This is a genomic window from Bradyrhizobium sp. JR4.3, assembly GCF_040547695.1.
GTDB lineage: Bacteria > Pseudomonadota > Alphaproteobacteria > Rhizobiales > Xanthobacteraceae > Bradyrhizobium > Bradyrhizobium canariense.
On the sequence record NZ_JBEPQF010000001.1, the window covers coordinates 387,442 to 440,714 of the forward strand.

Sequence of the window (53,273 nt, forward strand, 5' to 3'; positions counted from 1 at the left end):
AGCAGGCGGCCGTCGTGCCGCCGGCGCCGGAAGTGGAGCCGATGGCGCTGCCACCTGCGGAATGATCATTCATCCGTAGGAATACCGAGGACACTGAAAAGGCCGGCGCAAGCCGGCCTTTTTGCTGCTTTGTTTCCCTGTTGCGGTGCAGGATCAACCTTTGTTCATCTTTCCTTCAGGCGCAAAAGCGCTTCTGCTAGGAGAGCTTAGACCGGTGGTCCCGTGAAGGGGGCGGGCCGGAGACCACGGAATTCTCATGCTTGATCTCGCAATCGTAGGCGGCGGCCCCGGTGGGCTGATGAGCGCTTGGTATTTGAAGCGCAAGCTCGGCGACCTCTGCCGCGTCACCATCTACGAGGCATCCGACCGGCTCGGCGGCAAGATCGTCACGCGCAAATTCGATTCCGCGCCCGCGATGTACGAGGCCGGCGTTGCCGAGATCTACGACTACTCGATGACCGGGCCGGATCCGTTGCGCGAGTTGATCCAGCATTTCGGCTTGCAGACCATTCCGATGGATGCCGAGCAGGTGCAGTTCGGCGGCGAGCTCCTCAACGACGTCGCGGGCATGCGTCGCAAATATGGTGCCAAGACCGCGGCTGCGATTGAGGCGTTCCGTAAGCGCTGCGCCGAGGCGATGACGCCGATCGAGTATTACGAGGGCGTCGGCGCGCACGACAACGAGAATCCCTGGGCCTACAAGACCGCCGAACAGGTGCTCGACGAGGAGGTCGAGGACGAGACCGCAAAACGATTCTTCAAGGTGATGGCGCGTTCGGACCTCGCGACCGAGAGCCACAACACCAACGGTCTCAACGCGCTCAAGAACTACCTGATGGATGTCGACGGCTATATCGGCCTCTATTCCATCCAGAACGGTAACGAGCAGCTCATCGAGTGCCTCCAGTCGGAGGTCAATGCCGACATCCAGCTCAATCACCGAATCCTCACGGTCGGCAAGGCGCCGACCGGTCGCTATCAACTCAAGATGATGAACGGCAAGGGGCCAGAGACGCGCGACTTCGACCTTGTGCTGGTCTGTCTGCCGCATTCCTGGCTCGGAACCGTCGGCTGGGAGGGCGAACAGCTCCGCAAGTCGATGGTCAAGCACGTCTCGTACTTCGACCGTCCTGCGCACTATTTGCGGGTCTCGATTCTGTTCGACAAGCCGTTCTGGGGCGACAAGATCGCTGGCGCCTGGTTCATGTCGGAGGCCTTTGGCGGTTGCTGCGTCTATAACGAGGGCGCGCGCCATGATGTGGGCAAGCACGGCGTGCTGAACTGGCTGATTCCGGGCTCCGACGCGCTGGCGTTCGCGAATCTCTCCGACCAGGAGCTGATCGATGCCGCGCTGAAATCGCTGCCGGCATCGCTCGGCGATGCACGCGCGCATTTCATGGAAGGCAAGATCCACCGCTGGTTGTCGTCGGTGAACGCGATTCCGGGCGGCTTGCCCGTGCGCGACGTCATGACCAATCACCGCCCCGAGCCGAAGGAACATCCCGGAATCGTGGTGGTCGGCGACTATCTGTTCGACTCGACGCTGAACGGCCTGCTCGATTCCTCGGACGCGGCGACCGACATCATCTTGACCGAGATGATGCGCCTGCGCCGCGAGCGTTCGCAGGACGACAAGCCGCTCTCGGACAAGATCGATCGCGATTATTTTGACAATTATCGCGGCCAGGGTCCTTACAGCGAAGTGTGGCAACACTTCACCGATCCCGACTATCTCACAAAACTGATCGGCATCGTCTGGGGCAAAACCAAAGGCACGAAGCTCTTGATCGCGGGCTCGGCCAGCGGCGAGCTTGTCGGCGCGCTGCGCGACCGCGGTATCGATGCCTTCGGCATCGAGAACAACCGCACCATTCACGCCAGAACGCCGAAGGCGCTGAAGAAGTACAACAAGCTCGGTTCGATCACCGCCATGCCGTTCAAAGAAGGTGCGTTCGACTTCGTGTTCGAGACCAGCCTCTGCCATGTTTCCCCGAAGCAGGTGGTCCGTGCGATCAGGGAGCTGAACCGTGTGGTCAAGACCGGGCTCGTGTTCGGCTCGATCACCTCGGACATGGCGCCGGCACTGATCGACCGCTACGACCTTCTGCGCGGCGTCAAGAAGCTCGGCACCTGGTGGGAATGGTCCGAACTGTTCTTCGGCAACGGCTTCGAGCTGTCGATGCACCGCAAGGACTGCACCGACGCGCTCTGGGAGACGACGCTCGCCGCGAACAAGGGCCCGGGCCAGTGGTACGCCGACGCCGATTCGTTGCGCTATTCCTTTTTCGACAAGGTCGAGGACGAGGAAGACGACTAGCCGCCTGAAGCGGACGCCTTCGCCAATTGTTTTGCCGAATTCATCCTGATCGCATAGAATCGATGCAATAGCGGTTTCCGCTATTTCCTTCTTTCTCTGCGGTCATGCCGGCCGTCAGCATCGGTTGGTTTCATGGCGTCCAAGCCCCTCCCGCCCGACAAACAGAAGCTCGCCACGGAAGAGGCGGCCGAGCTCGACGACAAGCTTGTCCCTACCGTCAAGCCGGACCTCGAAGACGACGAGGACGATGAAGACGAGGAGGATGACGGGCTGGAGCTCGATGACGACGATGAGGACGAGGACCTCGTCGTCTTTACCGCGCGCGAGGCCGCCGGCGCGCTCGCGACCATCCTGGGCTTCGTCAAACCCTTCCTGGTCAATTACAAGCAGATGCTGTCCTTCGTGGCGTTTGGCGTCTTCGTCGAGACGCTATTCAACGTCATCATGCCGCTCAGCCTGAAGTACCTGATCGACGACGCGCTCGGCGAGGAGGATTTCCAGGCGCTGTACAAGATCCTCGGCGTGCTCGCGGTCGCGGGCATCTTCACCTCGATCGTCGCGGTCTGGTACGAGCGCTGGGATGCGCGGCTCGCGGCGTGCATCATCTCCGACGTCCGCAAACGGCTGTTCGAGCACGTCCAGGACCTGCCGGCGGCCTATTTCGGCCGCACCAAGCGCGGCGAGATCCTGTCGCGCTTCTCCGTTGACCTCGCGGCCTTCGAGGGCTCGGTCAAGACCTTCGCCAACAGCGCGGCATTGCCGTTCCTGGAGTTGATCGCGGGAATCATCCTCATGGTGTTCCTGAACTGGCAGCTCGCGGCGGTTGCGCTGCTGGTGTTCCCGATCACGCTGATCGGTCCCCGCATGCTGACGCCGAAGGCCGTTCAGGCGAATTACGAGCAGAAGCTCAATGAGTCCGCGCTGCTCGGCATGGTGCAGGAGAACGTGGCGGCGCAGGCCGTGATCAAGGCGTTCAGCCTGCAACGCCGGATGTTCGGCTTCTTCACCTTTCGCAACGACGAGACGCGAAACAGGATGGCCTCGGCGGCGTTCCTGTCGACCATGGTAGAGCGGACGGTCACCATCTCGGTGCTGCTCTTGCATCTCGTCGTGCTCGCGATCGGCGCATATCTGGCGACAAAGGGTCAGATCACCATCGGCACCTTCGTCACCTTCGAGAGCGCGTTCTGGGAGGTGTCCTACAACATCGCCCATGTGATGCACTTCATCCCCGTGTCGATCTCCTCGGCAGCCGCGATTCGTCACATGCAGGAGCTGCTCGACGAGCCCACGCGCAGCGCCGATCGTGCCGGCGCGCCCGATCTGCCCCGCATCACCAACGACATCACCTTCGACCACGTGACGTTCCAGTACGAAGGCAGCCAGACGCCGGTGCTGGACAATCTCAGCCTCAAGCTCAATGTCGGCAAGCGCATTGCCGTCGTCGGTCCCTCGGGCTCCGGCAAAAGCACGCTGCTGAATCTGATCCTGCGGCTCTATGTGCCGGACGAGGGGCGGGTCACCATCGACGGCGTCGACGTCCGCAAGGTGACGCTGGATTCGCTGCGCCGGAGCATGGCGGTGGTGTTCCAGGAGAACATGCTGTTCAACATGTCGATCCGGGAGAACATACGGCTCGGCAAGGAGGGCGCGACCGACGAGGAGGTGGAGGAGGCGGCCAAGAAGGCCGAGATCCACCGCTACATCATGAGCCTGCCGCAGCGATACGACACGCCGGTGGGCGAGCGCGGCGATACCTTGTCGGGCGGCCAGCGCCAGCGCATTGCGATCGCGCGCGCGGTCATCCGTAATCCCTCCGTGCTGCTGCTGGACGAAGCCACTTCGGCGCTCGACCAGACCACGGAAGCCGCAATCAACCGCACGCTGCTGAAGGTTGCCAAGGGCCGCACCATGATCTGGTCGACCCACCGCCTGACCTCGGTGGTCGAGATGGACGAGATCATCGTGATTTCAGGGGGCAGGGCGATCGAGCGCGGCTCGCATGCCGAGCTGCTCGCCAAGAACGGCACCTATCGCAAGCTGTGGAACGACCAGATCCATCAACCGCATGGCGCGCCGGCTCACGTCGACGAGGACAGCGACGATGACGACGAGGATGAAGACGACCTCGGCGAGGACGATGAGGAGGAGTGACCGAGGAAGTTCGGCTCCAGATCGAAGGCTCCTCCAAGCGGCCGCAATAGCCCCTGAACCGACCAGGCAATGAAGCGTGCCCAGCGCTGCGCCGTCCAATAGGGGCTCGTCGCAATCGAGACCGAGCGGAAGTCGAACGCCTTCGCCGCCGACCAATCGTCGCACGCCCGCTTGACCGGATCTACGTAGAAGGTGGCGATCTTGCTTGTATCCATCCCGTCGGAGGCCAGCCACTGCGGGATGTAGAGGTTGCAGAGCCGCTCGACGTCGGTGAAGACCTTGTCGCAGCCGGTGCCGGCGGCAGGGCAGGAGGTCGAGAAGGCATCGCCCACCAGCACGAGGCCGGGTTGGCCGCTGGCATCGTTCACATAGAGATCGACCGGGCGGATTTTCAGCTCACCGGGAATGTCGAATCGTCCGGTGATGCGCTTGAGCCGTGGCAGCGCGGCGTTCAGCGTCTCGGCGGGCGCTCGGCGCAGCTCAACCAGCCAGGGATCGTCGAAGCTGCGGTAGACGAACAGATTGGCGCGCATCCGCGTCCCGATCGGAAAAAGCGTGAGATAGGGGATGCGGTCGCTCGGCCGTTCCGAGAAATAGGTCAGCGCCGGGAAGTCGAACGAGTCCCGTCCCGCGGGCACCACGTCGAACCCGATCGAAATCGAATGGCAGGCACTGACGACTGTTCGGGCGATTCCCAGCTGGTGGCGCAGGCCGACATTGAGGCCGTTGGCGAGCACGACCAGTCGGGCGGAGACCATCTCGTCGTTGGACAGAGTGACCTTCTGCCGCTCCGTACTTGTCTCGACCGAGACGGCCTTGGCGCAGACGCGCTCGACACCGGCAGGAATTTCGTCGCGGACAGCGTTGACGAGGGAATCGTAGAGGATGTTGAACTGCCGGCTTGGCGCCTTGTCGAGAAGGCGGCCAAAGCGCGCGATCCAGTTCTCACCCACAAAGGTCGCGCGGCGCAGCACCGATTCGGCGATTCCCGTCTGCAAGAATCGCCCGACCTGCACGTGGCCGCTGAGTTTTTCGACTCGAAAGTCCGCAGAATAGCTCTCATGCGGATCGATCAGGATGGTCGAAATGCCGCTACGGCCGAGCATCGCGGCGGCGGTCGAGCCGGACAATCCCCCGCCGATAATGGCAATGTCGGTGTACCGCATGGTGCCAATCCCTGCCCAAGGCGGTACATTGGCGCCCCAACAGGAAAGAAAGCCTTAGCCAAAGGTCATAAAAGTATATTTAACCCGGGTATAAATTGGATTCGAGGTGGCGGAACGCGCTCTTCATTTCCATGTCGCGAAGGCGCAGCGAGCGGCCCAGGAAGCGATTTCGGCAGGCGCGGGAAGCGCTTCTGACTGACGTTTCGCCTTGACTTGACCGACTCCCACTTATAGAACCCCCTCACTTAACGACAGGCGGTGAGCATCGCCAACGTCGGAACGGGCCACCTGTTTGATCCCCTGGGATCGCCAAGACAGGCACCAACCTCGACGAATGCCGCTCAAACGCTGTCGATCATAGCTAGGCAATGCCAGTGCGATTTTAGGTCTCGTGAGCATGTTCTCTCGAGATCGAATTCGGATGCATGACCTCGGTGCGCGGACCGCAGCTTCAAGCTGACCGGTTCAACTACTGCGGTCCTCTGTGGCGTCGAAGCGCTTTCCGCCCGTTGATGGGTGGTTGGCGCGATTTCGCTTTGTGCGGATTGTTCCGCGCAAGGCGGCCTCGTCGGGCGGGTAGCTCGAAAGAATTTGCGGACCCGGTGACGGGCCGCGGCAGAACACAAAGGGTAATGCCAGGATGCCGACGATCAACCAGCTGATCGCTCAACCGCGGGAAGTGCAGAAGTCGCGCAAGAAGGTGCCGGCGCTGCAGCAGTCGCCGCAGAAGCGCGGTGTTTGCACGCGCGTTTACACCACGACCCCGAAGAAGCCGAACTCGGCGCTTCGTAAGGTTGCCAAGGTGCGCCTGACCAATGGCTTCGAGGTGATCGGCTACATCCCCGGTGAGGGCCATAACCTCCAGGAGCACTCGGTGGTCATGATCCGCGGCGGTCGCGTCAAGGATTTGCCCGGCGTGCGCTATCACATCCTCCGCGGCGTTCTGGATACCCAGGGCGTCAAGAACCGTAAGCAGCGCCGTTCGAAGTACGGCGCCAAGCGTCCGAAGTAAGCGGGAACCAGGTCCATGTCTCGTCGCCATTCTGCCGAAAAGCGCGAAGTCCTTCCCGATCCGAAGTTCGGGAATATCATCGTCACGAAGTTCATGAATTCGGTGATGTACGCCGGAAAGAAGTCGGTCGCCGAAGGCATCGTCTACGGCGCGTTCGGCCTCATCGAAAGCAAGACCAAGCAGAACCCGCTCGGCGTGTTCGAGCAGGCACTCGAGAACGTCATGCCGACGATCGAAGTGCGCTCCCGCCGCGTCGGCGGCGCGACCTATCAGGTTCCGGTCGAAGTTCGCTCGGTGCGCCGTCAGGCGCTGGGTATTCGCTGGTTGATCTCGGCTGCGCGCGATCGCAACGAGAAGACGATGACCGAGCGGCTCTCTGCGGAGCTTCTGGACGCGTCGAACAACCGGGGTAACGCCGTCAAGAAGCGCGAAGACGTGCACCGGATGGCGGAAGCCAACCGCGCCTTCTCGCACTATCGCTGGTAACGGCGACACACGGAATCTAAGGAACACTCCATGCCCCGCGTTCATGCCATAGAGAACTACCGTAACTTCGGTATCATGGCGCATATCGATGCCGGCAAGACCACGACCACCGAGCGCATCCTCTATTATACCGGCAAGAGCCACAAAATCGGCGAAGTGCACGAAGGTGCCGCGACGATGGACTGGATGGAGCAGGAGCAGGAGCGCGGCATTACGATTACGTCGGCCGCGACCACCGCGTTCTGGGAAGGCAAGCGTCTCAACATCATCGACACTCCCGGCCACGTCGACTTCACCATCGAAGTCGAGCGCAGCTTGCGCGTGCTCGACGGCGCCGTGTGCGTGCTCGACTCGAACCAGGGCGTCGAGCCCCAGACCGAGACGGTCTGGCGCCAGGGCGACAAGTACAAAGTTCCGCGCATCGTCTTCGCCAACAAGATGGATAAGACCGGCGCCGACTTCTACAAGTGCATGCAGGACATTATCGATCGTCTCGGCGCAAAGCCGATCGCGATCCAACTTCCGATCGGTTCCGAGAACAACTTCAAGGGTCTGGTCGATCTCGTTCGCATGAAGGGCGTGATCTGGGAAGAAGAGAAGCTCGACGCCAAGTTCGTGGACATCGATATTCCCGAGGACATGGTCGAGAAGGCCAAGGAATATCGCGAGAAGCTGCTGGAAGCCGCCGTCGAGCTCGACGACGAAGTTCTCGCCGCTTACCTCGACGGCAAGGAGCCCGATGAGGCGACGTTGAAGCGCTTGATCCGCAAGGCCGTGCTGACTGGCGCGTTCTTCCCGGTGTTGTGCGGCTCGGCGTTCAAGAACAAGGGCGTGCAGCCTTTGCTCGACGCGGTCGTGGATTATCTGCCGTCGCCGGTTGACGTGCCGGCCATCAAGGGCGTCGATGAAGACGGCAACGAGGTCGTTCGCCTGCCGGACGACAAGGAGCCGCTGGCTCTGTTGGCCTTCAAGATCATGGACGACCCGTTCGTCGGCACCATCACTTTCTGCCGCATCTATTCCGGCACGCTGCTGTCGGGTACCGGCGTCATCAATTCGACGCGCGACCGCAAGGAGCGCATTGGTCGCATGTTGCTGATGCATGCGAACAACCGCGAAGACATCAAGGAAGCCTATGCCGGCGACATCGTTGCGCTGGCTGGCCTGAAGGAAGCGCGCACCGGTGACACGCTGTGCGATCCCGACAAGGCGGTGATCCTCGAAAAGATGGAATTCCCCGAGCCGGTCATCGAGATCGCGATCGAGCCCAAGTCCAAGGCCGACCAGGAAAAGCTCGGTGTGGCGCTGGCGAAGCTCGCTGCGGAGGATCCGTCCTTCCGCGTGTCGACCGACCAGGAGTCCGGCCAGACCATCCTCAAGGGAATGGGCGAGCTCCATCTCGACATCAAGGTCGACATTCTCCGCCGCACCTACAAGGTCGATGCCAACATCGGCGCGCCGCAGGTGGCGTTCCGTGAGCGCGTCACCAAGAGGGCCGAGGTCAAGTACACCCACAAGAAGCAGACGGGCGGTACCGGTCAGTTCGCGGAAGTGTCGATCGTGGTCGAGCCGAACGAGCCCGGCAAGGGTTACGAGTTCGAGTCCAAGATCGTCGGCGGTGCGGTTCCGAAGGAATACATCCCCGGCGTCGAAAAGGGCCTCAACAGCGTGATGGGCTCTGGTGTCGTCGCGGGCTTCCCCGTGGTCGACGTCAAGGTTCAGCTCGTCGACGGCAAGTATCACGACGTCGACTCGTCGGCGCTCGCCTTCGAAATCGCATCGCGTGCTGCATTCCGCGAAGCCTTGCAGAAGGGCAAGTCCGTCCTGCTCGAGCCGATCATGAAGGTCGAAGTGGTGACCCCGGAAGATTACACCGGCTCCGTCATCGGCGACCTGAATTCCCGGCGCGGTCAGATCCAGGGTCAGGACATGCGCGGCAACGCCAACGTCATCAACGCGATGGTGCCGCTCATGAACATGTTCGGTTACGTGAATAACCTGCGCTCGATGAGCCAGGGTCGCGCAACCTTCACCATGCAGTTCGACCACTACGCAGAAGCGCCGGCCAACGTGTCGGCAGAAGTCCAGAAGAAGTTTGCCTGATTGTCGTCGGTCTCGAACTGACGATTGAACGGAGAGTCAAATGGCCAAAGCAAAGTTTGAACGTAACAAGCCGCACTGCAATATCGGCACCATCGGTCACGTCGACCATGGCAAGACGTCGCTGACCGCGGCGATCACCAAGGTCCTCGCCGAAGCCGGCGGTGCGACGTTCACGGCGTACGACCAGATCGATAAGGCGCCGGAAGAGAAGGCGCGCGGCATCACGATCTCGACGGCCCACGTCGAATACGAAACCAAGAATCGCCACTACGCGCACGTCGACTGCCCCGGCCACGCCGACTACGTGAAGAACATGATCACCGGCGCTGCCCAGATGGACGGTGCGATCCTGGTCGTGTCGGCCGCCGACGGTCCGATGCCGCAGACCCGCGAGCACATCCTGCTCGCCCGCCAGGTCGGCGTTCCCGCGCTGGTCGTGTTCCTCAACAAGTGCGACATGGTCGACGATCCGGAACTGCTCGAGCTGGTCGAGCTCGAGGTTCGCGAGCTGCTCTCGAAGTACGAATTCCCGGGCGACACCATCCCGATCATCAAGGGCTCGGCGCTCGCCGCCCTCGAAGATTCCGACAAGACGCTCGGCCATGAGGCCATCCTCGAGCTGATGAAGCAGGTCGACGCTTACATTCCGCAGCCGGAGCGTCCGGTCGACCTTCCGTTCCTGATGCCGGTTGAAGACGTGTTCTCGATCTCGGGCCGCGGCACCGTCGTGACCGGCCGTGTCGAGCGCGGTATCGTCAAGGTCGGCGAGGAAATCGAGATCGTCGGTCTGCGCGCCACGCAGAAGACCACGGTTACCGGCGTCGAAATGTTCCGCAAGCTGCTCGATCAGGGCCAGGCCGGCGACAACATCGGTGCGCTGCTTCGTGGTACCAAGCGCGAGGACGTCGAGCGCGGCCAGGTGCTGTGCAAGCCGGGTTCGGTCAAGCCGCACACCAAGTTCAAGGCTGAGGCCTACATCCTCACCAAGGAAGAGGGCGGCCGCCACACCCCGTTCTTCACCAACTACCGTCCGCAGTTCTACTTCCGCACCACCGACGTGACCGGTGTCGTGCATCTGCCGGAGGGTACCGAGATGGTGATGCCGGGCGACAACATCGCGATGGAAGTGCACCTGATCGTGCCGATCGCGATGGAAGAGAAGCTCCGCTTCGCGATCCGCGAAGGCGGCCGCACCGTCGGCGCCGGCGTCGTCGCCTCGATCATCGAGTAATTACGAGAATAGGGATCGGCGAATAGCGAATGTGACATTCGCTATTCGCTATTCGCCACCCCACTGAAGAAAGACCACGGCAATGAACGGCCAAAATATTCGCATCCGTCTCAAGGCGTTCGACCATCGTATCCTCGATACGTCGACCCGCGAGATCGTGAACACGGCGAAGCGCACCGGCGCGCAGGTCCGCGGACCCATTCCGCTGCCCACCCGCATCGAGAAGTTCACCGTCAACCGTTCGCCGCACGTCGACAAGAAGAGCCGCGAGCAGTTCGAGATGCGCACTCACAAGCGCCTGCTCGACATCGTCGACCCGACCCCGCAGACCGTCGATGCTTTGATGAAGCTCGACCTGGCCGCCGGTGTCGACGTCGAGATCAAGCTCTAAGATTTTTGGATCACGTTCGCCACTAGCGGACAGAAAGAACAGGAAGCACGCCGATGCGCTCCGGAGTGATCGCACAAAAGGTCGGGATGACGCGGGTCTTTACAGAGGCCGGCGAACATATCCCCGTGACCGTGCTGAAGCTCGGCAATTGCCAGGTCGTAGGCCACCGCACCGAAGAGAAAAACGGTTATGTCGCGCTCCAGCTTGGTTCTGGCAGCCGCAAGACCGTGTACATGCCCAAGGCGGAGCGCGGCCAGTTCGCGGTCGCCAAGGTCGAGCCGAAGCGGCAGGTCGAGGAATTCCGCGTCTCCGCGGATCAGATGATCCCCGTCGGTGCCGAGATCCTGGCCGACCACTTTGTCGTCGGTCAGTTCGTCGACGTCACCGGTACTTCGGTCGGTAAGGGTTTTGCCGGCGGTATGAAGCGCTGGAACTTCGGCGGTCTGCGCGCCACTCACGGCGTCTCGGTCTCGCACCGTTCGATCGGTTCGACCGGTGGCCGTCAGGATCCGGGCAAGACCTGGAAGAACAAGAAGATGCCCGGTCACATGGGCGTCGACCGCATCACCACGCTCAACCTTCGGGTCGTTCAGCTCGATGTCGAGCGCGGTCTGATCCTCGTCGAAGGCGCCGTTCCCGGTTCCAAGGGCGGCTGGATCCGCGTGCGCGACGCCGTCAAGAAGCCGCTGCCGAAGGAAGCTCCGAAGCCCGGCAAGTTCAAGGTTGCTGGCGAAGCGGACGCTGCTCCGGCTGCGCAGGAGGCGTGAGATGGAATTGAAGGTCACGACCCTCGAAGGTAAGGAAGCCGGCTCGGTCCAGCTTTCCGACACCATTTTCGGCCTCGAGCCGCGCCAGGACATCATTGCACGTTGCGTGCAGTGGCAGCTCAACAAGCGCCAGGCCGGTACGCACAAGGCCAAGGGCCGCGCCGAGATCTGGCGCACCGGCAAGAAGATGTACAAGCAGAAGGGCACCGGTGGTGCTCGTCACGGCTCGGCTCGCGTGCCGCAGTTCCGTGGCGGTGGCCGTGCCTTCGGTCCGGTGGTGCGTTCGCACGCCACCGACCTGCCGAAGAAGGTCCGTGCGCTCGCCCTCAAGCATGCGCTCTCGGCAAAGGCCAAGGACGGCGATCTCATCGTGATCGACAAGGCCGCGCTGGAAGCTGCCAAGACCAAGGCGCTGCTCGGTCATTTCTCTGGTCTGGGTTTGACCAACGCGCTGATCATCGACGGCGCCGAGCTCAACAACGGCTTCGCCGCTGCAGCCCGCAACATCCCGAACATGGACGTGCTGCCGATCCAGGGCATCAACGTCTATGACATCCTGCGCCGTCGGAAGCTTGTTCTGACCAAGGCCGCCATCGATGCGCTGGAGGCGCGCTTCAAATGACGAAGAACATCGAGCCTCGCCACTACGACGTGATCCTGTCGCCGGTCGTGACCGAAAAGGCCACGATCGCCTCGGAGCACAACAAGGTGCTGTTCAAGGTGGCCGCAAAGGCGACCAAGCCGCAGATCAAGGAAGCGATCGAGAAGCTGTTCGACGTCAAGGTCAAGAGTGTCAACACGCTGGTCCGCAAGGGCAAGACCAAGATCTTCCGCGGCAATCTCGGCTCGCAGTCGAACTCCAAGCGCGCGATCGTGACTCTCGAAGAGGGTCACCGGATCGACGTGACCACCGGTCTGTAAGGTCGTACGACGATGGCACTGAAGACATTCAATCCCACGACGCCGGGCCAGCGCCAGCTGGTCATGGTCGATCGTTCGGCCCTCTACAAGGGCAAGCCTGTCAAGGCGCTCACCGAAGGCAAGCACTCCTCTGGCGGCCGCAACAACACCGGTCGCATCACCGTGCGCTTCCGCGGCGGCGGTCATAAGCGGACGTTGCGTACGGTGGATTTCAAGCGTGACAAGGTCGATGCGCCCGCGACGGTCGAGCGGCTGGAATACGATCCGAACCGCACCGCCTTCATCGCGCTGGTCAAGTACGAAGACGGCACCCAGGCCTATATCCTGGCGCCGCAGCGTTTGGCCGTCGGTGATTCCGTCGTCGCCGGCAACTATGTCGACGTGAAGCCGGGCAATGTCATGCCGCTCGGCAACATGCCGGTCGGCACGATCATCCACAACATCGAGGTCAAGATCGGGAAGGGCGGCCAGCTCGCCCGTTCCGCGGGCACCTACGCCCAGCTCGTCGGTCGCGACCAGGACTACGTGATCGTCCGCCTGAACTCGGGCGAACAGCGCCTGGTGCACGGCCGTTGCCGCGCCACGATTGGCGCGGTGTCGAACCCGGATCACATGAACACGTCGATCGGCAAGGCCGGCCGCAACCGTTGGCTGGGCCGCAAACCGCACAACCGCGGCGTTTCGATGAACCCGATCGACCATCCGCACGGCGGTGGTGAAGGTCGTACCTCGGGCGGTCGCCACCCGGTTACTCCGTGGGGCAAGCCGACCAAGGGCAAGAAGACCCGCTCGAACAAGTCGACCAACAAATTCATTCTCCTAAGCCGCCACAAGCGGAAGAAGTAAGGAACGCCGGACATGGTTCGTTCAGTCTGGAAAGGCCCGTTCGTCGAGGGTTCTCTGCTCAAGAAGGCAGATGCCGCGCGCTCGTCCGGCCGTCACGACGTCATCAAGATCTGGAGCCGTCGCTCGACGATCCTGCCGCAATTCGTCGGCCTGACCTTCGGCGTCTACAACGGTCAGAAGCACGTGCCGGTGGCCGTCAACGAGGAAATGGTCGGTCACAAGTTCGGCGAGTTCTCGCCGACCCGTACCTTCCATGGCCACTCCGGGGACAAGAAAGCCAAGAAGGCTTGAGGATTAAACGATGAGCAAACCTAAGCGCGAACGGAGCCTCGCCGAGAACGAGGCCAAGGCGGTCGCCCGGATGCTGCGGGTGAGCCCGCAGAAGCTCAACCTGGTCGCCCAGCTCATTCGCGGCCGGAAGGCGGCTGCTGCGCTCGCCGACCTGCAGTTTTCGCGCAAGCGGATCGCGGTTGACGTGAAGAAGTGCCTGGAATCGGCTATTGCCAACGCCGAGAACAACCACGACCTCGACGTCGACGATCTCGTCGTGGCGCAGGCCTTCGTCGGCAATGGCCTCGTGATGAAGCGCTTTGCCGCCCGCGGCCGTGGCCGCTCGGGCCGTGTCTACAAACCATTTTCACAGCTGACGATCATCGTTCGTCAGGTCGAAGCCGCAGCAGCGGCTTAAGGGACGCAGGAGAACACGATGGGTCAAAAGATCAATCCGATCGGTCTGCGTCTCGGCATCAACCGGACCTGGGATTCCCGCTGGTACGCCGGCAAGCAGGAATACGGCAAGCTGCTGCACGAGGACGTCAAGATCCGCGAGATCCTGCACAAGGAGCTCAAGCAGGCGGCCGTCGCCCGCATCGTGATCGAGCGTCCGCACAAGAAGTGCCGCGTCACCATCCACTCGGCTCGTCCGGGCGTGGTGATCGGCAAGAAGGGTGCCGACATCGACAAGCTGCGCAAGAAGGTCGCGGACATCACCGCGTCCGACGTCGTCATCAACATCGTCGAAATCCGCAAGCCGGAGCTCGATGCGACGCTGGTGGCCGAGTCGATCGCGCAGCAGCTGGAGCGCCGCGTGGCGTTCCGCCGCGCCATGAAGCGCGCCGTCCAGTCGGCGATGCGTCTCGGCGCGGAAGGCATCCGCATCAACTGCTCGGGACGTCTGGGCGGTGCGGAAATCGCGCGCATGGAGTGGTACCGCGAAGGTCGCGTGCCGCTGCACACGCTGCGCGCAGACATCGACTACGGCGTTGCGACCGCGTTCACGACCTTCGGCACCTGCGGTGTCAAGGTCTGGATCTTCAAGGGCGAGATCCTCGAGCACGATCCGATGGCCCAGGACAAGAGAATGGCCGAAGGTGAGACTGGTGGCGGCGGCGATCGCGGCGGCCGGCAGCGCCGGGACAACGCTGCAGCCTGACGCCAGCACAGAGAATTTGAGGGCTTGAAGCCATGATGCAACCTAAGAAAACGAAGTTCCGGAAGGCGCATAAGGGCCGTATCCACGGCGTTGCGTCTTCGGGCGCGACGTTGGCGTTCGGCCAGTTCGGTCTGAAGGCGACCGAGCCTGAGCGCGTCACCGCGCGCCAGATCGAAGCCGCTCGCCGCGCGCTGACCCGCCACATGAAGCGCGCCGGCCGCGTCTGGATCCGCATATTCCCCGACGTTCCCGTGTCGAAGAAGCCTGCCGAAGTCCGCATGGGTTCCGGCAAGGGCGCGCCGGAATTGTGGGTCGCGCGCGTCAAGCCGGGCCGGGTACTGTTCGAGATCGACGGCGTCAACACCCAGACAGCGCGTGAAGCGCTGACCCTGGCGGCAGCCAAGCTGCCGATCAAGACGCGCTTCGTCGAGCGCATTGCGGAGTAATGGCCATGGCCCAGATGAAAATCGAAGACATCCGCGCGTTGAGCCCCGATCAGCAGGATGACGCCATCCTGAACCTGAAGAAGGAGCGCTTCAACCTGCGCTTCCAGCGCGCCACCGGGCAGCTCGAGAACACCTCGCGCCTGCGCGAGGCCCGCCGTGACATCGCCCGGATCAAGACCGTCGCCGCGCAGACGCGCGCGAAGAAGAAGTAAGAGGCTTACGAAGATGCCGAAACGTACTTTGCAGGGCGTGGTCGTCAGCGACAAGCAAGCCAAGACCATCGTGGTGCGCGTCGATCGCCGCTTTACGCACCCGATCTACAAGAAGACGATCCGCCGTTCGAAGAACTACCACGCGCACGACGAGAGCAACGAGTTCAAGCCGGGCGACATGGTGTGGATCGAGGAATCGAAGCCGATTTCGAAGTTGAAGCGCTGGGTCGTGATCCGGGGCGAACACAAGAAAAGCGCCTGATCTGTTGGCTTTAGCCGACTGACTTCAGGTAAATGTTGAGCGCCGGCTGGGCTGGCGCAAAGAGAAGAGGACGAGGTGCATCAATGATTCAGATGCAGACCAACCTCGACGTGGCCGATAATTCTGGCGCACGCCGTGTCATGTGTATCAAGGTGCTCGGGGGCTCCAAGCGCCGCTACGCCACGATCGGCGACATCATCGTTGTCTCGATCAAGGAAGCGATTCCGCGTGGCAAGGTGAAGAAGGGCGATGTGATGAAGGCCGTCGTGGTGCGCGTCCGCAAGGACATCCGCCGCGCCGACGGTTCGGTCATTCGCTTCGACCGCAACGCTGCCGTTCTGATCAACAATCAGTCCGAGCCGGTCGGTACCCGTATCTTCGGGCCCGTGCCGCGCGAGCTGCGCGCCAAGAACCACATGAAGATCATCTCGCTCGCGCCGGAGGTGCTGTGATGGCTGCGAAGATCCGCAAGGGCGACAAGGTCGTCGTGCTGACCGGCCGCGACAAGGGCCGCACCGGCGAGGTGTTCGAAGTGCGTCCCGACGCCGGTACGGCGCTCGTGCGTGGCATCAACATGGTCAAGCGTCACCAGAAGCAGACGCAGGCCCAGGAGGGCGGCATCATCTCGAAAGAGTCGCCGATCCAACTGTCCAACATCGCGTATGTCGGCAAGGACGGGAAGCCGACCCGCGTCGGATTCAAGATTCTGGCGGACGGCAAGAAGGTCCGCATCGCCAAGAGCTCGGGAGCTGAGATCGATGGCTGAGGCCGCTTACACGCCGCGCCTGCGCGCGGAATACGACGCGAAGATCCGGACGGAAATGACCGAGAAATTCGGTTATGAAAACGTCATGCAGGTTCCGCGCCTGGACAAGGTCGTGCTGAACATGGGCGTTGGCGATTCCGTCAACGACCGCAAGAAGGCCGAGAACGCCGCTGCGGAATTGACCCAGATCGCCGGCCAGAAGGCGATCGTGACCTATTCGCGCATCGCGATCGCGACCTTCAAGTTGCGTGAGAACCAGCCGATCGGCTGCAAGGTCACGCTGCGCAAGGCCCGCATGTACGAGTTCATCGATCGCCTGGTGACGGTCGCGCTGCCGCGCGTCCGCGACTTCCGCGGCTTGAACCCGAAGAGCTTCGATGGCCGCGGCAACTACTCGCTCGGCCTCAAGGAACACATCATTTTCCCCGAGATCGACTTCGACAAGGTCACGGAATCCCGCGGTATGGACATCACCGTCTGCACCACGGCCAAGACCGACGACGAGGCGAGGGCCTTGTTGACCGCTTTCAATTTCCCGTTCCGGCAGTGAGACGCTGACCTAAAGCCTCTCAAACGCGGATACCCAGGAGCCAAGCATGGCAAAGAAGAGTTCAGTCGAGAAGAACAACCGGCGCAAGCGGATGGCGAAGAACGCCGCTCCGAAGCGCGAGCGGTTGAAGGCGATCATCGCCGACAAGTCGCTGCCGATGGAGGAGCGGTTCGCCGCGACCCTGAAGCTGGCGGAAATGCCGCGCAACTCGTCGACGACCCGCATCCGTCTGCGTTGCGAGCTGTCGGGCCGTTCGCGCTCGAACTATCGCTTGACCAAACTGTCCCGCATCGCAATGCGGGATCTTGGCTCCAGGGGCATGGTCCCGGGCCTCGTAAAGTCCAGCTGGTAAGGAGGGTCGTTTAGATGTCTACGCACGATCCAATCAGCGATCTGATCACCCGCATCCGTAACGCGCAGATGCGTTCCAAGAACAAGGTCTCCACGCCTGGCTCGAAGATGCGTGAGAACGTCCTCGAGGTGCTCAAGAGCGAGGGCTACATCCGCGGTTACGCCACGCTCGAGCACTCCTCGGGCCGCAGCGAGATCGAGATCGAGCTGAAGTATTTCGACGGCGAGCCCGTTATCCGCGAGATCGAGCGTGTCTCCAAGCCCGGGCGTCGCGTTTACGCCTCGGTGAAGAACCTGCCGCGGGTCAATAACGGACTCGGCATTTCGGTGTTGTCGACGCCGAAGGGAATCATGGCTGACCACAGTGCGCGTGAAGCGAACGTGGGCGGTGAAGTTCTCTTCACGGTGTTCTGAGAAGGATTTTTGATCCATGTCACGTGTTGGCAAAAGGCCGGTAGCGGTGCCGTCGGGTGTGACCGCGACCGTCGACGGGCAGACCGTCAAGATGAAGGGGCCGAAGGGCCAGCTTCAGTTCGTCGTCCATAACGACGTCGAGGTGAAGCTCGACAACGGGCAGGTCAAGGTGAACCCCCGGGTCGAGACCAACCGCGCGCGGGCCCTGTACGGGACCGCTCGCGCCCAGGTCGCGAATCTGGTCGAAGGCGTCACCAAGGGTTTCGAGAAGAAGCTCGAAATCACCGGCGTCGGTTACCGCGCCGCGCTGCAGGGCAAGAACCTGCAGCTCGCGCTCGGCTACAGCCACGATGTGGTCTACGCGATCCCGGAAGGGATCACGATCACCGTGCCGAAGCCGACCGAGATCACGGTGACCGGCAGCGACATTCAGCGCGTCGGCCAGGTCGCCGCCGAGATTCGCTCCTATCGTCCGCCGGAGCCCTACAAGGGCAAGGGCGTGAAGTATGTTGGCGAATTCATCTTCCGCAAGGAAGGCAAGAAGAAGTAACGGAGCCGGTCATGTCGAAAGCCAAGGTTACGAATGCCCGGCGCAAGCGCAGTGTACGTCTAAAGCTGCGCCGCTCGGGTGGCGGCCGTCCGCGCCTGTCGGTGTTCCGCTCGTCCAAGCACATCTACGCCCAGGTCATCGACGACCTGAAGGGCGAGACGCTGGCCTCTGCCTCGTCGCTCGAGAAGTCGATGCGCGATGGCGGCAAGACCGGCGCCGACATCGATGCGGCGAAGGCGGTCGGCAAGCTGCTGGCCGAGCGCGCCGCCGAGAAGGGTGTCAAGGAAGTCGTGTTCGATCGCGGCAGCTATCTCTATCACGGGCGCGTCAAGGCTCTTGCCGACGCGGCGCGTGAGAGCGGGCTGAGCTTCTAACAGAATTTGAGGATTGAGGCGTAAGCCTCTGAAGGACTGGAAAAACCATGGCAGAACGCGAACAACGTGGTGGACGCGATCAACGCGGCGGCGGACGTGAACGCAGGGAAGAGCGCGACAGCGAGTTCGTCGACAAGCTCGTCCACATCAATCGCGTCGCCAAGGTCGTCAAGGGCGGCAAGCGCTTCGGTTTCGCAGCGCTGGTCGTGATCGGCGACCAGAAGGGCCGCGCCGGCTTCGGTCACGGCAAGGCGCGCGAAGTGCCCGAGGCGATCCGCAAGGCAACCGAATCCGCCAAGCGCAACCTGACGCGCGTGTCGTTGCGCGAGGGCCGCACGCTTCATCACGACATCGCCGGCCGTCATGGCGCGGGCCGTGTTTACCTGCGCGCAGCTCCGGCCGGTACCGGCATCATCGCCGGCGGTCCGATGCGCGCCGTGTTCGAGACGCTCGGCGTCCAGGACGTGGTTGCGAAGTCGATCGGCTCGTCGAACCCGTACAACATGGTTCGCGCGACCTTCGATGCGCTGAAGCATCAGGATTCGCCGCGCTCGGTCGCTGCCCGCCGCAATATCAAGGTGTCCACCCTCCAGTCCCGCCGTATCGGTGGTGACGCCGAGGCGGTTGCCGAATAACGCAAGCTTTTCGGAGTAGACGCCCATGGCCAAGAGTGCCGTTACGACCGCAAAGACGATCAAGATCGAGCAGACCGGCAGCGCGATCCGCCGCCATCACTCGCAGCGCTCGACGCTGATCGGGCTCAAGCTCAACAAGATCGGCCGCACCAGCGAACTGCCGGACACCCCGGCGGTCCGTGGCATGATCTTGAAAGTTCACCATCTCGTTCGCATCGTCGACGAGAAGTAAGCAAAGGCGCACGATCCCGGAGCGGGGACCCGTTTTCGGTGAAGGTCATGCGCAAGAAACAAGGAGCAGGGCGATGAAGCTCAGCGATATCGCCGACAATGCCGGCTCGCGCAAGAAGCGTATGCGCGTCGGCCGCGGCATTGGTTCGGGCAAGGGCAAGCAGGCCGGCCGCGGGGGCAAGGGCCAGACCGCGCGTTCGGGTGTGCGCATCAAGGGTTTCGAAGGCGGCCAGATGCCCTTGCATCGTCGTCTGCCCAAGCGCGGCTTCAACAACATCTTCCGCGTCGAGTTCGCCGAGATCAATCTCGACCGGCTCCAGGACGCGGTCGATGCCAAGAAGATCGACACCGGCAGCGTCGTGAACGTCGAATCCCTGGTCAAGGCCGGCGTGCTGCGCCGCGCCAAGGGTGGCCTGCGGCTGCTCGGCCGTGGCGAGTTCAAGGCCAAGCTCAACATCGAAGTGCACGGCGCCTCGAAGACCGCGATTGCGGCAGTCGAGAAGGCCGGCGGTTCGGTGAGGATCCTCGCGCCTGCCAAGGAAGAAGGCGAGGCGGCGTAACAACTGCGTCATCGGCCCGCGGCTCGCGGGCCTTTACGCATGCGGGACGATGGACTTATCGAAGCCGTAGCCCCAGATAATGTCCGGTGTCCGGTATAATGTAGCCCGGCCGCGGGCATAACGGCGCAATAAGCGGCGGGAGAAAGTCCAAGATGGCCTCTGCAGCGGAACAACTGGCAGCCAATCTCAATTTCGGTGCGTTTGCCAAGGCCGACGAACTGAAGAAGCGCATCTGGTTTACCCTGGGTGCGCTGCTCGTTTATCGGCTCGGGACCTACATCCCGCTCCCCGGCATCGATCCCAACATCTGGGAGCAGGTGTTCCGCTCCCAGGCGGGCGGCATCCTCGGCATGTTCAACATGTTCGCCGGCGGCGGCATTCACCGCATGGCGATCTTTGCGCTGAACATCATGCCGTACATCTCGGCCTCCATCATCATCCAGCTCCTGACCACCGTCTCGCCGCAGCTCGAGGCGCTGAAGAAGGAAGGCGAGTCCGGCCGCAAGCTGCTGAACCAGTACACCCGTTATCTCACGGTGATCCTGGCCGCGTTCCAGTCCTACGGCATTGCGGTGGGCCTCGAAGGCGCCGGCAACGTCGTCAGCGACCCCGGCATGTTCTTCCGCCTGTCGACGGCGATCACGCTGACCGGCGGCACCATGTTCCTGATGTGGCTGGGCGAGCAGATCACCTCGCGCGGCATCGGCAACGGCATTTCTCTGATCATTCTCTCCGGCATCGTCGCCGAGCTGCCCGCGGCGCTCGCCAACATGCTCGAACTCGGCCGTCAGGGTGCGATGTCGACCGGCCTGATTCTGGTCGTCATCGTCATGGCGGTGGCCGTGATCGCCTTCATCGTGTTCGTGGAGCGCGCCCAGCGCCGGCTCTTGATCCAGTATCCGAAGCGCCAAGTCGGCAACAAGATGTTCGAGGGGCAGTCCTCGCATCTGCCGCTCAAGCTCAACACCTCGGGCGTGATCCCGCCGATCTTCGCGTCCTCACTGCTGCTGCTGCCGACCACGGTTGCGAACTTCAATGCGGGCAGCGGGCCGGAATGGTTCCAGTGGATCACCACCCAGCTCGGCCACGGCCGTCCGCTGTTCCTGATCATGTATCTGGCGCTGATCGTGTTCTTCGCCTTCTTTTACACCGCGATCGTGTTCAATCCGACCGAGACTGCGGACAATCTGAAGAAGCACGGCGGCTTCATTCCGGGTATCCGCCCGGGCGAGCGTACCGCGGAATATATCGACTACGTGCTGTCGCGCATCACCGTGCTCGGCGCGGTCTATCTCGCGATCGTCTGCTTGATCCCGGAAATCCTGATCTCCTACGCGTCGGTGCCGTTCTACTTTGGCGGCACTTCGCTGCTGATCGTCGTCAGCGTCACCATGGACACGGTGGCACAGGTGCAGGGCTATCTCCTGGCGCATCAGTACGAAGGCCTGATCCGGAAGTCGAAGCTGCGCGGCCGCCGCCGTTAAGCGCGGCGTCCTCTCGGGCGGCGCAATTGCCGCCGCCGATTCGCCGCGCGTGCAACGCGCGCGGACGGCGAGCCGGCCATTCGGTCGCCTCGGCAAAGCCGCTCTTACTGTCGTGCAAGCACTGATCTCCAAGCACTGGTCTCAAAGGCTTCTTGGCGTCCGGCCATTTGCTCCCCTATGATATGGGTAGCGGTGCGGCGCTGATTATGATTTGCACTGTAACTGGACTTCAAAACACAGGTGCACGACGTATCGCGCACCAATCGGGGGGCGTACGCCGATGAGAATTATACTTCTGGGGCCGCCGGGATCGGGCAAGGGCACCCAGGCGCAGCTGCTGGTGCAGCGCTATGGCATCGTCCAGCTCTCGACCGGCGAGATGTTGCGTGCAGCGGTGGCGGCCGGAACGCCGGTCGGTCTCAAGGCCAAGGAGATCATGGCCAGCGGCGGCCTCGTGCCAGACGATGTCGTGGTCGGAATCATCTCCGATCGGATCGATCAGCCGGATGCCAAGAACGGTTTTATCCTCGACGGTTTCCCGCGGACCGTGCCGCAGGCCGAGGCGCTGGATGAGCTGCTCAAGCACAAGCACCTCAAGCTCGATGCCGTGATCGAGCTCCGCGTCAACGAGAGCGCGCTCCTGAACCGTGTCGAGACTCGCGTCGCCCAGATGCGCGAGCGCGGGGAGGAGGTCCGGCTCGACGACACTCCGGAAGTCCTCACCAAGCGACTCGCCAGCTACCGCAACCAGACGGAGCCGCTGATTCACTACTATTCCGAGCGGCGGAAGCTCTCGACCATCGACGGCATGATGGCCATCGACGAGGTCACCCGCGCCATCCATCGCCAGCTCCTGGCGCTCGGGGCGGTCGAGCCCAAGACACATGGCAAGACCCGCGCCCGGAGCGCGGCCAAGGCGGCCCCGGCCAGAAAGGCCAAGACTGCTAAGAAATCGGCCAAAAAGCCCGTGAAAGCGGCCAAAAAGGCTGCGAAATCCAAGAAGGCGGCCAAGAAGGCGACGAAGGCAGGCAAGAGAATCGTCAAGAAAGCCGCCAAGAAGGTAGGAAAGAAGAAGGCAGCCAAAAAGACCGCCAGGAAGGCTGTCAAGAAAGGTGCCAAAAAGGCCGCAAAAAAGGTCACGAAAAGGCGAGCTAAGCGCTAGCAGCGGTTGACGAAAGCCCCCTGAATCCCCTAATAAGCCCCGCATCCAAGTCGGATAGTTTCAAACGATGCCGGGCCCCAGGAAGACCAGGGGTGGGCGTCGTGTTCGCGTTTGTGAACACCTGCCCGAGAAACCAAGCACTTAAAGCCCGATTCCTGACGAGGGATTGGCGACAGGAGAGAAGGCCGTGGCCCGTATTGCCGGCGTGAACATCCCGACCAACAAGCGCGTGCTGATCGCGCTCCAGTACATCCATGGCATCGGTCAGAAGATCGCCGGTGAGATCATGGAGAAGGTGAAGATCCCAGACGATCGTCGGGTCAATCAGCTCAGCGACGCCGAAGTGCTTCAGATCCGCGAAGTGATCGACCGCGACTATCTCGTCGAGGGCGATTTGCGTCGTGAGGTCGGCATCAACATCAAGCGTCTGATGGATCTCGGCTGCTACCGCGGCCTGCGCCATCGTCGCGGTCTGCCGGTGCGTGGCCAGCGTACCCACACCAATGCGCGTACGCGCAAGGGTCCGGCCAAGGCCATCGCCGGCAAGAAGAAGTAAGTTTTCGCATCCAATCACGGCGTGTGGCGACCCGGGGATGACCCGTTCGCCACGCGCCTTTCGTTCCACAGGTGTAGCCGCTGGCATTACGGCGGCGTTTGAGATCTTCAGGAAAGGTAGTCTATGGGCAAGGAAGCCACCCGCGTTCGTCGTCGTGAGCGCAAGAACATCGCCTCCGGCGTCGCGCACGTGAACTCGTCGTTCAACAACACGACCATCACCATCACCGACGCGCAGGGCAACACGATTGCCTGGTCCTCCGCCGGCACGATGGGCTTCAAGGGCTCGCGCAAGTCGACCCCGTATGCCGCACAGGTTGCCGCCGAGGACGTGTCGAAGAAGGCGCAAGAGCACGGCATGCGCACGCTGGAAGTCGAAGTCGCCGGTCCCGGTTCGGGCCGCGAATCGGCGCTCCGGGCGCTGCAGGCCGCGGGCTTCACCGTCACCTCGATCCGCGACGTGACCACGATCCCGCACAACGGTTGCCGTCCCCGTAAGCGTCGGCGCGTTTGATACCAGATTGCGGGCGCATCGGCGCCCGCGATGACTTTTTGCAAAGCCGTGGAAATGATCTGCGGCCTTTCTCCAACGCCAGTGCCTGCAACAGCAGTCTGACTGGCCTGTATGGGTGAAACAGTGACGATCCAGAAAAATTGGCAAGAACTGATTCGGCCGAACAAGCTGCAGGTACAGCCCGGCAGCGATCCGACCCGTTTCGCGACCATCGTCGCCGAACCGCTCGAGCGCGGCTTCGGCCAGACGCTCGGCAACGCGCTGCGCCGCATCCTGCTGTCCTCGCTCCAGGGCGCGGCGGTGCAGTCGGTGCACATTGACGGCGTGCTGCACGAGTTCTCCTCGATCGCGGGCGTCCGTGAGGACGTCACCGACATCGTGCTCAACATCAAGGACATCTCGATCAAGATGCAGGGCGAAGGCCCCAAGCGCATGGTCGTCAAGAAGTCCGGCCCGGGCGTCGTCACCGCCGGCGACATCCAGACCGTGGGCGACGTCGTCGTGCTCAATCCCGACCTGCAGATCTGCACGCTCGACGAGGGCGCCGAGATCCGCATGGAGTTCACGGTCGCAACCGGCAAGGGCTACGTTCCCGCGGAGCGCAACCGCCCCGAGGACGCACCGATCGGCCTGATCCCGGTCGATAGCCTGTACTCGCCGGTCCGCAAGGTCTCCTACAAGGTCGAGAACACCCGCGAGGGCCAGATCCTCGACTACGACAAGCTGACCATGACGATCGAGACCAACGGCGCGCTGACGCCTGATGATTCCGTCGCCTACGCTGCGCGCATCCTGCAGGATCAGCTCAACGTGTTCGTCAACTTCGAAGAGCCGCGCAAGGAAGTCGCCCAGGAGATCATCCCGGACCTCGCCTTCAACCCGGCCTTCCTCAAGAAGGTGGACGAGCTCGAGCTGTCGGTGCGTTCGGCCAACTGCTTGAAGAACGACAACATCGTCTACATCGGCGACCTCGTGCAGAAGTCCGAAGCCGAAATGCTCCGCACTCCGAACTTCGGCCGCAAGTCGCTGAACGAGATCAAGGAAGTGTTGGCCCAGATGGGTCTGCACCTCGGCATGGAAGTGCCGGGCTGGCCGCCGGAGAACATCGACGAGCTCGCCAAGCGCTTCGAGGATCACTACTGATCCGAACGACGACAGGCTGAGGCGCGAATTCATCGCGCCTTAGCGGGCGAACGCAGGCAGCCCACCTGAGCAACTGGTCCGACGAACCGTCGCGACGAATGAAATTCAAGGAATAGATAAAATGCGTCACGGCAAGGTTCATCGCAAGCTCAACCGCACCGCCGAGCATCGCCGCGCGATGTTCGCCAACATGTGCGCCGCGCTGATCAAGCACGAGCAGATCGTCACCACGCTGCCGAAGGCGAAGGAATTGCGCCCGATCGTCGAGAAGCTGATTACCCTCGGCAAGAAGGGCGGGCTGGCCATGCGCCGCCAGGCCATCTCCGAGATGCGCGACAAGGATCAGGTCAGGAAGCTGTTCGACGTCTTGGCGCCCCGCTACAAGGATCGCCAGGGTGGCTACACCCGCATCATCAAGGCCGGCTTCCGCTACGGCGACAACGCCCCGATGGCCGTGATCGAGTTCGTCGATCGCGACGTCGATGCCAAGGGCCTGGATTCCGGTCCGGTGCAGGAAAAGGAAGCCGAGGCGGCGTAAGCCGACCGGCAGAGAGTTTTCAGAAAGCGGCGCCTTCGGGCGCCGCTTTTTTATTGGCCGTCCTCGTTGGTTGCGTCCCGCTCCTCACGCGTCGGTGAGTGCCGATTGCTATCGTGCCGGCAGCGCCCAATATCTCCGCCAGCATCAACGGAGATCACGCATGAACATCGACCTTTCCGGAAAGACCGCCCTCGTGACCGGCTCGACCGCTGGTATCGGCCACGCCATCGCCAAGGGCCTTGCCGGCTCGGGTGCGAGCGTCGTGATCAACGGACGCGGCCAGGACAAGGTCGATGCCGCCGTGCGCAAGCTGGAAGGCGTGGGCGGGAAGGTCCGCGGCATCGCCGCCGACGTGTCGACCGCTGCGGGCTGCAAGGCGCTGGCCGCGGCGCTGCCGGAGGTCGACATCCTCGTCAACAATGCCGGCATCTTCGAGCCGAAAGACTTTTTCGACATTCCGGACGAGGACTGGAGCCGCTTCTTCGAGGTCAACGTGATGAGCGGCGTGCGTCTGTCACGCGCGTATATGAAGGGCATGCTCAAGCGCAACTGGGGCCGCATCGTCTTCATCTCCTCGGAGTCCGGGCTCAACATTCCCCTCGAGATGATCCACTACGGCATGAGCAAGACGGCGCAGCTCTCGGTCGCGCGGGGCCTGGCGCAGCTCACCCGCGGCACCGGCGTCACCGTCAATTCCGTGCTGCCGGGCCCGACAATGTCGGAGGGCGTCGAGACGTTCGTGAAGGATCTTGCCAAGCAGAACGGCCAGTCGGTCGATGAGGCCGCGGCCAATTTCGTCAAGCAGCATCGCCCGAGCTCGCTGATCCAGCGCTTCGCCAGCGTCGACGAGATCGCCAACATGGTGGTCTATGTCGCCTCGAAGGAAGCGTCCGCGACCAACGGTGCGGCGCTGCGTGCCGAGGGCGGCATCGTCAACACGATTGCCTGAGGCCTGCGCATGCCGGCCTACGTGATCTCCGAGGTCGAGGTGCGCGACAGAGCCGCGATGGAGGCCTATCGCACGTTGGCCGCGGCAACCATCGCGCAATATGGCGGCCGCTATCTCGTGCGTGGCGGCGCCACTGAGGTGGTGGAGGGCGGCCCGCCGCCCAAGACCATCATCATCGTGGAGTTCCCATCGATGGCGCGGGCGCAGGAATGGTACGCGTCAGTGGAATATGCCGAAGCGCTAAAGCTGCGGCAAACGGCGCTGGAGCGACGGTTGATGTTCGTCGAAGGCGTGGTTCCAGTCTAGCTGGTCTGCTCGCTTGCCCCTTCAATTCGCGACGTGTCCGGCTAAAACTCCGGCTCATGCTCTGGCCCCTGTCGACCCGCCATAAACGCCTGTTCAGGCTGACATCCGCGCGATGGCAGCGGCGGGCGATCTTCGTGCTCGGTGGGATCGGGGTTGGCGCCGCGGCGGTGGTGCTGGCCCAGCTCGCCGATCTCGCCCAGCACGCCTTTGCGCTGCTCTTGGCTCAGTCGCGCTACGTCGTACTCGCGGTGACACCTCTCGGCTTCATGCTCTCGGCCTATCTGACCACCCGGCTGTTCCCGAACGCACAGGGCAGCGGCATTCCCCAGGCGATCGCCGCGCGGCATCTGACCGACCAGGCGGCGCGCGAGAGCCTGGTCTCGATCCGAATCGCGATCGGAAAAGTGATCCTCACCTTGTTCGGCCTGCTATGCGGCGGCTCCGTCGGCCGGGAAGGACCGAGCGTTCAAGTCGGCGCTTCCATCATGTTCGCCCTCGGCCGCGTCTCGCCACGCCGCCAGCCCGGATTGATCCTGGCCGGCGCGGCCGCCGGCGTCGCGGCCGCCTTCAACACACCGCTGGCGGGAATCGTCTTCGGCATCGAGGAGATGAGCCGTGCTTTCGAGACACGTACCAGCAGCCTCATCATTGCGGCGGTGATCGCGGCCGGCCTGACCTCGCTCGCGCTGATGGGCAACTACGCCTATTTCGGCAGCAGTGCGATGTCGCTGGCCCCCGGCGTCGACTGGCTGGCGGTTCCGGTGTGCGGCGTGGTCGGCGGTTTGGCTGGCGGCATCTTCAGCCGTATCGTCATCATTATGGCGCGCGGCTTGGCCCATCCGTTCGGACGCGCGGTGAAGGGCCACCCTCTGTGGTTCGCGCTTGCGTGCGGATTGGCGGTCGCGATCTGCGGCCTTGTCTCCGGCGATACGATCTATGGCACAGGCTACCAGCAGGTAAAGACGGCCCTGGAGCAGGGCGGACCGCTGCCGCAGGACTTCGGCATCCTCAAGCTTCTCGCCACCACCTTCGCGGCAATCAGTGGCATACCCGGCGGAATTTTTTCGCCGTCACTCGCCGTTGGAGCCGGCCTCGGCAGCAATATCGCGTCCTTCTTCCACGACGCTCCGGTCGGCGCGATCATGCTGCTTGGCATGGTGTCGTATTTTGCAGGTGTAGTGCAGGCGCCGATCACCGCTTTTGTCATCGTGACCGAGATGACCGACAACCACGCCATGGTGGTGCCGTTGATGGCCGCCGCCCTGATTGCACATGCCACATCGCGGATGATCTGCGAGGAAGGGATCTACCACGCGCTCGCCAAGGGCTTTATCGAGCGGGCGACGCGTCCGCCGGAGACGAATGCGGCGCCCGGTTCGAGCTAGGACCTACCACCCCTCCAGCACGATCTTGCCGCGCGACTTGCCACTCTCGAGCAGTGCATGCGCGCGCTTGAGATTGATCGCGTTGATCGTGCCAAAGGTCTGGTCGAGCGTCGTGCGCAGCACGCCCTTGTCGATGAGGTCGGCGACATCGTTGAGCAGATGATGCTGCGCGATCATGTCGGCGGTCTGGAACGAGGAGCGCGTGAACATCGATTCCCAGTGCACCGAGATCGCCTTGCCCTTGAACGCGCTCACGGTGAATTCCGGGGGATCGTCGATCAGGCCGAACTTGCCCTGCGGTGCCATGAATTCGGCGATGCTCTTGTAGTGCTGGTCGGTGAAGGTGAGGCTCGCCACCAGAGCGACCGGCGGCAGCTTGAGCTTCTCGATCTGCTCCTTCATCGGCTTGCCGTGGTCGATCACCGCATGCGCGCCGAGATCGAGGCACCATTTTTGCGACTCCGGTCGCGTCGCGGTCGCGACAACCGTAAGGCCGGTGAGGCGGCGTGCAAGCTGGATCAGGATGGAGCCGACACCGCCGGCGCCGCCCGTGATCAAGAGCGTGCGCGGATCAACACTCTTGCCGGGCACCGCACCGAGCCGATCGAATAACAGCTCCCACGCGGTGATGGAGGTGAGGGGAAGGGCGGCGGCCTGCGCAAACGACAGGCTCTTCGGCTTATTGCCGACGATACGCTCGTCAACGAGATGGAATTCGGAATTGGTACCCTGGCGCAGGATCGAGCCGGCGTAAAACACCTCGTCGCCCGGCTTGAACAGCGTGACGTCGGGACCGACGGCGTCGACCACGCCGGCCGCGTCATAGCCCAGAATCTTCGTCTCGCCCTCGGGCGGAGCGGCGCGCTTGCGCACCTTGTAATCGACCGGATTGGCCGAGATCGCCTTCACGGCGACGCGGATGTCGCGGCCGCCGGGCTCGGGCTTTGCGGTCTCGAAATCGATCAGCGCGTCCTGATCCTCGATCGGAAGCGACTTCCTGTAGCCGACGGCCTTCATGGCGTGTCTCCTTCAGATAGCGTTGCAGATGCTGGGTCCCGGGTTCGCATTTTGGCGCCCCGGGACGACAGGCGAGACCTAGAACGCGAACTGCGTCCGCATCGCGACCGCATCGAATTTCGAGCCGACATCGGCGGTCGAGACCGGCGAGGCCTGCCTCGACACCGTGCCATGCAGATAGTCCAGCATGAAACGGACGTTGCCGTTGACATACCAGTTCAGCGCCGCCGTGTAGACGGTCTGCCGGCCGCCTGCGACGCCGGTGGCGGTTCCGAGCTGATCGTTGAGGTCGACCGTGGAGAACCGTCCCGCGATTTCCCACGCGCCCCAGCCACCGCCCTCGAGCGAGAACGGGTGCGCCGGCTTAACGCCGCCATAGGCCGCATTCGCCGCATTGTAACTGCGGCTCTCGCCCGTCAGCACGTAGCCGGCCTGCGCGTAGCCGCCCTGGAATTTGAGGCTCGGCGCACCCAGCGGCGGCAGGCCGGTATTGGCGCTGCGATTGATGTTGTACCAGAAATACTCGCCTTGCAGGATCAGCGGTCCATAGGTGGCGGCCGCTTCGACGCTGTAGACCTGCGCGCCGGAGGCATTGGCGATTGCGCCGGTCGTAGCCAGTGCCGTGGGATCGATGCGCAGTTCCGGACGATCGCTCAGCGTCACCGTCTGTGCACCCGTCACCAGATTGCGCGTCGGCTGGATCAGCCATTCGGCATTGCCGCCGAGATGGACTGAGTAGTCTTTGCCGCTGACGACCTGGCCGGCGACACGGGCGACCGCGCCGTATTGTTCCGTGGTGCCGTTCGGCGCAACGCTCGAGGCTGAGTGGATCGCACCGGTAGCGGGACCGGTAACATAGCCGCCCGCCCAGAACACGTCGTTGTACCAGCGCGTGCCGACAGCCGAGCGGAAGTCGCCTGCGGCGATGCTGGTGGCAACGATGCCCGCCGAGGCGCGCTCCATGAACATGATGTCGTTGGAGCTCGTGGCCTCATCGAGCGTGTAGGGCAGGTCCATGATGCCGCCTTCGATGGCCATCTTGCCGCCGAATGGCTTCAAGCCGGTGTAGCTGAGATAGGCGTTCTCGACGCCGGAGACGCCGCCGCCGGGCAGCGAACCCGGAGCTGCGCCGCCAAATCCGTCGGAGGAGCCGCCGAAGTCGTAGATCAGCGCGAAATTCCAGTCATTGAAGAACTTGCCGGCGAGACCGATGCGCGCGCGGCGGACGTTCTCGCCGCTGTCGAGCTTTTGTGGCACGGTAGCCGCTGTCTTGGGCCGATAGTCATAGCCGCCGACATCGTAGTGCACGCGGCCTGTGATTCCGACGCAGTTTGCTCCATCGGCAGTGCAGATGGTGGGCCGGTTGTTCGGCATCGTCACGACGACGCCGGATGCGGGCGCCGGTCCCTTGAGCGGGATCGCCGCGTTGGCGTTGGCGACGACGGCCTTCGCTTCGGACCGCGCTTCGGCTTTCGCCTCCGCCTTCGCCTCAAGCCTGGCCTTCGCCGTCGCCGCGGTATTCGCGGCGGTCTGGCTCTGGAGCTTGTCGAGCTTCTGCTCCAGCATCTTCAACTGCTGCTTCAGGAGCGCGATCTCCTGGTCGCTGCTGCTCGCCGATTGGGCCTGGGCCTGCGAAGCTGCCAGTGCGGCGGCGAGACCAATCGCCGTGGCTGCAATTCTTGTCCTGCTCACGTCATGACTCCATCGTTTGACGAACTTCCCCAAGTCGCTGGCGGAGAGCCTAGGTGTGATCGATGACTGCCCCGCGACGCTGCGCCCGGTTGCGCGGTTCCCACTGGTGTAAATTCGCCGCAACCGAATCCGCCTTGCACCACCATGCAAGATGACGCGCATCATGCCAATCCACAGCCCCGGCAAATTGCCATTTCGCACGGACAGCTTGCAGGCCGGACACACCAAAAAGGGGGTCGAATATGGCGCCGGGCGCCCTTCTATTGGGGGGCGAACGCGCCTATATTCCGGCGTCTTTTCCAAGAGGTAGGAATGTTTCGATCGACCTGGACCGCCGTCGTCACGGCACTCTGCATAGCCTTTTCGGCCAACTTCAATCCGGCCGCCGCGCAGGACCGCCGAGTGCCGTCCTCGCCCGCTGAACTGCGGCTGTCTTATGCGCCGATCGTGCAGCGGGTGCAGCCGGCGGTTGTCAACGTCTATGCCGCCAAGGTGGTGCAGAACCGCAACCCGCTGCTCGACGACCCGATCTTCCGCCGCTTCTTCGGCGTGCCCGGCCAGCAGCAGGAGCAGGTGCAGCGCTCGCTCGGTTCGGGCGTGATCGTCGATGCGTCCGGGCTCGTTGTCACCAACGTCCACGTGATCGAAGGCGCCGACCAGGTTAAGGTGTCGCTGTCGGACAAGCGTGAGTTCGAGGCCGAGATCGTGCTGAAGGACTCTCGCAGCGATCTCGCGGTGCTGCGTCTGAAGGACACCAAGGAGAAGTTTCCGGCTCTCGAATTCACCAATTCAGACGAGCTGATGGTAGGCGACGTCGTCATGGCGATCGGCAATCCTTTCGGCGTCGGCCAGACCGTGACTCACGGCATCATCTCGGCCTTGGCGCGCACGCAGGTCGGTATCACCGACTACCAGTTCTTCATCCAGACCGACGCGGCGATCAATCCTGGCAATTCCGGCGGCGCGTTGGTCGACATGAACGGCAGGCTCGCGGGCATCAACACCGCGATCTATTCGCGCTCCGGCGGCTCGCAGGGCATCGGCTTCGCGATCCCCGCCAACATGGTGCGCGTCGTCGTCGCCTCCGCCAAGGGCGGCGGCAAGGCGGTGAAGCGGCCCTGGTTAGGGGCGAAATTGCAGGCGGTGACGCCGGAGATCGCCGAGAGCCTCGGGCTGCGTTCGCCGACCGGTGCGCTGGTCGCAAGCGTCGTTCCGAACGGACCGGCGGCGAAGGCCGGGCTGAAATCCTCCGACCTGATCGTCTCGATCGACGGCCAGACCGTGGATGATCCCAACGCCTTCGACTATCGTTTCGCCACACGGCCGCTCGGCGGCACGGCGCAGATCGACGTGCAGCGCGGCGGCAAGCCGGTCAAGCTGACGGTGGCGCTGGACGCCGCGCCCGATGCCGGCCGCAACGAGCTCGTCATTACCGCGCGCTCGCCTCTCCAAGGCGCGAAGGTCTCGACCATTACCCCGGCGCTCGCCGACGAGCTGCATCTGGACGCCGATACCGAAGGCGTCGTGGTCACCGATCTCGGCGGCGACAGCGCGGCCGCGAATGTCGGCTTCCAGAAGGGCGACGTCATCCTGGCGGTCAACAACCAAAAGATCAGCAAGACCAGCGATCTCGAAAAGGCGGCGGCCGAGCGCCAGCGCATCTGGCGCATCACGCTGGTGCGCGGCGGCCAGCAGATCAACGTCACGCTGGGCGGATGAGTCCGAAACGACCACAGGAGACGCCAACTCTCTTCGCCGCGGCGGGGCTCGATCACGAGGCTCCGCATCCGCTGCCGGATCGGCTGCGGCCGCGCGCGCTCTCGGAGGTCGTCGGCCAGGATCACATCCTGGGTCCAGACGGCGCGCTGACGCGCATGCTGGAGACGCGCACGCTGGGCTCGCTGGTGTTCTGGGGCCCGCCCGGCACCGGCAAGACGACGGTGGCGCGGCTGCTCGCGGACGCCACCGATCTGCATTTCGAGCAGATCTCCGCAGTGTTCTCCGGCGTCGCCGATTTGAAGAAGGCCTTTGAGGCCGCGCGTGCACGCCGCGAGATGGGCAAGGGCACGCTGCTGTTCGTCGACGAGGTGCATCGCTTCAACCGCGCCCAGCAGGATTCGTTTCTGCCGGTCATGGAAGACGGCACGGTAGTGATGGTCGGCGCCACCACCGAAAATCCGTCCTTCGAACTCAACGCGGCGCTTCTGTCCCGGGCGCGCGTGCTGGTGTTTCGCTCGCTCGACGCGGCCGCGATCGAAAAGCTGTTTGCGCATGCCGAGGAGGTCGAGGGCCGCAAGCTGCCGCTCGACGAGGAAGCGCGCGCCGTGCTGGTGCGCATGGCCGATGGCGACGGCCGCGCGTCGCTGACGCTCGTCGAGGAAGTCTGGCGCGCCGCGCGCAAGGACGAGATTTTCGACGCCGCGCAGTTGCAGGAGATATTGCAGCGCCGCGCGCCCATCTACGACAAGTCGGCCGACGGCCATTACAATTTGATCTCGGCGCTGCACAAGTCGGTGCGGGGCTCCGATCCCGATGCCGCGCTGTATTATCTCGCGCGCATGCTCGATGCCGGCGAGGATCCGCTGTTTCTGGCCCGCCGCGTCGTGCGCATGGCGGTCGAGGATATCGGGCTTGCCGATCCGCAGGCGCTGGTCATCGCCAACGCCGCCAAGGACACCTTCGACTTTCTCGGTCATCCCGAGGGCGAGCTCGCCATCGCGCAGGCGGTGGTCTATCTCGCCACCGCACCGAAATCGAACGCCGTCTACACCGCCTTCGGCAAGGCGATGCAGGTCGCAAAGCAGGCCGGCTCGCTGCTGCCGCCGAAACATATCCTCAACTCGCCGACCAAGTTGATGAAGTCGGAAGGCTACGGCGCATCTTACGAATACGACCATGACGCCCCCGACGCCTTCTCCGGCCAGGATTACTTCCCGGATGCGCTGGGCCGCCAGACCTTTTACGACCCGCCCGACCGCGGGTTCGAGCGGGAGATCAGGAAGCGGCTGGATTATTGGGCCAAGTTGCGGAAGGAGCGGGGTGGGGCCTAACCCTTTCGGGCTTGCTGCAGGGTTCGATTTACGGTTTACGTAACGCGTAATTCACGTTAGTCCGGCCAAGAAATCGCCATGCCCCGCACGCCCATACATCCCGGTGAACACCTTGCCGAAGAACTGCGACAACTCGGCATCTCCGCCGCAGAACTCGCGCGTCAGGTCGATGTACCCGTGAACCGGATCACCGGCATCATCAATGGACAGCGCGGAATCACGGCCGATACGGCGTTGCGTCTTGGTCACTGGTTCGACACCAGCCCGCAGTTCTGGATGGACCTGCAGCAGCAATATGAGCTGCGCCTCGCGGAAGAAGAGGTGGGGGCGCAGGTTGCGTCGCTGCCGCGCCGCGCGACGGTGCAGTCGACACGAAAGCTTGGAAAAACCGCATGAGCCGCCGCATCAAGAGAATGAACCCGAAACCTCGCGAGCGCGACGAGCGCAAGGAGGCGCGTCCGTTCAAGGCGCGCAGCGCCAAGGCGGCGGGGCCGCGGCCTGGGGCGAAGCCAGGCGGGAAGCCGCCGCGATTTGCGGCCGAGCGCAACGAACGGCGCGCGCCCAAAGCTGTTGTGCAGGAAACGCCGGTTGCTGCAAAGCCCGTCGAGGCATTGCTGCCGACCAAGGTGCAGACCGTCAAGGTGACAGCCGACGAGAACAACATGCGCGTCGATCGCTTCCTTGAAGCGCACTTTCCCGGCCTGTCATTCTCCCACATCCAGCGCGTCGTTCGCAAAGGCGAGCTGCGCGTCGACGGCAAGCGCGTCGACAGCAAGGACCGCCTGGAGGAGGGTCAGAGCGTCCGCATTCCGCCGCTGAAGCTCGACACGCCGAAGGCACCCAACCCGCAGTCGGAGGCGGCGCAAAAGACGCTTGCCGCGCTGAAGGAGATGACGATCTATGAGGACGACGACGTTCTCGTCCTGAACAAACCGGCCGGTCTCGCCGTGCAGGGCGGCTCGGGCATGACGCGACACATCGACCAGATGCTGGAGGTGATGCGCGATTCCAAGGGCCAGAAGCCGCGCCTCGTGCATCGCATCGACAGGGAGACGTCGGGCTGTCTCCTGGTCGCCAAGACGCGCTTTGCCGCCTCGCATCTGACCGGCGCGTTCCGTTCGCGGTCGGCGCGAAAAACCTATTGGGCGCTGGTGCCGGGGCTACCGAAGCCGAAGCAGGGCCGCATCTCGACATTCCTTGCCAAGGAAGAGAGCGAGGACGACACCATCATGCGCATCGCCCAGCATGGCGACGAGGGCGCAAGCCACGCTGTGACATACTATGCGGTGGTCGAGACCGCCGGCAACAAGCTGACCTGGGTGTCGCTGAAGCCGGTGACGGGGCGCACCCACCAGCTGCGCGCCCACATGGAACATATCGGCCACCCCATCGTCGGCGATCCCAAATATTTCAACATCGAGAACTGGCAGCTGCCGGGCGGCCTGCAAAACCGGCTGCACCTGCTGGCACGCCGCATCGTCATCCCGCATCCGCGCGGCGGCTTCATCGATGCCACCGCGCCGCTGCCGCAGCACATGCAGCAGTCGTGGAACCTGCTCGGACTCGACGCAAGCCGGTTTGATCCGATCGAGAACGCGCCTGAAGAGTAGTTGAACGGGGGCGGTTGAAGGGTTGGTGACTGGGCAGGGACCGAAACAAGATGCGCGAATTGTTCGATGAAGCTGCGGGGCGATCCCCGCTCGATCCGCAGGAGTTGGTCCGTCAGGCCACGCGCGTGCCGTTGCGCAAGCGTTTCTACAAGGAGGCTGGGGTAACCGAGGCCGAGGACGGCTTCGCCATCACCCTCGATGGCAAGGCGATCCGAACGCCCTCCGGGCGCCAGGTGGTGATCCCCTCGCGCGCGCTGGCCGACGCAGTGGCTGCCGAGTGGGCGGATCAGAACGAGACGATCAAGCCCATGACCATGCCGCTGACGCGGATCGCCAACAGCGTGGTCGAGGGCGTCGTCGACCGCGTCGATCTCGTCACGGACGACCTCGCAAAATACCTCCAGTCCGATCTGCTGTTTTATCGCGCCGGCCATCCCGAGGGACTTGTCGCCCGGGAGGCCGCGCATTGGGACCCCGTGCTGTTCTGGGCCGCGGAGACGCTCGGCGCGCATTTCATCCTGTCCGAAGGCGTCATGCATGTGACGCAGCCGGAGGAGGCGCTCCAGGCCGCGCGTGCGGCGCTGCCGGGGGATGCCTGGTCGGTCGCCGCGCTCCACGTGATCACCACGCTCACCGGCTCGGCGCTGCTGGCGCTGGCGCTTGCCCATGGCGTGCGCGACGCCGACCAGGTTTGGGCAGCGGCTTATGTCGACGAGGACTGGAATGCCGAGAAATGGGGCGTGGACGAGGAGGCGGCGGGCCGCCGCGCAGCCCGCCTGCGGGATTTCGAGGCTGCCGTGGCGGTTTTGGCCGCTGTGAAGCCGCCTGCGGCCAAAGGTCCTTAACGAGAGGTTTACGACGCAGGCGTTAGGGTGGCCCGTGCTCCAGGGCCCCTCGCGATGCCGACGCCGATAAGCTCGATTCTTCCCGTCAGTGCCGCCAGCCCTGTTGCTGACGCGGCGACGCCCGATCTTGTGCTGCAGGCCGGCAGCGTGGTCGACGCCAGAGTGGTCAGCGTGCTCGCCGATAATCTGGTGCGGATCGCGATCGCCAACCTCTCGATGGATGTGATGTCCGAGGTGTCGCTGACACCGGGACAAAATCTCCAGCTTGCGGTGTCGCAGAACGGCGGCACCATCCGGCTCGCCGTCATGGGCGGCGCCGGCGAGGCGACCGCCGATCAGGTCACGCTGACGCCGGCTGCGGCCTCGCTGGTTGACAGCCCCTCGCTTGCTCTGTCGGCGAGCGCGGGACGCAACGTGCTGACGCCATCGGAGCAGGTCGCCGTTACCGCAGCTTCGGCCGAGGCGGTCACAAAGCAGGGCAGCCAGGCGCCGCTGTTCGCCAATCTGGCCGCGGTCGTCACCGGCAGCGATCTTCCGGCGGGGCTGAAGCAGGCGATGCTGGGCGTGCTGGCGCAGCAGACGCCGCTCAACACCGGGCTCGATGGCGGCGATATCGAATCCGCCTTCCAGAAGTCCGGGCTGCTCCTCGAGGCCTCGCTCGCCGCAGGCGTGACGCCGTCCTCCGGAACGATGCCGGATTTGAAAGCCGCGCTGCTGGTGCTGCGGCAGACCCTAACAACGCTCGAGACGGCGCCACAGGCGCAAGGTGCCGCCCTTCCAGCTGATACCGTGGCGGCACCGCAGGTCGCTGTCGCGCAGACGCAGGCTGCACAGGCCGCATTGACCGCAACCGAACCTGAGATCGCCCAATCACCGCAAATGCCGCGCAGCGCCAATCTCGTAGCCTCTGTGTTGGCGGACATCGCTGGCGGTGCGCCGCAGGCCTCGATGCCGCGGACCATGACCGCAGGCCTTGCCGCCAGCCTCCTGCAAGAGATCACGCAAAACCTGCCGCGCATGATGGGGAACGTGCCGGGCCCGAACAAGGCCGTGCCCGACGGACATATTTTCGAGGCCGCCGCGCGCGCGACGCCACCACCGGTTCGCGGCGCGCTGCCGTCGCCGCAATCCATCGCCTCGCCGTCACTCGTACCGGATACGCCGCTCGCTGCCACCGTGCATCGCCTGCTCGACGACACCGATGCAGCGATCGCGCGCCAGACCTTGCTGCAGGTCGCTTCGCTCCCCGATCGCACCGACGCCGGCGGTCACAGGATCGATCCGACCGTGCCGCAGTGGAATTTCGAGATTCCATTCGCAACGCCGCAGGGCACGGCAATGGCGCAGTTCGAGATCTCGCGCGACGGCGGCAATGAATCCGCCGATCCCGCCAAGCGCGCCTGGCGCGCGCGCTTCACACTCAACGTCGAGCCGGCCGGCCCCGTGCACGCTTTGATTACTCTGAACGGTGACAAGACCTTCGTGCGGATGTGGGCGGAGCGGCCGGCGACCGCACAGCAGCTCCGCGCCGGAATCGGCGAGCTCAACCAGGCCCTGACCAGGGCCGAGCTCAAGCCCGGCGACATCCTGGTCCGCGATGGCACCCCGCCGCAGCCCACACCGGCCCGTGCCGGCCACTTCCTGGATCGCGCCACATGAGCGACCCGTCGAAGCTTGCGATTGCGCTCCATTACGAGAAGGGCAGCAACGCGCCTGTCGTCGTCGCCAAGGGCAAGGGCACGATCGGCGAAAAAATCGTCGAGATCGCCAAGGCCAACGACATCCCGATCGAGGAGAACGAGATCCTGGCCGGCGCGCTCTCCAAGGTCGAACTCGGCGAGGAGATCCCGCCCGACCTCTACAAGGCCGTCGCCGAAGTACTGGTGTTCGTGCTGCGGCTGTCGGGCAGGCGGTAGCTGTCATCGTTTCACCACGATAACGGCTTCATGGTCGGGTCCATTTTATCGTTCAACGGACATCGCTCTTGCTCACCCGCCGTTCGACTCTCGGTCTTCTCGCCGCAGCCGCGATCCTGCCATCGCGCGCACTCGCTCACGTCGCGCCGCCGCGCAACGAGATCCGTGACAGCCTTGCAAAGCGCTTCACCGACCTCAACACGGCCGGGACGTTCGTCGGCTACAAGGTCGAGGACTATCTGATCGTCGCCAGCGACAAGGAACGTTCGGGCGAGGCGAAGCTGCCGGCTTCGACCTTCAAGATTCCGAACTCGCTGATCGCGCTCGAAACTGGCGTCGTCACTGACCCCGACAAGGACGTATTTCCCTGGGATGGCGTGAAGCGTCCGATCGAGGCCTGGAACAAGGACCACACGCTGCGCAGCGCGATTCTCGTGAGCGCGGTGCCGGTCTATCAGGAGATCGCGCGCCGGATCGGGCAAGAGCGCATGCAGAAATACGTCGATCTGTTCGACTACGGCAATCGCGACATCGGCGGCGGCATCGACCAATTCTGGCTCACCGGCGCCTTGCGCATCGATCCGGTCGAGCAGGTCGATTTCGTCGACCGGCTGCGCCGTCGCGCGCTGCCGATCTCGAAACGCAGCCAGGATCTCGTCGCTGACATCCTGCCGGTGACCAAGGTCGGCGATAGCGTCATTCGCGCCAAGTCCGGGCTGCTTGGTGCAGAGCGCGGCGATCCGTCGCTTGGCTGGATGGTGGGCTGGGCCGAGAAGGGCGAAGCGCACACCGTGTTCGCGCTCAATATGGACTGCAAGGAGCCGCGTCTGGTCGGTGAGCGCATGCCGCTGACGCAAGCCTGCCTTGCCGAGATCGGCGCGATCTAGCGCTACCGCGCGAGCGCCGCTCGACTAGCATCCTCCGGGTCAAGAAAAAACCGGGAGGACACAACATGAACTCAACGCCGCTCTGGCTGTCGTCGCTGACGCTTGCTGCCGCGGGCGGCTGGCTCGCCGCTACGATGTTTGCCGCTCCCGCCACCAGCAGGGAGCCGCGCTTTCCGCAGCTCACGATGGACCAGCTCGACGCCAAGCAGAAGCCGCTCGGCGAGCAGATCATGAAGGTCTCGAGCGTGGGCATCGGCGGGCCCTACAATCCGATGATCCGCAGCCCGGTGCTCGGCCAGCGTCTGTTTGACCTGTTCCACTATCTGCGCTGGGAGACCTCGGTCCCGACAAAACTCAACGAGTTCGCGATCCTGATCATCGGGCGGCAATGGCGCTCGCAGGTCGAATGGTACGCCCATGCGCCGCTCGCGGCGAAGGCGGGCCTGTCGCCCGACGTCATCGCGGAGCTGATGGCCAATAAGCGGCCTGCGAACATGGCCGAGGACGAGGCCGTGGTCTACGATTTCGTCACCGAGCTCACCACGACCAGGAAGGTTTCTGACGAGACCTACGCGCGGGCGAAGAAGGCGTTTAACGACCAGCAGATCGTCGACCTCACTGCGGTCGCCGGCAATTACGTGATGGTCGCGATGCTGCTGGCAATGGCGGAGGAGACCGTGCCGCCGGACAAGCAGGAGCCGTTCAAGCCGGGCGAGCCGTAGCCTCCGTCATTGCGAGGAGCGAAGCGACGAAGCAATCCAGACTGCCTCCGCGGCGAGATTCTGGATTGCTTCGCTTCGCTCGCAATGACGGAGTATGTGGCGCCGACGCCGGCTCCCAAGGTCGAGTTGCTTCTCAACTCAGTTTGAACAGCACCTGCAAAAAACTCCTCCACGGCCTTGCGCGACTCCACGGCCGTGGCGGGATTACCGCCGACATGTGGATTGAGCTCGACGCAAGCGTCCTGGTACGTGAACGGCGCTTTCGTATCGGCGTTCATCAGCACGCCGCCATCGCCTTCGCGGATCTGGCAGTTGCGCACCGTCTGCGCGCCCGTGGACACGGTGACCGTATTGACGCCGAGCAGCCCACTGTCAAAACCATGCGCGCTGTCGGGGTATTCGGTCAGCACCACGTCGCGGCCGGCCGTCTTGAGCCGCTCAACGAAAGCCTTGCAGCTCTTGACGGGATTGTAGTCGTCGGGCGTGCCGTGAAAGATGCGGATCGGGCGCACGGCGACGTCCGTGTCGTTCTGATAGGTCGTCGAGCAGTCGGGGTAGAACGGAATGTAGGCGGCGAACTGGATGCCGGACTTGTTCCAGAGCTTGTGGAAGCGCTCGAGGCTCGCATAGAGCGTCGCCTGTCCGCCGCGTGAAAAGCCCATCAGCACGATGCGATCAGGATCGACGCGGGGATGTTTTGCGAGGATCTCCAGCGAGCGGTAGATGTCGATGACGAGGTTGAGCCGGCCGAGCAGAGCCTGGTTCGGCCCCACCACCGTCAGCCCGCGGCCGGTAAAGCCGTCGATCACGAAGGTCGAGATGCCCATGGCGTTGAACGCGTGCACCCAGGCTTCGGTGGTGGTGCCGACGCCGCTCGAGCCGTGCATCAGCACCACGACGGGGAGTTTTCCGCTGCCTTGCGCCACGCGGAGTTCGCCTGCGACCGTCACCGGCTTGCCGGCCGCGGCGTCGCCGCTCAGGAATTGCTGGTCGGAGAGGGTGAGCGAGGGGATCGGGTAGATCTCGGCGCGGGTGGCGACTTCCCTGGGAAGCGATTGCGCGTTGGCGCAAATGCCGACGAACAGCGTTGAAATGCAGAGCGCCATGGCGACGCGGAATGCCGTCGGCATCGGATCCTCCCCCGTGATTTTCAGTGAGTAGAACAACAGGCCTGCGCGCTGTCAAATTGACGCAAGCCGGCGGTTCGCCTCAGGCGGGATCGACCTTCTTCACCGTCAGCGCCTGGTCGATCGCAAAACCGCCAATCTCGCTCATCGCCTGCGAGATGACGTCGCCCTTGCGGGCAAAGCCGGCGGAGAGGAAATCGAACTGGGTGCGCGCCAGCCGCAGCACCTCGATCGGCACGGAGATTGCGGTCTCGTTGAAGCTGTCGACCGAGGCGTGCAGCGTTTCCAGCTCGCTTGTGAGCTGGCCAATATGGCTCTCGGCGTGCTGCATCAGGCCGAGCAGCTTGCCGCGCTCGGCATCGAATGCCGCGCGCTCGGCCGCGGCGGCCGCGGTGATTTCGGCAAGCTGGCTGCGCAGCCCGTCGATTTGCTTGACCATGGCGTCCGACGCCATCTCACCGGCCTCGCGCAGCTCGCTGTTGCGCGTGTTCTCTTCGTGCTCCCGGTGATAGAGGCGTTCCGCCGACATCGCCCGCTGCGTCAGCGACTCGATCAGCGCGGCCGCACGCAGCAGCATTTCGCCGTTCCGCCCCGACACCATGCTGGCCATGCGCCGCAGGAAGTCGGTGGTTTCGGACGACGAGTTCGGCGGCAGGGGAACGACCGTCGCGGACATGGGGTGATGCTTGCAGCCGGAAATGATGACCGCCGCCGTACCGACTGAGCTCACGCAACATTCGGCGCCTGATCGTAAACGTGAGCAAGCCTGAATCGGCAGGTCCGGTCAACCGGAGCGGGCCGCCAAATTTACGGGCAGCGCGTGGGGTCAGGTATCCTTCTGCCGGCCGATCCGGCCGAGATGGGTGAAGCCGAACCCGGCCGAATATTTCAGGCCATAGCCCAGTGCCCGGTCGAGGCCGATATGGGCGAGCCAGATCAAGGCGATGGACAGGGTGAGCGGCGAGGCGAGGCCGAAGCCGAGCGTCAGCAGCGCGACCGGCGCCATGTAGCTGTGGGCGGCGTTGTAGACCATCGCGCCGAGTTTGGCGTTCGACAGATATGCCAGGAAGCTGAGATCGGGGACGAAGAACAGCAGGGCGAACACGAGCCATGAGCCGTCCCAGGCCCAGTAGAGCATCACCATCCCCACAAACAGGGTCAGGCCCTCCAGCCGCAGCAGGATGTTGACGCCGCCCGTCGCCGCGCCGGTCTCAGCCGTTCCTTCGGTCATGCTCGTCTCCCAGGCAAAACTTTGTAATTCCTTGCGCTTTCCCGCTGCGGCAAGGCAGCCCTGCGGGACCGAAAGCCGCTTCCCGGCCCGCAAAATGCCGTGTTAGAACCCCGGCAATCGCATTTAGGCTAAGAACTGGCGGGAGCAAATGAAGAATATCCTGGACGCCCTCGAAGACCGTCGCGCCGGCGCAAAGCTCGGCGGCGGTGAGAAGCGCATCGAGGCGCAGCACGCCCGCGGCAAGCTGACCGCGCGTGAGCGCATCGAGCTCTTGCTCGACAAGGGATCGTTCGAGGAATTCGACATGTTCGTCGAGCACCGCTCCACCGAGTTCGGCATGGAGAAGAACAAGGTGCCCGGCGACGGCGTGGTCACCGGCTGGGGCACCGTCAATGGCCGCAAGACTTTTGTGTTCGCCAAGGACTTTACGGTGTTCGGCGGCTCGCTCTCGGAAACGCACGCGCTGAAGATCACGAAACTCCAGGACATGGCGATGAAGGCGCGTGCGCCCATCATCGGCCTCTATGACGCGGGCGGCGCCCGCATCCAGGAAGGCGTCGCCGCGCTCGCCGGCTATTCCTATGTGTTCCGCCGCAACGTGCTCGCCTCGGGCGTGATCCCGCAGATCTCTGTCATCATGGGCCCCTGCGCCGGCGGCGACGTCTATTCGCCTGCGATGACCGACTTCATCTTCATGGTGAAGAACACCAGCTACATGTTCGTCACCGGCCCGGACGTGGTGAAGACCGTCACCAACGAGGTCGTCACGGCGGAAGAGCTCGGCGGTGCCTCGGTGCACGCCACGCGCTCCTCGATAGCCGACGGCGCCTTCGAGAACGACGTCGAGACGCTGTTGCAGATGCGGCGCCTGATCGACTTCCTGCCGTCCAACAACACCGACGGCGTGCCGGAATGGCCGAGCTTCGACGACATCGGCCGGGTCGACATGTCGCTCGACACGCTGATCCCCGACAATCCGAACAAGCCCTACGACATGAAGGAGCTGATCCTCAAGGTCGTGGACGAGGGCGACTTCTTCGAGATCGCGGACGCTTTTGCCAAGAACATCGTCACCGGCTTCGGCCGCATCGCGGGCCGCACCGTGGGCTTCGTCGCCAACCAGCCGATGGTACTGGCCGGCGTGCTCGACTCCGATGCCTCACGCAAGGCCGCGCGCTTCGTGCGCTTCTGCGATGCCTTCAACATCCCGATCGTCACCTTCGTCGACGTGCCGGGCTTCCTGCCGGGCACCGCGCAGGAATATGGCGGCCTGATCAAGCACGGCGCCAAGCTGCTGTTTGCGTACTCGCAGTGCACCGTGCCGCTGGTCACCATCATCACCCGCAAGGCCTATGGCGGCGCCTTCGACGTCATGGCCTCCAAGGAGATCGGCGCCGACATGAACTATGCCTGGCCGACCGCCCAGATCGCGGTGATGGGCGCCAAGGGCGCGGTCGAGATCATCTTCCGCGCCGACATCGGCGACCCCGACAAGATCGCCGCGCGCACCAAGGAATACGAAGACCGCTTCCTATCTCCGTTCATTGCCGCAGAACGTGGCTACATCGACGACGTCATCATGCCGCACTCGACGCGGAAACGGATCGCAAGGGCGCTGTCGATGCTGAAGGACAAGAAGGTGGAAACGCCGGCGAAGAAGCACGACAATTTGCCGTTGTGAGGACGCACTTGTAGCACTTGTAGCCCGGATGAGCGTAGCGACATCCGGGTTTTCTATCCAAGTCCCGCATGTCGCTTCGCTCATGCGGGCTACTGATTCTGTTTCTGAGTTGGCATCCTCGATCCAAATCCAATGACCGACAGCGATCCGACCGACGCCATTTCCGACATCGAAGCGCGTATCGAGGCTTTGGCCGAGGTCGCCGAGCGATGCCGGAAGTACATCCTGGCATCCAAGCTCGCGATCGGTGGCGGGGCTGCGCTGTTGCTGATCACGATCCTCGGCTTGTTCGGGATGGGTCAGACCGCCGCGCTCGGATCGATCGCTCTGGTGCTCGGCGGGATCGTCTCGCTCGGTTCGAACGTCAGCACGCTGCGGCAGACGGAGGGTGCGATCGGTGATGCGGAGGCGCTTCGGTCTCAACTGATCAGCCGCATCGACCTTCGCGTGGTCGCGGATGCGCCGATGAAGCTCGTGTAACCGAGCAGCCTTACGCCGCGGCCCTGCGCGTCAGCACCTGCAACTCCTCGCGGCATTCGGCTGCGAACGCCTGAAGCTGCTCCGCGGTTTGCCGGTCGAGGATCGCTTTTGCCAGTCTTTCGGCGCGGGCAAGCTGGTCTCTGAGATATGCGATGCGGGCCATGTGTCACCTTCCGCAGGGTTGATTTGATGGCCGAGCCTACGGCCGCCGTCGGGCTAGTTATGTGCGGAGCATCACGTTCGGTGCGTAGGGTGGATTAGCGACAGCGTAATCCACCAAGGTTCATCGGATAGGGAAGTGGCGGATTACGCTTCGCTAATCCGCCCTACGAACTACGAACGCGCCGCGTCCGCCGCCGCGAAATGCGCCATCTGGTCCGCGTGGGCTTTTGCGAACGCTGGGCGGCTGGTGGCGCGCGCGACATAGGCGCGGCAGGCGGGACCGTCCGCGAGCCCATCGAACTGATCGACGACGCGCAGCACGTCGGACATCAGGATGTCGGCGACGGAGAACGTGCCTGCCAGCCATTCGTGGTTGGCCAGCACCGCCTCCATGTGCTTGAGGCGGAGTTTGAGGAAGTCGTCCACGAATTTCCACGCCGCCGTATCGGTCGGATGTCCCATGAACTTCGACATCCCCCAGGGCAGGCTTGCCATCTCCACCGAATTGAGTGCGGCGAACAGCCATTTCGTCGTCTCGGCGCGGCCGCGCGGGTCTTTGGGCATCAGCTTCTCGCTGCGGTCGCCAAGATGCAACAGAATCGCGCCGGTCTCGAAGATGGAGATGTCGCCGTCGGTCAGCCATGGCACCTGGCCGAACGGCTGGTGCGCGAGATGCGCAGCGCCGCGGTCGTCGAACGGCACGCTGGCGACGCGATAGGGCAAGGCGGCTTCTTCCAGGGCCCAGCGCACGCGAAGATCGCGCACCCAGCCTCGCGGTGGTTCGGGAACCCAATTGAAAGTGGTCAGGGTGAGGTCGGCCATTTGCTGTCTCCGTGTCCTGGTTCGAAGCAAAGGACGAGCGAAGGGCGCACATTCCGACACCGGTGCCACTCTTTTTTGTCGTCCGCGACGTCACCGGCTAGTCTCACCCCAAACAACAGAAGCAAATCCGATGCCGTCAGCCTTCTTCGTCGTCCGCGCCATCGTCCCCGATGCCCGGCAGGCGCGCCGCCTTTGACAGATGGTACGAGACGGAACATCTGCCCGACGCGGTGAAGGCGTTCGGTGTGGCTAAGGCCTGGCGGTTCTGAAGCCTCGACGATCCGCCACTGCATCAGGCGATATATCAGTTCGAGAGCGAGGCTGCGCTGCACGCCATGTTGAAGGGCGATGCGCTGACGCAGCTGGTGGCCGATTTCAACCGCGATTGGCCCGACGTGACGCGCACGCGCGAGTTGCTGGCGCTGGCGCAGGAGTTTGGGAAATAGAGCACCGGGCTACGGCGCTGCGAATCCTCCCTGTCACCTGCGCAACGAAGCTGAACGCGCGATTCAGCTTCGGTTCATGTCGTCGCCGCGACACTTCCTCTGCATCACTGGCACGACCATCCAAGAGGAAGAAGTCATGGAGCGCCGGAACTTTTTAAAATTTGCAATCGGTGTCGCGGCCGGAGCTGCCGCGTTCACCACTGCCGCACAGGCCGCGCCGCTGGCGCCGCAGCCGCTCGGTGATGGCAGGATGCCGCAAGGTAATCCCGACGCTCATCCCGCAGTCACCAGCAGCGAAGAGGCCGCGCAGTTGAAGCCGGAGCAGGTGCACTGGCACGGCCATCACCGTCATTGGGGTTGGCGCCGCCGTCACTGGGGCTGGCATCGCCGGCGCTGGCACCGCCGCCATTGGTAAGCTTCGCGCTAAGCGAGGCTCGAACGGGGACCGCGATCACGGTCCCCGTTCTGATTCGAAACATCCCGGTGCGACGTCAGGCGCTCAAAAAGAAAATGGCCGCGCAGGCTTTCGCCGCGCGGCCATTTCGCTATGCGAAGAACGAGATCAGAACGGGCGGCAGCGGCCGGCGTACCAGCGGAAGCCGTAGGGGCACACGCGCGCGCGCGGCACGACCACGACAGGGGCCGGCGCAACCACGATCGGACCCGGACGGACAACGACCGGACCACGCATCGGGCGGCAGCCGCCATAGGCGCCGCGATACCAGCCGGGGCCGCAACCGCCGGCGGCGCTGGCCGCGTCGCTGAAACCAACGACCGCGCTGGCGAGCATCACGGCGGCAAACAGGTATTTCATTTGATCTTCCTTCTCGTCTTTGGGGGCAAGCTTTGGGGGCAGGTTTTGCGGGCAGGATTGGGGCAGCTTCTAGGAGGGCTTGGCGCTTTCGGCGCACCATGAATCAAAAGACACGATTCGACACGTTAAAGTTCGCAACATGCCGACACGACGCGAGCCAAATCTGCCAATCATGACCTGAATGCGGCATGAACATTCCCCGCACGCGGCTCCGGACGACAGCAATGTCGCTAGCGGCCGAGAAAGCCCAGGACCAGCTCCTTGTACTTCTCCGGTGATTCCAGGAAGACGAGATGGCCGGTGTCCGGGATCACCTCGGCTCGCGCATTGGGCATCTTCGCGGCGAGTGCCTTCGCGAGCTCGGCGTTCTCTCCCATTTTCGCGCGCAGCGACTCCGGCGCGTTCGGCCGGCCCGGTGCGTTGTGGTCGTCGGCACCCATGATGAACAGCGTCGGCTCGGTGATCAGTGCGACCTCGTGCGCCACCGGCTCGCGATAGATCATCTGGCCGGAACTGACGAAGGCGCGCAGCCAGCGCGGATAATCAGGGCTGCCCTTGATGTTGAAGCGGGCATCGATGAACGGCGTAATCGCCTCCGCCGGCAGCTTGATCGCGTAATTGGTCTGCAGCTGCTTGCGATAGCCATCGGCCGTGAGCTTGTCCTCGGCCTCGATGATCTTCTCGGTCGGCGTCGGCGGCACATACAGGCGGTAGTCTTCCAGCCCGATTGGGGCCGTCAGAACAAGGCGAGCGACGCGGTCGGGATAGGCGCGGGCGATGCGGACGCCCAGCATGCCGCCGAGCGAATGGGCGACGATCTCGGCCTTGTCGATCTTGAGATGATCGAGCAGCGCGATGGTGTTGCGCGCCAGATTGTCGAAATGCAGCTCGCCCGTCGGCTTGGAAGATTTGCCGAAGCCGATCTGGTCCGGCACCACGACGCGGAAGCCGGCCTCGCTCAGCATCTTGATAACAGGCGCCCAGTAGCTCGACGGGAAGTTGCGCCCGTGCAGCAGCACGACAGTGCGGCCGTTCGGCTGCGCAGGCGGCACGTCCATATAGGCCATGCTGAGCTGCTCCCCGTCATTGGTCAGAGGCAGCAGGTGTACGGGGTAGGGATAGGCAAAGCCTTCGAGCGCGACGCCGTAAGGCTCGCGCGGCGCGGTGTCGGCGGCGTGCGCGGAGGTGAGCGGAGAGGCGATGAGGACTGCGACGAGCGCGGCCGAAGCGAAGCGGATCATGGGGGTCTCTGAGCGTTACGGAACGATCGTTCGCATAAAGACCTGGTTGGCCGGGTCAAGCCTGGCTCCGACGACGGCACCCGTTCACACGCGATTGTGCTATCGCACGCGTTTCGCGTGATCAGTCCCGCCCGTCACCGAACAACGCGGCAAACTGCTTCTCGCCGGTTCGGGTGAAATTCACCACGCGGCTGCCGGGCGTAGCGTCGCGCGCGGCCCATTTCAGCTCGGCAAAACGCTGCATCATGGCGGCGCCCAGCGTGCCGGCGAGATGGTGGCGCCGCTCGCTCCAGTCGAGACAGGCCTTGCACACGGGGCGGCGGGGATGGGTGAGCATGTCGGGCGAGATCTGCAGATGCTTCGCCAGGAAGCGCTCGCCATCCGCCGTCAGCTCGATCTCCTGCTTCCTCTGCTTGACCAGGTTTTTCGCGCGCAGGGTGTCGAGCATCTGCACGCCGAGATCGCCGGCGAGATGGTCGTAGCAGATCCGCGCTCGCCGCAACGCCGGATCCTTCGGCCCGGTGCGCACGCGCATGTGGCCGGTCCGCGCGGCAAGGCCCGCAAGGCCCTCCAGCACGCCGGCGACGTCGTCGTCGGTGAGGCGGTAGTAGCGGTGGCGGCCTTGCTTCTCCGGCTCGATCAGGCCGCCGGCCTCGAGCTTGGAAAGATGCGAGCTCGCGGTCTGCGGCGTGATGCCGGCCTCCTGCGCCAGCTCGCTCGCGGTGAGCGCGCGGCCATTCATCAGCGCCGTGAGCATGTTGGCGCGTGCGGGATCGCCGACGAGCGAGGCGATCATGGCGATGTCTGGACCTGATTTCATGCTTCGATGATAGCCGAAGCATTGCGGTCGGGCAAGCGCGTAGCGTGGGGTTGCTCGTCATTGCGAGGAGCCCGTGACAAAATTGCGAAGCAATTTTGCACTGGCGACGAAACAATCCAGGCTGCCTCCGCAGAGGGATTCCTGGATTGCTTCGCTGCGCTCGCAATGACGGTTTGGAACCAGAGGAGCCCATCATGTCCGTCACCGTCTTCATCCGTTACCAGCTCGATCCCTTCAAGCGTGCGCAGTTCGAGGAGTATTCGAAGCGCTGGCTCACCATCATCCCGAAATGCGGCGGCGATCTGATCGGCTATTTCATGCCGCACGAGGGCACCAACAATATCGCGTTTGCACTGATCACCTTCGAGAGTCTCGCTGCGTATGAGGCTTATCGCGCCCGGCTGCGTCAGGATACGGAAGGCATGGCGAACTTCCACTTCGCCGAGGAGCACAAATTCATCCTCGCGGAAGAGCGCACGTTTCTGCGCCAAGTGGTCTTGTAAGTGATATTGTAGGCCATCAACGACAGGAGAGACGCCCATGATCGCCGTGATCTTCGAGGTCTGGCCGAAGCCGGAACACCGCCAGGATTATTTCGACCTCGCGGCCGACCTCAAGCCGATCCTGCAAACCATCGACGGCTTCATCTCGGTCGAGCGTTTCGAGAGCCTGACCGACAAGGGCAAAATCTTGTCGGTGTCGTTCTGGCGGGACGAGGCGGCCGTGCAAGCCTGGCGCAACACGATGGAGCACCGCCGCACCCAGGCCAAGGGCCGCGCGAAAATCTTCGCCGATTATCATTTGCGTATCGCCAGCGTCATCCGTGACTACAGCATGAATGATCGCGAGCAGGCGCCGAAGGATAGCCGCGCGGTGCACGATGCGCACTAGCGCGCGCCGCGGCACGTCCCCATCTCTGCGCGGCCAACAAGGGAGAGAAACATGCACGTGACAACTGCTGACAAGCGCGCGACCTTCAGGAAGATGCACGAGAGCGGCTGCTTCATCCTGCCCAATCCGGTCGACGTCGGCAGCGCGAAAGCGTTGCAGCACCTCGGTTTCAAGGCACTCGCGTCGTCGAGTGCGGGCTTTGCCTGGACCATCGGCAAGGCCGACAACCACGTCTCCGTCGAGGACGTATGTCAGCATCTGGCGGCATTGAGCACGTCCGTCGACATCCCGGTGAACGCGGATTTCGAAGGCGGCTTTGCAGTTGAGCCGGACAAGGTCGCGGACAATGTCGAGCGCTGTGTGCGCACCGGCGTTGCCGGCCTGTCGATCGAGGATTCCACCGGCGACAAGGACAAGCCGATCTACGACCGCGCGCTCGCAGTCGAGCGCATCAAGGCGTCGCGCAAGGCGATCGGCGATAGCGGCGCGCTGCTGGTTGGTCGCTGCGAGGCTTATCTGTGGGGCGTGACCGACCTCAAGCTCGTCATCGACCGGCTCACCGCTTACGCCGATGCCGGCGCCGATTGCCTCTACGCGCCGGGCCTGAAGAGCCGCGAGGACATCGCCGCGGTGGTGAAGGCTGTCGCACCCAAACCATTCAACCTGCTGATCGGCGGCTCCGGGCTGTCATTGCAGGAAGCTGCCGATCTCGGCGTGCGCCGGATCAGCGTCGGCGGTTCGCTCGCTCGCGCCGCCTGGGGCGGCTTCATGCGGGCCGCGAAAGAAATGGCGGAGAAGGGCACCTTCGCGGAGCTCGCGAGCGGCTATCCCGGCGGCGAGCTCAACAAGATGTTCAGCTAAAGACAAACGAAAGCGGCAGGATCTGAAATCCCGCCGCTGTCGCATATTGTTGCAAATCGTTACTTCGCGCCGTCGGCCGGTGCGGGCGTATCCGGGGTCGGCTTGCTCGGCGCGGCGCCCGTGGTCACGCCCGGCCCGGTGTTGGTGCGCGGCGTCACGTCGCGCATGCCGGGAGGTGCAGCCGGATTGGTAGCCGGCGCCTGCTGGGCGGTCTGCGTCGCCGGCGTGGTGCTCGCCTGGTTGCTGGTGCCGGTGTTGTTCAGGCCGTAGAACACGGCACCCAGCACCAAGGCGATGGCCACGGCGAACAGGGCTACTTTGCCGCTGGAGGCGGGGCCTTCGCCAAGCTCCGGGTCGACCTGGAGCTGGGCATCCCGTCGCGCCGCATTGCGATACTCATCATCGGCGAGATTCGGGCGGTACGGATCGTTGATAAAACGGTCGTCAGCCATCGATTGGTTCTCCTCGATTATTGCGGCGGGACAACCCGTGGATGCGAGATTCTGTTCCGCCCTCCTTAATGCTTTCGTCGCATGTTGCGCCCGCGGCGGGAATCGGGAACCTGTTCGCTGGGGAACCTGAAGCGTAAGCTCCGCTGACGGAAGGGAACAAAGCGATGTGGAGCTTGCCGCCGAGCGATAGCGTGCTGCATCTGTTGTCGCTGGTCGCGGTCGCGGCGCAAGGCATGACGGCCGCGCTCGCTGCCGGCCGCCGCAGCATGGATTGGCTCGGCGTCTGCTTCCTCGGCTGCATCACGGCGCTCGGCGGCGGCACCTTGCGCGATCTCTTTCTCGGTCATTATCCGCTGGCCTGGGTGCAAAATCCCATCTACCTCGCGCTGGCCGGCGGCGCAGCCTTCCTCACCATCCTGATGGCGCGGCTGGTGCACCGGCTGAAACTGGCCTTCATCGTGCTCGATGCTATCGGCCTCGTCGTCTTCACCATGACCGGCTGCGACATCGCCTGGCAGATGGATGCCACGCTGCCGATCGTCATCGTCTCCGGCATGGTGACCGGTTGCGCCGGCGGCGTCTTGCGGGACGTGCTCTGCAATGACGTGCCGTTGCTGTTCCGCTCCGAGCTCTATGCCAGTGTCTCGGTGGTGACGGGACTGTTCTATGCGACCGCCTTTGGCCTCAAGCTGAACGCCGAGCTCTGGACCATTTTGACGTTCGTCCTCGGCATCAGTTTTCGCCTGCTGGCGGTGCGCTACAAATGGGAAATGCCGAAATTCGTGTTCACGGAAGAGGAGGAGCGGTAGGTCTTCTTTCTTACCTCGCCCCGCTTGCGGGGAGAGGTCGACGCGCGAAGCGTGGCGGGTGAGGGGGGCTCTCCGCGAGTCCAAGTGTCACGATTGTCGCCGAAGCAGCCCCTCACCCCAACCCTCTCCCCGTAAGAACGGGGCGAGGGAGCGTACCGTCGCGGCCGCGCGAGGTTCGTTCGTTACGGCTCCTGCTTCCGCGCCTTGGCGACCTGCGCCGGCGTCACCAGCGGAGCGGCGTTGCCCCAGGAGTTGCGGATGTAGTTCGTCACCGCCGCGACCTCTTGGTCGGAGAGCTGGTTGGAATAGGCCGGCATCTCCCCGGTGTTGGGCGCGCGCGGCGTGGTCACGGTGTGGGCGCCGTCGAGGATGATCCGCAAGGTCGAGGACGGATTGACCGATTGCAGCAGCGCGTTGGCAGGCAGCGGCGGATAGATGCGCGGTGCGCCGGATCCGTCGGCCTCATGGCAGGCGATGCAGAGCTTGGCGTAGACGGCTTGGCCGGCCTTCATCTCGGGATCGTCAGGCGGCGTCACGATCGTCTCACGCCGCGCCGGCGGCAGGTCCTTCAGGTAAACCGCGATCGCGCGCACGTCGGCATCGCTCATCTTCGAAGTCGAGTTGACGACCACCTCTGCCATCAGCCCGCTGGCATGGCTCCTGGCGTTGCGCCCGCTCTGAAGATATTCCGTGACGTCCTCGACGCTCCACGATTTCAGCCCGGTGCGGGCGGCGCCATCGAGCCGTGGCGCGTACCAGCCGCCGACCTCGTTGCCCGCGAGTGCCTGCGCCTGCTTGTCCGCGCCAAAATAGTTCTTCGGCGTGTGGCAGGCGCCGCAATGGCCGAGCCCGGTGACGAGATAGCCGCCCCGATTCCACACCGCGCTCTGGCTCTGGTCCGGCTCGAACAGCCCGGGCTTGAAATACACCATGTTCCAGATCCGCATCAGGCCGCGATGGCTAAACGGCCAGCGTAGCTCCGGCGGCTTGTTGCGGCTCGTGACAGCCGCGAGCGTTCCGAGATAGGCGCGGATTGCTAGTGTGTCGTCCTTCGTCATCCGCGTGAAATAGGGGTAGGGGAACGCCGGGTAATAGTTGGAGCCATCGGGCGCGACGCCGGTGCGCACGGCGCGGGTAAAGTCGGCGTCGGTCCAGGCGCCGATGCCGGTGTCGCGGTCCGGCGTCAGGTTCGGCGCGTAGATCGCGCCGAACGGCGTGTCGATGCGCTTTCCGCCCGCGAACGGTTTGGCGGGATCGGCGGTGTGGCAGCCGGCACAGTCGCCGGCCTCCACCAGCGCCTTGCCGGTGGCGATCAGCTCCGGTGAAGGCTCGGCAGCGACGGCCGCGCTCGCAACCGCACTGCACAACGCCAGACCCACGAGAGCCAGGCCAGCCAGAATCGTCCGCATCGAAAGCCTCTCCTGCGCCCCATCGACGCCGTCCCGGATGACCGGGCGTCAATTCGTTGCGCGACGGCGGGGGTA

At 63.7% G+C, this 53,273-nt stretch carries 65 protein-coding genes and 2 pseudogenes (1 of these 67 running past the window's edge); 54 read left to right on the forward strand and 13 right to left on the reverse strand.

What is annotated here, in order from left to right; translation table 11 throughout:
• From rpoC to ABIB91_RS01990, 3 genes are all read left to right on the forward strand, one after another.
• Window positions 1-65: the end of a DNA-directed RNA polymerase subunit beta' gene (gene rpoC, locus ABIB91_RS01980; protein WP_007602997.1), read on the forward strand. The gene continues 4,132 nt to the left of window position 1, outside the view; 65 of the gene's 4,197 nt are visible here — the last part of the coding sequence; its start codon lies off the left edge, out of view; its stop codon occupies window positions 63-65.
• Between the two features lie 191 nt (window positions 66-256).
• A complete protein-coding gene (locus ABIB91_RS01985) occupies window positions 257-2,317 on the forward strand; it encodes an FAD-dependent oxidoreductase (protein WP_354158596.1) in 2,061 nt (686 codons plus the stop codon).
• Window positions 2,318-2,449: 132 nt separating this feature from the next.
• Window positions 2,450-4,471: an ABC transporter ATP-binding protein gene (locus ABIB91_RS01990; RefSeq protein WP_354158594.1), complete on the forward strand. Its 2,022-nt coding sequence runs from the start codon at window positions 2,450-2,452 to the stop codon at window positions 4,469-4,471.
• Here the strand turns inward: ABIB91_RS01990 and ABIB91_RS01995 are convergent.
• Window positions 4,399-5,637 carry an FAD-dependent oxidoreductase gene (locus ABIB91_RS01995; protein WP_354158592.1) on the reverse strand — a complete coding sequence of 413 codons (1,239 nt, stop codon included), beginning with the start codon at window positions 5,635-5,637 and terminating at the stop codon, window positions 4,399-4,401. The genes ABIB91_RS01990 and ABIB91_RS01995 overlap by 73 nt on opposite strands.
• A gap of 640 nt (window positions 5,638-6,277) precedes the next feature.
• Between ABIB91_RS01995 and rpsL the strand changes: the two genes are divergently transcribed.
• From rpsL to ABIB91_RS02165, 34 genes are all read left to right on the forward strand, one after another.
• On the forward strand, window positions 6,278-6,649 hold the full coding sequence (rpsL, locus tag ABIB91_RS02000) for a 30S ribosomal protein S12 (RefSeq protein ID WP_007603006.1): 372 nt from the start codon (window positions 6,278-6,280) through the stop codon (window positions 6,647-6,649).
• Between the two features lie 15 nt (window positions 6,650-6,664).
• Window positions 6,665-7,135, forward strand: a complete 471-nt coding sequence (gene rpsG, locus ABIB91_RS02005) for a 30S ribosomal protein S7 (protein ID WP_007603009.1) — start codon at window positions 6,665-6,667, stop codon at window positions 7,133-7,135.
• A gap of 30 nt (window positions 7,136-7,165) precedes the next feature.
• Window positions 7,166-9,238, forward strand: coding sequence for an elongation factor G (gene fusA / locus ABIB91_RS02010; protein WP_007603010.1), 2,073 nt, complete (start codon window positions 7,166-7,168; stop codon window positions 9,236-9,238).
• Window positions 9,239-9,278: 40 nt separating this feature from the next.
• Window positions 9,279-10,469 (forward strand): elongation factor Tu, encoded by a 1,191-nt coding sequence (tuf, locus tag ABIB91_RS02015; RefSeq protein ID WP_007603012.1) that lies wholly within the window; start codon window positions 9,279-9,281, stop codon window positions 10,467-10,469.
• An 82-nt stretch (window positions 10,470-10,551) separates the two neighbouring features.
• A complete protein-coding gene (rpsJ, locus tag ABIB91_RS02020; RefSeq protein ID WP_002712302.1) occupies window positions 10,552-10,860 on the forward strand; it encodes a 30S ribosomal protein S10 in 309 nt (102 codons plus the stop codon).
• A gap of 53 nt (window positions 10,861-10,913) precedes the next feature.
• Window positions 10,914-11,627: a 50S ribosomal protein L3 gene (gene rplC / locus ABIB91_RS02025; protein ID WP_007603016.1), complete on the forward strand. Its 714-nt coding sequence runs from the start codon at window positions 10,914-10,916 to the stop codon at window positions 11,625-11,627.
• Window position 11,628: 1 nt separating this feature from the next.
• Window positions 11,629-12,249 (forward strand): 50S ribosomal protein L4, encoded by a 621-nt coding sequence (rplD, locus tag ABIB91_RS02030; protein ID WP_007603018.1) that lies wholly within the window; start codon window positions 11,629-11,631, stop codon window positions 12,247-12,249.
• Complete coding sequence (locus ABIB91_RS02035; protein WP_007603019.1) at window positions 12,246-12,548, forward strand: 50S ribosomal protein L23; 303 nt, start codon at window positions 12,246-12,248, stop codon at window positions 12,546-12,548. The genes rplD and ABIB91_RS02035 overlap by 4 nt, the downstream gene beginning before the upstream one ends.
• A 12-nt stretch (window positions 12,549-12,560) precedes the next feature.
• The gene (gene rplB / locus ABIB91_RS02040) at window positions 12,561-13,394 is read left to right on the forward strand and encodes a 50S ribosomal protein L2 (protein ID WP_007603020.1); all 834 of its coding nucleotides are present in this window, start codon (window positions 12,561-12,563) and stop codon (window positions 13,392-13,394) included.
• 12 nt (window positions 13,395-13,406) lie between these two features.
• A complete protein-coding gene (rpsS, locus tag ABIB91_RS02045; RefSeq protein WP_007603021.1) occupies window positions 13,407-13,685 on the forward strand; it encodes a 30S ribosomal protein S19 in 279 nt (92 codons plus the stop codon).
• Window positions 13,686-13,695: 10 nt separating this feature from the next.
• Entirely contained in the window at window positions 13,696-14,082 is a 387-nt protein-coding gene (gene rplV, locus ABIB91_RS02050) for a 50S ribosomal protein L22 (protein WP_007603022.1), read from the forward strand.
• Between the two features lie 18 nt (window positions 14,083-14,100).
• On the forward strand, window positions 14,101-14,826 hold the full coding sequence (gene rpsC / locus ABIB91_RS02055) for a 30S ribosomal protein S3 (protein WP_007603023.1): 726 nt from the start codon (window positions 14,101-14,103) through the stop codon (window positions 14,824-14,826).
• A gap of 32 nt (window positions 14,827-14,858) precedes the next feature.
• The gene (rplP, locus tag ABIB91_RS02060; RefSeq protein WP_007603024.1) at window positions 14,859-15,272 is read left to right on the forward strand and encodes a 50S ribosomal protein L16; all 414 of its coding nucleotides are present in this window, start codon (window positions 14,859-14,861) and stop codon (window positions 15,270-15,272) included.
• Window positions 15,273-15,277: 5 nt separating this feature from the next.
• A complete protein-coding gene (gene rpmC / locus ABIB91_RS02065) occupies window positions 15,278-15,484 on the forward strand; it encodes a 50S ribosomal protein L29 (RefSeq protein ID WP_007603026.1) in 207 nt (68 codons plus the stop codon).
• A gap of 13 nt (window positions 15,485-15,497) precedes the next feature.
• Window positions 15,498-15,746, forward strand: a complete 249-nt coding sequence (gene rpsQ, locus ABIB91_RS02070; RefSeq protein ID WP_007603028.1) for a 30S ribosomal protein S17 — start codon at window positions 15,498-15,500, stop codon at window positions 15,744-15,746.
• Between the two features lie 83 nt (window positions 15,747-15,829).
• On the forward strand, window positions 15,830-16,198 hold the full coding sequence (gene rplN, locus ABIB91_RS02075; RefSeq protein WP_007603030.1) for a 50S ribosomal protein L14: 369 nt from the start codon (window positions 15,830-15,832) through the stop codon (window positions 16,196-16,198).
• Window positions 16,198-16,512: a 50S ribosomal protein L24 gene (gene rplX, locus ABIB91_RS02080; RefSeq protein WP_007603031.1), complete on the forward strand. Its 315-nt coding sequence runs from the start codon at window positions 16,198-16,200 to the stop codon at window positions 16,510-16,512. Before rplN ends, rplX begins: the two co-directional genes overlap by 1 nt.
• Window positions 16,505-17,062, forward strand: a complete 558-nt coding sequence (gene rplE / locus ABIB91_RS02085; RefSeq protein ID WP_007603032.1) for a 50S ribosomal protein L5 — start codon at window positions 16,505-16,507, stop codon at window positions 17,060-17,062. The genes rplX and rplE overlap by 8 nt, the downstream gene beginning before the upstream one ends.
• Window positions 17,063-17,108: 46 nt before the next feature.
• The gene (gene rpsN, locus ABIB91_RS02090; protein ID WP_007603033.1) at window positions 17,109-17,414 is read left to right on the forward strand and encodes a 30S ribosomal protein S14; all 306 of its coding nucleotides are present in this window, start codon (window positions 17,109-17,111) and stop codon (window positions 17,412-17,414) included.
• Window positions 17,415-17,428: 14 nt separating this feature from the next.
• Window positions 17,429-17,827, forward strand: a complete 399-nt coding sequence (gene rpsH, locus ABIB91_RS02095; protein ID WP_007603034.1) for a 30S ribosomal protein S8 — start codon at window positions 17,429-17,431, stop codon at window positions 17,825-17,827.
• Window positions 17,828-17,843: 16 nt separating this feature from the next.
• Window positions 17,844-18,377, forward strand: coding sequence for a 50S ribosomal protein L6 (rplF, locus tag ABIB91_RS02100; protein WP_007603035.1), 534 nt, complete (start codon window positions 17,844-17,846; stop codon window positions 18,375-18,377).
• An 11-nt stretch (window positions 18,378-18,388) separates the two neighbouring features.
• Window positions 18,389-18,751 carry a 50S ribosomal protein L18 gene (gene rplR, locus ABIB91_RS02105; RefSeq protein ID WP_007603036.1) on the forward strand — a complete coding sequence of 121 codons (363 nt, stop codon included), beginning with the start codon at window positions 18,389-18,391 and terminating at the stop codon, window positions 18,749-18,751.
• A gap of 47 nt (window positions 18,752-18,798) precedes the next feature.
• The gene (gene rpsE / locus ABIB91_RS02110; RefSeq protein WP_007603037.1) at window positions 18,799-19,386 is read left to right on the forward strand and encodes a 30S ribosomal protein S5; all 588 of its coding nucleotides are present in this window, start codon (window positions 18,799-18,801) and stop codon (window positions 19,384-19,386) included.
• 25 nt (window positions 19,387-19,411) lie between these two features.
• The gene (gene rpmD, locus ABIB91_RS02115) at window positions 19,412-19,618 is read left to right on the forward strand and encodes a 50S ribosomal protein L30 (RefSeq protein WP_007603038.1); all 207 of its coding nucleotides are present in this window, start codon (window positions 19,412-19,414) and stop codon (window positions 19,616-19,618) included.
• 73 nt (window positions 19,619-19,691) lie between these two features.
• The gene (gene rplO, locus ABIB91_RS02120; protein WP_354158580.1) at window positions 19,692-20,177 is read left to right on the forward strand and encodes a 50S ribosomal protein L15; all 486 of its coding nucleotides are present in this window, start codon (window positions 19,692-19,694) and stop codon (window positions 20,175-20,177) included.
• 152 nt (window positions 20,178-20,329) lie between these two features.
• Window positions 20,330-21,661 carry a preprotein translocase subunit SecY gene (gene secY / locus ABIB91_RS02125; RefSeq protein WP_007603040.1) on the forward strand — a complete coding sequence of 444 codons (1,332 nt, stop codon included), beginning with the start codon at window positions 20,330-20,332 and terminating at the stop codon, window positions 21,659-21,661.
• Window positions 21,662-21,941: 280 nt separating this feature from the next.
• Complete coding sequence (locus tag ABIB91_RS02130) at window positions 21,942-22,823, forward strand: adenylate kinase (protein ID WP_354158579.1); 882 nt, start codon at window positions 21,942-21,944, stop codon at window positions 22,821-22,823.
• A 187-nt stretch (window positions 22,824-23,010) separates the two neighbouring features.
• Window positions 23,011-23,379, forward strand: a complete 369-nt coding sequence (gene rpsM / locus ABIB91_RS02135; RefSeq protein ID WP_007611599.1) for a 30S ribosomal protein S13 — start codon at window positions 23,011-23,013, stop codon at window positions 23,377-23,379.
• 123 nt (window positions 23,380-23,502) lie between these two features.
• Window positions 23,503-23,892: a 30S ribosomal protein S11 gene (rpsK, locus tag ABIB91_RS02140; RefSeq protein WP_007603045.1), complete on the forward strand. Its 390-nt coding sequence runs from the start codon at window positions 23,503-23,505 to the stop codon at window positions 23,890-23,892.
• 111 nt (window positions 23,893-24,003) lie between these two features.
• Window positions 24,004-25,035, forward strand: coding sequence for a DNA-directed RNA polymerase subunit alpha (locus tag ABIB91_RS02145; RefSeq protein WP_007603046.1), 1,032 nt, complete (start codon window positions 24,004-24,006; stop codon window positions 25,033-25,035).
• Window positions 25,036-25,156: 121 nt separating this feature from the next.
• The gene (gene rplQ / locus ABIB91_RS02150; RefSeq protein WP_354158576.1) at window positions 25,157-25,573 is read left to right on the forward strand and encodes a 50S ribosomal protein L17; all 417 of its coding nucleotides are present in this window, start codon (window positions 25,157-25,159) and stop codon (window positions 25,571-25,573) included.
• A 160-nt stretch (window positions 25,574-25,733) separates the two neighbouring features.
• Window positions 25,734-26,522 (forward strand): SDR family NAD(P)-dependent oxidoreductase, encoded by a 789-nt coding sequence (locus tag ABIB91_RS02155; protein WP_354158574.1) that lies wholly within the window; start codon window positions 25,734-25,736, stop codon window positions 26,520-26,522.
• A 9-nt stretch (window positions 26,523-26,531) separates the two neighbouring features.
• Window positions 26,532-26,828, forward strand: a complete 297-nt coding sequence (locus ABIB91_RS02160; RefSeq protein WP_007603049.1) for a DUF1330 domain-containing protein — start codon at window positions 26,532-26,534, stop codon at window positions 26,826-26,828.
• A 56-nt stretch (window positions 26,829-26,884) separates the two neighbouring features.
• Window positions 26,885-28,213, forward strand: coding sequence for a chloride channel protein (locus ABIB91_RS02165; RefSeq protein ID WP_007603050.1), 1,329 nt, complete (start codon window positions 26,885-26,887; stop codon window positions 28,211-28,213).
• A gap of 3 nt (window positions 28,214-28,216) precedes the next feature.
• Here the strand turns inward: ABIB91_RS02165 and ABIB91_RS02170 are convergent, their stop codons facing one another.
• Window positions 28,217-29,230 (reverse strand): zinc-binding alcohol dehydrogenase family protein, encoded by a 1,014-nt coding sequence (locus ABIB91_RS02170; protein WP_354158571.1) that lies wholly within the window; start codon window positions 29,228-29,230, stop codon window positions 28,217-28,219.
• Window positions 29,231-29,308: 78 nt separating this feature from the next.
• On the reverse strand, window positions 29,309-30,922 hold the full coding sequence (locus ABIB91_RS02175) for an OprO/OprP family phosphate-selective porin (protein WP_354158569.1): 1,614 nt from the start codon (window positions 30,920-30,922) through the stop codon (window positions 29,309-29,311).
• A 312-nt stretch (window positions 30,923-31,234) separates the two neighbouring features.
• Here ABIB91_RS02175 and ABIB91_RS02180 point away from each other — a divergent pair, with 312 nt between their 5' ends.
• The 9 genes from ABIB91_RS02180 (at window position 31,235) to ABIB91_RS02220 (ending at window position 39,952) form a co-directional block, all read left to right on the forward strand.
• Window positions 31,235-32,641 carry a DegQ family serine endoprotease gene (locus ABIB91_RS02180; protein WP_204511508.1) on the forward strand — a complete coding sequence of 469 codons (1,407 nt, stop codon included), beginning with the start codon at window positions 31,235-31,237 and terminating at the stop codon, window positions 32,639-32,641.
• Window positions 32,638-33,972, forward strand: a complete 1,335-nt coding sequence (locus tag ABIB91_RS02185; protein ID WP_354158567.1) for a replication-associated recombination protein A — start codon at window positions 32,638-32,640, stop codon at window positions 33,970-33,972. Before ABIB91_RS02180 ends, ABIB91_RS02185 begins: the two co-directional genes overlap by 4 nt.
• A gap of 78 nt (window positions 33,973-34,050) precedes the next feature.
• Window positions 34,051-34,368: a HigA family addiction module antitoxin gene (locus ABIB91_RS02190; protein ID WP_007603055.1), complete on the forward strand. Its 318-nt coding sequence runs from the start codon at window positions 34,051-34,053 to the stop codon at window positions 34,366-34,368.
• Window positions 34,365-35,582: an RluA family pseudouridine synthase gene (locus ABIB91_RS02195; protein WP_007603056.1), complete on the forward strand. Its 1,218-nt coding sequence runs from the start codon at window positions 34,365-34,367 to the stop codon at window positions 35,580-35,582. Before ABIB91_RS02190 ends, ABIB91_RS02195 begins: the two co-directional genes overlap by 4 nt.
• A 50-nt stretch (window positions 35,583-35,632) precedes the next feature.
• A complete protein-coding gene (locus ABIB91_RS02200; RefSeq protein WP_007603057.1) occupies window positions 35,633-36,427 on the forward strand; it encodes an ATP12 family chaperone protein in 795 nt (264 codons plus the stop codon).
• 54 nt (window positions 36,428-36,481) lie between these two features.
• Window positions 36,482-38,086 (forward strand): flagellar hook-length control protein FliK, encoded by a 1,605-nt coding sequence (fliK, locus tag ABIB91_RS02205; protein WP_354158564.1) that lies wholly within the window; start codon window positions 36,482-36,484, stop codon window positions 38,084-38,086.
• Window positions 38,083-38,343: an EscU/YscU/HrcU family type III secretion system export apparatus switch protein gene (locus ABIB91_RS02210; RefSeq protein ID WP_007603059.1), complete on the forward strand. Its 261-nt coding sequence runs from the start codon at window positions 38,083-38,085 to the stop codon at window positions 38,341-38,343. The genes fliK and ABIB91_RS02210 overlap by 4 nt, the downstream gene beginning before the upstream one ends.
• Before the next feature lie 68 nt (window positions 38,344-38,411).
• Window positions 38,412-39,230: a penicillin-binding transpeptidase domain-containing protein gene (locus ABIB91_RS02215; RefSeq protein WP_354158561.1), complete on the forward strand. Its 819-nt coding sequence runs from the start codon at window positions 38,412-38,414 to the stop codon at window positions 39,228-39,230.
• 65 nt (window positions 39,231-39,295) lie between these two features.
• Window positions 39,296-39,952, forward strand: a complete 657-nt coding sequence (locus tag ABIB91_RS02220; RefSeq protein WP_219684090.1) for a carboxymuconolactone decarboxylase family protein — start codon at window positions 39,296-39,298, stop codon at window positions 39,950-39,952.
• 133 nt (window positions 39,953-40,085) lie between these two features.
• Here ABIB91_RS02220 and ABIB91_RS02225 read toward each other — a convergent pair.
• The 3 genes and pseudogenes from ABIB91_RS02225 to ABIB91_RS02235 all read right to left on the reverse strand — a co-directional run bounded on the left by ABIB91_RS02225 (window position 40,086) and on the right by ABIB91_RS02235 (window position 42,310).
• Window positions 40,086-41,082 (reverse strand): annotated as a pseudogene (locus tag ABIB91_RS02225) (dienelactone hydrolase family protein).
• 79 nt (window positions 41,083-41,161) lie between these two features.
• Window positions 41,162-41,755 (reverse strand): hypothetical protein, encoded by a 594-nt coding sequence (locus ABIB91_RS02230; RefSeq protein ID WP_219684128.1) that lies wholly within the window; start codon window positions 41,753-41,755, stop codon window positions 41,162-41,164.
• Between the two features lie 150 nt (window positions 41,756-41,905).
• The gene (locus ABIB91_RS02235; protein ID WP_219684086.1) at window positions 41,906-42,310 is read right to left on the reverse strand and encodes a DUF4260 domain-containing protein; all 405 of its coding nucleotides are present in this window, start codon (window positions 42,308-42,310) and stop codon (window positions 41,906-41,908) included.
• Window positions 42,311-42,458: 148 nt separating this feature from the next.
• On the opposite strand from ABIB91_RS02235, the gene ABIB91_RS02240 reads away from it, so the two are divergent.
• Together ABIB91_RS02240 and ABIB91_RS02245 are read left to right on the forward strand one after the other, a co-directional pair.
• Window positions 42,459-43,991 carry an acyl-CoA carboxylase subunit beta gene (locus ABIB91_RS02240; RefSeq protein WP_007603066.1) on the forward strand — a complete coding sequence of 511 codons (1,533 nt, stop codon included), beginning with the start codon at window positions 42,459-42,461 and terminating at the stop codon, window positions 43,989-43,991.
• A 132-nt stretch (window positions 43,992-44,123) separates the two neighbouring features.
• Window positions 44,124-44,471, forward strand: a complete 348-nt coding sequence (locus ABIB91_RS02245) for a hypothetical protein (protein ID WP_354158559.1) — start codon at window positions 44,124-44,126, stop codon at window positions 44,469-44,471.
• A gap of 10 nt (window positions 44,472-44,481) precedes the next feature.
• Here ABIB91_RS02245 and ABIB91_RS02250 read toward each other — a convergent pair whose 3' ends face one another.
• Window positions 44,482-44,634 carry a hypothetical protein gene (locus ABIB91_RS02250; protein WP_354158557.1) on the reverse strand — a complete coding sequence of 51 codons (153 nt, stop codon included), beginning with the start codon at window positions 44,632-44,634 and terminating at the stop codon, window positions 44,482-44,484.
• Window positions 44,635-44,804: 170 nt separating this feature from the next.
• Window positions 44,805-45,455: a glutathione S-transferase family protein gene (locus tag ABIB91_RS02255; protein WP_354158555.1), complete on the reverse strand. Its 651-nt coding sequence runs from the start codon at window positions 45,453-45,455 to the stop codon at window positions 44,805-44,807.
• 130 nt (window positions 45,456-45,585) lie between these two features.
• Here ABIB91_RS02255 and ABIB91_RS02260 point away from each other — a divergent pair.
• Window positions 45,586-45,901, forward strand: a pseudogene (locus ABIB91_RS02260) (hypothetical protein).
• 136 nt (window positions 45,902-46,037) lie between these two features.
• Window positions 46,038-46,316: a twin-arginine translocation signal domain-containing protein gene (locus ABIB91_RS02265; protein WP_354129013.1), complete on the forward strand. Its 279-nt coding sequence runs from the start codon at window positions 46,038-46,040 to the stop codon at window positions 46,314-46,316.
• 147 nt (window positions 46,317-46,463) lie between these two features.
• Here the strand turns inward: ABIB91_RS02265 and ABIB91_RS02270 are convergent, their stop codons facing one another.
• From ABIB91_RS02270 to ABIB91_RS02280, 3 genes are all read right to left on the reverse strand, one after another.
• Window positions 46,464-46,715 (reverse strand): GCG_CRPN prefix-to-repeats domain-containing protein, encoded by a 252-nt coding sequence (locus tag ABIB91_RS02270; protein ID WP_354158552.1) that lies wholly within the window; start codon window positions 46,713-46,715, stop codon window positions 46,464-46,466.
• A 230-nt stretch (window positions 46,716-46,945) separates the two neighbouring features.
• Window positions 46,946-47,956, reverse strand: a complete 1,011-nt coding sequence (locus ABIB91_RS02275) for an alpha/beta fold hydrolase (protein ID WP_354158550.1) — start codon at window positions 47,954-47,956, stop codon at window positions 46,946-46,948.
• A gap of 121 nt (window positions 47,957-48,077) precedes the next feature.
• Window positions 48,078-48,776, reverse strand: a complete 699-nt coding sequence (locus ABIB91_RS02280) for a winged helix-turn-helix domain-containing protein (protein WP_035994716.1) — start codon at window positions 48,774-48,776, stop codon at window positions 48,078-48,080.
• A 194-nt stretch (window positions 48,777-48,970) separates the two neighbouring features.
• On the opposite strand from ABIB91_RS02280, the gene ABIB91_RS02285 reads away from it, so the two are divergent.
• Genes ABIB91_RS02285 through ABIB91_RS02295 form a run of 3 tightly spaced genes read left to right on the forward strand, consistent with a single transcriptional unit; the run spans window position 48,971 to window position 50,528 of the window.
• Window positions 48,971-49,279, forward strand: coding sequence for an NIPSNAP family protein (locus tag ABIB91_RS02285; protein WP_007603076.1), 309 nt, complete (start codon window positions 48,971-48,973; stop codon window positions 49,277-49,279).
• A gap of 37 nt (window positions 49,280-49,316) precedes the next feature.
• Complete coding sequence (locus ABIB91_RS02290; RefSeq protein ID WP_007603077.1) at window positions 49,317-49,667, forward strand: antibiotic biosynthesis monooxygenase family protein; 351 nt, start codon at window positions 49,317-49,319, stop codon at window positions 49,665-49,667.
• 51 nt (window positions 49,668-49,718) lie between these two features.
• Window positions 49,719-50,528, forward strand: coding sequence for an isocitrate lyase/PEP mutase family protein (locus ABIB91_RS02295; RefSeq protein ID WP_354158547.1), 810 nt, complete (start codon window positions 49,719-49,721; stop codon window positions 50,526-50,528).
• Window positions 50,529-50,587: 59 nt separating this feature from the next.
• Here the strand turns inward: ABIB91_RS02295 and ABIB91_RS02300 are convergent, their stop codons facing one another.
• Complete coding sequence (locus ABIB91_RS02300; protein ID WP_007603078.1) at window positions 50,588-50,980, reverse strand: hypothetical protein; 393 nt, start codon at window positions 50,978-50,980, stop codon at window positions 50,588-50,590.
• A gap of 164 nt (window positions 50,981-51,144) precedes the next feature.
• Here ABIB91_RS02300 and ABIB91_RS02305 point away from each other — a divergent pair, with 164 nt between their 5' ends.
• Window positions 51,145-51,789, forward strand: coding sequence for a trimeric intracellular cation channel family protein (locus ABIB91_RS02305; protein WP_007603079.1), 645 nt, complete (start codon window positions 51,145-51,147; stop codon window positions 51,787-51,789).
• 182 nt (window positions 51,790-51,971) lie between these two features.
• On the opposite strand, the gene ABIB91_RS02310 is transcribed toward ABIB91_RS02305, so the two are convergent.
• Window positions 51,972-53,198, reverse strand: coding sequence for a cytochrome c (locus ABIB91_RS02310; protein ID WP_007603081.1), 1,227 nt, complete (start codon window positions 53,196-53,198; stop codon window positions 51,972-51,974).
• Window positions 53,199-53,273: the final 75 nt, after the last annotated feature.

Bases quoted from the DNA above. Each gene is read 5' to 3' on its own strand.
- ABIB91_RS01985 (WP_354158596.1), top strand. From the start codon at position 257: ATGCTTGATCTCGCAATCGTAGGCGGCGGCCCCGGTGGGCTGATGAGC.
- ABIB91_RS01990 (WP_354158594.1), top strand. From the start codon at position 2,450: ATGGCGTCCAAGCCCCTCCCGCCCGACAAACAGAAGCTCGCCACGGAA.
- ABIB91_RS01995 (WP_354158592.1), bottom strand. From the start codon at position 5,637: ATGCGGTACACCGACATTGCCATTATCGGCGGGGGATTGTCCGGCTCG.
- rpsL (WP_007603006.1), top strand. From the start codon at position 6,278: ATGCCGACGATCAACCAGCTGATCGCTCAACCGCGGGAAGTGCAGAAG.
- rpsG (WP_007603009.1), top strand. From the start codon at position 6,665: ATGTCTCGTCGCCATTCTGCCGAAAAGCGCGAAGTCCTTCCCGATCCG.
- fusA (WP_007603010.1), top strand. From the start codon at position 7,166: ATGCCCCGCGTTCATGCCATAGAGAACTACCGTAACTTCGGTATCATG.
- tuf (WP_007603012.1), top strand. From the start codon at position 9,279: ATGGCCAAAGCAAAGTTTGAACGTAACAAGCCGCACTGCAATATCGGC.
- rpsJ (WP_002712302.1), top strand. From the start codon at position 10,552: ATGAACGGCCAAAATATTCGCATCCGTCTCAAGGCGTTCGACCATCGT.
- rplC (WP_007603016.1), top strand. From the start codon at position 10,914: ATGCGCTCCGGAGTGATCGCACAAAAGGTCGGGATGACGCGGGTCTTT.
- rplD (WP_007603018.1), top strand. From the start codon at position 11,629: ATGGAATTGAAGGTCACGACCCTCGAAGGTAAGGAAGCCGGCTCGGTC.
- ABIB91_RS02035 (WP_007603019.1), top strand. From the start codon at position 12,246: ATGACGAAGAACATCGAGCCTCGCCACTACGACGTGATCCTGTCGCCG.
- rplB (WP_007603020.1), top strand. From the start codon at position 12,561: ATGGCACTGAAGACATTCAATCCCACGACGCCGGGCCAGCGCCAGCTG.
- rpsS (WP_007603021.1), top strand. From the start codon at position 13,407: ATGGTTCGTTCAGTCTGGAAAGGCCCGTTCGTCGAGGGTTCTCTGCTC.
- rplV (WP_007603022.1), top strand. From the start codon at position 13,696: ATGAGCAAACCTAAGCGCGAACGGAGCCTCGCCGAGAACGAGGCCAAG.
- rpsC (WP_007603023.1), top strand. From the start codon at position 14,101: ATGGGTCAAAAGATCAATCCGATCGGTCTGCGTCTCGGCATCAACCGG.
- rplP (WP_007603024.1), top strand. From the start codon at position 14,859: ATGATGCAACCTAAGAAAACGAAGTTCCGGAAGGCGCATAAGGGCCGT.
- rpmC (WP_007603026.1), top strand. From the start codon at position 15,278: ATGGCCCAGATGAAAATCGAAGACATCCGCGCGTTGAGCCCCGATCAG.
- rpsQ (WP_007603028.1), top strand. From the start codon at position 15,498: ATGCCGAAACGTACTTTGCAGGGCGTGGTCGTCAGCGACAAGCAAGCC.
- rplN (WP_007603030.1), top strand. From the start codon at position 15,830: ATGATTCAGATGCAGACCAACCTCGACGTGGCCGATAATTCTGGCGCA.
- rplX (WP_007603031.1), top strand. From the start codon at position 16,198: ATGGCTGCGAAGATCCGCAAGGGCGACAAGGTCGTCGTGCTGACCGGC.
- rplE (WP_007603032.1), top strand. From the start codon at position 16,505: ATGGCTGAGGCCGCTTACACGCCGCGCCTGCGCGCGGAATACGACGCG.
- rpsN (WP_007603033.1), top strand. From the start codon at position 17,109: ATGGCAAAGAAGAGTTCAGTCGAGAAGAACAACCGGCGCAAGCGGATG.
- rpsH (WP_007603034.1), top strand. From the start codon at position 17,429: ATGTCTACGCACGATCCAATCAGCGATCTGATCACCCGCATCCGTAAC.
- rplF (WP_007603035.1), top strand. From the start codon at position 17,844: ATGTCACGTGTTGGCAAAAGGCCGGTAGCGGTGCCGTCGGGTGTGACC.
- rplR (WP_007603036.1), top strand. From the start codon at position 18,389: ATGTCGAAAGCCAAGGTTACGAATGCCCGGCGCAAGCGCAGTGTACGT.
- rpsE (WP_007603037.1), top strand. From the start codon at position 18,799: ATGGCAGAACGCGAACAACGTGGTGGACGCGATCAACGCGGCGGCGGA.
- rpmD (WP_007603038.1), top strand. From the start codon at position 19,412: ATGGCCAAGAGTGCCGTTACGACCGCAAAGACGATCAAGATCGAGCAG.
- rplO (WP_354158580.1), top strand. From the start codon at position 19,692: ATGAAGCTCAGCGATATCGCCGACAATGCCGGCTCGCGCAAGAAGCGT.
- secY (WP_007603040.1), top strand. From the start codon at position 20,330: ATGGCCTCTGCAGCGGAACAACTGGCAGCCAATCTCAATTTCGGTGCG.
- ABIB91_RS02130 (WP_354158579.1), top strand. From the start codon at position 21,942: ATGAGAATTATACTTCTGGGGCCGCCGGGATCGGGCAAGGGCACCCAG.
- rpsK (WP_007603045.1), top strand. From the start codon at position 23,503: ATGGGCAAGGAAGCCACCCGCGTTCGTCGTCGTGAGCGCAAGAACATC.
- ABIB91_RS02145 (WP_007603046.1), top strand. From the start codon at position 24,004: ATGGGTGAAACAGTGACGATCCAGAAAAATTGGCAAGAACTGATTCGG.
- rplQ (WP_354158576.1), top strand. From the start codon at position 25,157: ATGCGTCACGGCAAGGTTCATCGCAAGCTCAACCGCACCGCCGAGCAT.
- ABIB91_RS02155 (WP_354158574.1), top strand. From the start codon at position 25,734: ATGAACATCGACCTTTCCGGAAAGACCGCCCTCGTGACCGGCTCGACC.
- ABIB91_RS02160 (WP_007603049.1), top strand. From the start codon at position 26,532: ATGCCGGCCTACGTGATCTCCGAGGTCGAGGTGCGCGACAGAGCCGCG.
- ABIB91_RS02165 (WP_007603050.1), top strand. From the start codon at position 26,885: ATGCTCTGGCCCCTGTCGACCCGCCATAAACGCCTGTTCAGGCTGACA.
- ABIB91_RS02170 (WP_354158571.1), bottom strand. From the start codon at position 29,230: ATGAAGGCCGTCGGCTACAGGAAGTCGCTTCCGATCGAGGATCAGGAC.
- ABIB91_RS02180 (WP_204511508.1), top strand. From the start codon at position 31,235: ATGTTTCGATCGACCTGGACCGCCGTCGTCACGGCACTCTGCATAGCC.
- ABIB91_RS02185 (WP_354158567.1), top strand. From the start codon at position 32,638: ATGAGTCCGAAACGACCACAGGAGACGCCAACTCTCTTCGCCGCGGCG.
- ABIB91_RS02190 (WP_007603055.1), top strand. From the start codon at position 34,051: ATGCCCCGCACGCCCATACATCCCGGTGAACACCTTGCCGAAGAACTG.
- ABIB91_RS02195 (WP_007603056.1), top strand. From the start codon at position 34,365: ATGAGCCGCCGCATCAAGAGAATGAACCCGAAACCTCGCGAGCGCGAC.
- ABIB91_RS02200 (WP_007603057.1), top strand. From the start codon at position 35,633: ATGCGCGAATTGTTCGATGAAGCTGCGGGGCGATCCCCGCTCGATCCG.
- fliK (WP_354158564.1), top strand. From the start codon at position 36,482: ATGCCGACGCCGATAAGCTCGATTCTTCCCGTCAGTGCCGCCAGCCCT.
- ABIB91_RS02210 (WP_007603059.1), top strand. From the start codon at position 38,083: ATGAGCGACCCGTCGAAGCTTGCGATTGCGCTCCATTACGAGAAGGGC.
- ABIB91_RS02220 (WP_219684090.1), top strand. From the start codon at position 39,296: ATGAACTCAACGCCGCTCTGGCTGTCGTCGCTGACGCTTGCTGCCGCG.
- ABIB91_RS02230 (WP_219684128.1), bottom strand. From the start codon at position 41,755: ATGTCCGCGACGGTCGTTCCCCTGCCGCCGAACTCGTCGTCCGAAACC.
- ABIB91_RS02235 (WP_219684086.1), bottom strand. From the start codon at position 42,310: ATGACCGAAGGAACGGCTGAGACCGGCGCGGCGACGGGCGGCGTCAAC.
- ABIB91_RS02240 (WP_007603066.1), top strand. From the start codon at position 42,459: ATGAAGAATATCCTGGACGCCCTCGAAGACCGTCGCGCCGGCGCAAAG.
- ABIB91_RS02245 (WP_354158559.1), top strand. From the start codon at position 44,124: ATGACCGACAGCGATCCGACCGACGCCATTTCCGACATCGAAGCGCGT.
- ABIB91_RS02250 (WP_354158557.1), bottom strand. From the start codon at position 44,634: ATGGCCCGCATCGCATATCTCAGAGACCAGCTTGCCCGCGCCGAAAGA.
- ABIB91_RS02255 (WP_354158555.1), bottom strand. From the start codon at position 45,455: ATGGCCGACCTCACCCTGACCACTTTCAATTGGGTTCCCGAACCACCG.
- ABIB91_RS02265 (WP_354129013.1), top strand. From the start codon at position 46,038: ATGGAGCGCCGGAACTTTTTAAAATTTGCAATCGGTGTCGCGGCCGGA.
- ABIB91_RS02270 (WP_354158552.1), bottom strand. From the start codon at position 46,715: ATGAAATACCTGTTTGCCGCCGTGATGCTCGCCAGCGCGGTCGTTGGT.
- ABIB91_RS02275 (WP_354158550.1), bottom strand. From the start codon at position 47,956: ATGATCCGCTTCGCTTCGGCCGCGCTCGTCGCAGTCCTCATCGCCTCT.
- ABIB91_RS02280 (WP_035994716.1), bottom strand. From the start codon at position 48,776: ATGAAATCAGGTCCAGACATCGCCATGATCGCCTCGCTCGTCGGCGAT.
- ABIB91_RS02285 (WP_007603076.1), top strand. From the start codon at position 48,971: ATGTCCGTCACCGTCTTCATCCGTTACCAGCTCGATCCCTTCAAGCGT.
- ABIB91_RS02290 (WP_007603077.1), top strand. From the start codon at position 49,317: ATGATCGCCGTGATCTTCGAGGTCTGGCCGAAGCCGGAACACCGCCAG.
- ABIB91_RS02295 (WP_354158547.1), top strand. From the start codon at position 49,719: ATGCACGTGACAACTGCTGACAAGCGCGCGACCTTCAGGAAGATGCAC.
- ABIB91_RS02300 (WP_007603078.1), bottom strand. From the start codon at position 50,980: ATGGCTGACGACCGTTTTATCAACGATCCGTACCGCCCGAATCTCGCC.
- ABIB91_RS02305 (WP_007603079.1), top strand. From the start codon at position 51,145: ATGTGGAGCTTGCCGCCGAGCGATAGCGTGCTGCATCTGTTGTCGCTG.
- ABIB91_RS02310 (WP_007603081.1), bottom strand. From the start codon at position 53,198: ATGCGGACGATTCTGGCTGGCCTGGCTCTCGTGGGTCTGGCGTTGTGC.